The sequence below is a fragment of the Caballeronia sp. AZ10_KS36 genome, from assembly GCF_023631105.1.
GTDB lineage: Bacteria > Pseudomonadota > Gammaproteobacteria > Burkholderiales > Burkholderiaceae > Caballeronia.
Genome location: NZ_JALQDQ010000011.1, coordinates 1 through 57,370, shown reverse-complemented (window position 1 = coordinate 57,370; position 57,370 = coordinate 1). Strand labels below are relative to the sequence as shown.

47 protein-coding genes, 1 tRNA gene and 1 riboswitch are annotated in these 57,370 nt (G+C 65.5%); of the genes, 21 read left to right on the top strand and 27 right to left on the bottom strand.

All coding sequences use genetic code 11. The features are described 5' to 3' along the window. Window positions 1–510 precede the first annotated feature (510 nt). The 4 genes from NCR35_RS06470 to NCR35_RS06455 all read left to right on the top strand — a co-directional run bounded on the left by NCR35_RS06470 (window position 511) and on the right by NCR35_RS06455 (window position 6,015). Window positions 511–1,755, top strand: a complete 1,245-nt coding sequence (locus NCR35_RS06470) for a DUF3300 domain-containing protein (RefSeq protein ID WP_250533707.1) — start codon at window positions 511–513, stop codon at window positions 1,753–1,755. A 50-nt stretch (window positions 1,756–1,805) separates the two neighbouring features. Then, window positions 1,806–2,696, top strand: a complete 891-nt coding sequence (locus tag NCR35_RS06465; protein WP_250533704.1) for a DUF2950 domain-containing protein — start codon at window positions 1,806–1,808, stop codon at window positions 2,694–2,696. A gap of 176 nt (window positions 2,697–2,872) precedes the next feature. Continuing rightward, a complete protein-coding gene (gene folD, locus NCR35_RS06460; RefSeq protein ID WP_250533703.1) occupies window positions 2,873–3,727 on the top strand; it encodes a bifunctional methylenetetrahydrofolate dehydrogenase/methenyltetrahydrofolate cyclohydrolase FolD in 855 nt (284 codons plus the stop codon). 161 nt (window positions 3,728–3,888) lie between these two features. Further along, window positions 3,889–6,015 carry a M3 family metallopeptidase gene (locus NCR35_RS06455; RefSeq protein ID WP_250533702.1) on the top strand — a complete coding sequence of 709 codons (2,127 nt, stop codon included), beginning with the start codon at window positions 3,889–3,891 and terminating at the stop codon, window positions 6,013–6,015. 36 nt (window positions 6,016–6,051) lie between these two features. On the opposite strand, the gene NCR35_RS06450 is transcribed toward NCR35_RS06455, so the two are convergent. The 6 genes from NCR35_RS06450 to kdpF form a co-directional block, all read right to left on the bottom strand. Further along, window positions 6,052–7,326, bottom strand: a complete 1,275-nt coding sequence (locus NCR35_RS06450) for an amidohydrolase family protein (protein WP_250533701.1) — start codon at window positions 7,324–7,326, stop codon at window positions 6,052–6,054. A gap of 77 nt (window positions 7,327–7,403) precedes the next feature. Further along, window positions 7,404–10,142, bottom strand: a complete 2,739-nt coding sequence (locus tag NCR35_RS06445) for a DUF4118 domain-containing protein (protein WP_250533700.1) — start codon at window positions 10,140–10,142, stop codon at window positions 7,404–7,406. 49 nt (window positions 10,143–10,191) lie between these two features. Further along, a complete protein-coding gene (gene kdpC, locus NCR35_RS06440; protein ID WP_250533699.1) occupies window positions 10,192–10,770 on the bottom strand; it encodes a potassium-transporting ATPase subunit KdpC in 579 nt (192 codons plus the stop codon). A gap of 11 nt (window positions 10,771–10,781) precedes the next feature. Continuing rightward, complete coding sequence (gene kdpB, locus NCR35_RS06435) at window positions 10,782–12,911, bottom strand: potassium-transporting ATPase subunit KdpB (protein WP_284502896.1); 2,130 nt, start codon at window positions 12,909–12,911, stop codon at window positions 10,782–10,784. Window positions 12,912–12,924: 13 nt separating this feature from the next. Continuing rightward, window positions 12,925–14,730, bottom strand: a complete 1,806-nt coding sequence (gene kdpA, locus NCR35_RS06430) for a potassium-transporting ATPase subunit KdpA (protein ID WP_250533698.1) — start codon at window positions 14,728–14,730, stop codon at window positions 12,925–12,927. Beyond that, window positions 14,727–14,822 (bottom strand): K(+)-transporting ATPase subunit F, encoded by a 96-nt coding sequence (gene kdpF / locus NCR35_RS06425; protein WP_244848349.1) that lies wholly within the window; start codon window positions 14,820–14,822, stop codon window positions 14,727–14,729. The genes kdpA and kdpF overlap by 4 nt, the downstream gene beginning before the upstream one ends. Window positions 14,823–15,111: 289 nt before the next feature. Here kdpF and xth point away from each other — a divergent pair, with 289 nt between their 5' ends. Then, complete coding sequence (gene xth, locus NCR35_RS06420; protein ID WP_250533696.1) at window positions 15,112–15,891, top strand: exodeoxyribonuclease III; 780 nt, start codon at window positions 15,112–15,114, stop codon at window positions 15,889–15,891. A 14-nt stretch (window positions 15,892–15,905) separates the two neighbouring features. Here the strand turns inward: xth and ntrC are convergent, their stop codons facing one another. From ntrC to glnA, 3 genes are all read right to left on the bottom strand, one after another. Then, on the bottom strand, window positions 15,906–17,390 hold the full coding sequence (gene ntrC / locus NCR35_RS06415; RefSeq protein WP_250533694.1) for a nitrogen regulation protein NR(I): 1,485 nt from the start codon (window positions 17,388–17,390) through the stop codon (window positions 15,906–15,908). Window positions 17,391–17,539: 149 nt separating this feature from the next. Next, on the bottom strand, window positions 17,540–18,682 hold the full coding sequence (gene glnL, locus NCR35_RS06410; protein WP_250533705.1) for a nitrogen regulation protein NR(II): 1,143 nt from the start codon (window positions 18,680–18,682) through the stop codon (window positions 17,540–17,542). A 167-nt stretch (window positions 18,683–18,849) separates the two neighbouring features. Next, entirely contained in the window at window positions 18,850–20,265 is a 1,416-nt protein-coding gene (glnA, locus tag NCR35_RS06405) for a type I glutamate--ammonia ligase (RefSeq protein ID WP_175939973.1), read from the bottom strand. A gap of 358 nt (window positions 20,266–20,623) precedes the next feature. On the opposite strand from glnA, the gene NCR35_RS06400 reads away from it, so the two are divergent. Next, window positions 20,624–21,088, top strand: coding sequence for a rhodanese-like domain-containing protein (locus NCR35_RS06400; RefSeq protein ID WP_244848345.1), 465 nt, complete (start codon window positions 20,624–20,626; stop codon window positions 21,086–21,088). Between the two features lie 16 nt (window positions 21,089–21,104). Here NCR35_RS06400 and NCR35_RS06395 read toward each other — a convergent pair whose 3' ends face one another. From NCR35_RS06395 to hrpA, 6 genes are all read right to left on the bottom strand, one after another. Further along, window positions 21,105–21,794, bottom strand: a complete 690-nt coding sequence (locus NCR35_RS06395; protein WP_250533693.1) for a copper homeostasis protein CutC — start codon at window positions 21,792–21,794, stop codon at window positions 21,105–21,107. Then, window positions 21,791–22,603 carry a competence/damage-inducible protein A gene (locus tag NCR35_RS06390; protein WP_250533691.1) on the bottom strand — a complete coding sequence of 271 codons (813 nt, stop codon included), beginning with the start codon at window positions 22,601–22,603 and terminating at the stop codon, window positions 21,791–21,793. The genes NCR35_RS06395 and NCR35_RS06390 overlap by 4 nt, the downstream gene beginning before the upstream one ends. Before the next feature lie 29 nt (window positions 22,604–22,632). After that, the gene (locus tag NCR35_RS06385) at window positions 22,633–23,469 is read right to left on the bottom strand and encodes an EI24 domain-containing protein (protein ID WP_250533689.1); all 837 of its coding nucleotides are present in this window, start codon (window positions 23,467–23,469) and stop codon (window positions 22,633–22,635) included. Between the two features lie 90 nt (window positions 23,470–23,559). After that, window positions 23,560–24,576, bottom strand: coding sequence for a sterol desaturase family protein (locus NCR35_RS06380; RefSeq protein ID WP_250533687.1), 1,017 nt, complete (start codon window positions 24,574–24,576; stop codon window positions 23,560–23,562). A gap of 110 nt (window positions 24,577–24,686) precedes the next feature. Beyond that, window positions 24,687–25,709, bottom strand: a complete 1,023-nt coding sequence (locus NCR35_RS06375; RefSeq protein WP_250533686.1) for a YVTN family beta-propeller repeat protein — start codon at window positions 25,707–25,709, stop codon at window positions 24,687–24,689. A 156-nt stretch (window positions 25,710–25,865) separates the two neighbouring features. Next, on the bottom strand, window positions 25,866–30,281 hold the full coding sequence (hrpA, locus tag NCR35_RS06370) for an ATP-dependent RNA helicase HrpA (protein WP_250533684.1): 4,416 nt from the start codon (window positions 30,279–30,281) through the stop codon (window positions 25,866–25,868). 766 nt (window positions 30,282–31,047) lie between these two features. On the opposite strand from hrpA, the gene argA reads away from it, so the two are divergent. The 3 genes from argA to proP all read left to right on the top strand — a co-directional run bounded on the left by argA (window position 31,048) and on the right by proP (window position 34,899). Then, on the top strand, window positions 31,048–32,418 hold the full coding sequence (gene argA, locus NCR35_RS06365) for an amino-acid N-acetyltransferase (RefSeq protein WP_175939965.1): 1,371 nt from the start codon (window positions 31,048–31,050) through the stop codon (window positions 32,416–32,418). 91 nt (window positions 32,419–32,509) lie between these two features. Beyond that, on the top strand, window positions 32,510–32,782 hold the full coding sequence (locus NCR35_RS06360) for an oxidative damage protection protein (RefSeq protein WP_062636188.1): 273 nt from the start codon (window positions 32,510–32,512) through the stop codon (window positions 32,780–32,782). A gap of 641 nt (window positions 32,783–33,423) precedes the next feature. Further along, entirely contained in the window at window positions 33,424–34,899 is a 1,476-nt protein-coding gene (proP, locus tag NCR35_RS06355) for a glycine betaine/L-proline transporter ProP (protein ID WP_250533682.1), read from the top strand. A gap of 63 nt (window positions 34,900–34,962) precedes the next feature. Here proP and NCR35_RS06350 read toward each other — a convergent pair whose 3' ends face one another. Together NCR35_RS06350 and NCR35_RS06345 are read right to left on the bottom strand one after the other, a co-directional pair. Continuing rightward, on the bottom strand, window positions 34,963–35,424 hold the full coding sequence (locus NCR35_RS06350) for a metallophosphoesterase family protein (RefSeq protein ID WP_250533681.1): 462 nt from the start codon (window positions 35,422–35,424) through the stop codon (window positions 34,963–34,965). Window position 35,425: 1 nt separating this feature from the next. Next, on the bottom strand, window positions 35,426–36,010 hold the full coding sequence (locus NCR35_RS06345) for a TMEM175 family protein (RefSeq protein ID WP_244848336.1): 585 nt from the start codon (window positions 36,008–36,010) through the stop codon (window positions 35,426–35,428). A gap of 187 nt (window positions 36,011–36,197) precedes the next feature. Here NCR35_RS06345 and NCR35_RS06340 point away from each other — a divergent pair. Together NCR35_RS06340 and NCR35_RS06335 are read left to right on the top strand one after the other, a co-directional pair. Next, a tRNA-Leu gene (locus tag NCR35_RS06340) sits at window positions 36,198–36,282 on the top strand. Window positions 36,283–36,355: 73 nt separating this feature from the next. Beyond that, window positions 36,356–37,381: a DUF1254 domain-containing protein gene (locus NCR35_RS06335; protein ID WP_250533680.1), complete on the top strand. Its 1,026-nt coding sequence runs from the start codon at window positions 36,356–36,358 to the stop codon at window positions 37,379–37,381. Between the two features lie 181 nt (window positions 37,382–37,562). Here NCR35_RS06335 and NCR35_RS06330 read toward each other — a convergent pair whose 3' ends face one another. After that, window positions 37,563–37,844 carry a hypothetical protein gene (locus NCR35_RS06330; RefSeq protein ID WP_250533679.1) on the bottom strand — a complete coding sequence of 94 codons (282 nt, stop codon included), beginning with the start codon at window positions 37,842–37,844 and terminating at the stop codon, window positions 37,563–37,565. A gap of 170 nt (window positions 37,845–38,014) precedes the next feature. Here NCR35_RS06330 and NCR35_RS06325 point away from each other — a divergent pair, with 170 nt between their 5' ends. Together NCR35_RS06325 and NCR35_RS06320 are read left to right on the top strand one after the other, a co-directional pair. Then, window positions 38,015–38,362 (top strand): hypothetical protein, encoded by a 348-nt coding sequence (locus tag NCR35_RS06325; protein WP_250533678.1) that lies wholly within the window; start codon window positions 38,015–38,017, stop codon window positions 38,360–38,362. Window positions 38,363–38,462: 100 nt separating this feature from the next. Continuing rightward, a complete protein-coding gene (locus NCR35_RS06320) occupies window positions 38,463–39,710 on the top strand; it encodes an MFS transporter (RefSeq protein ID WP_250533677.1) in 1,248 nt (415 codons plus the stop codon). 48 nt (window positions 39,711–39,758) lie between these two features. Here NCR35_RS06320 and NCR35_RS06315 read toward each other — a convergent pair whose 3' ends face one another. From NCR35_RS06315 to NCR35_RS06295, 5 genes are all read right to left on the bottom strand, one after another. Then, window positions 39,759–40,202, bottom strand: a complete 444-nt coding sequence (locus tag NCR35_RS06315) for a response regulator (protein WP_250533676.1) — start codon at window positions 40,200–40,202, stop codon at window positions 39,759–39,761. 21 nt (window positions 40,203–40,223) lie between these two features. Then, window positions 40,224–40,856, bottom strand: a complete 633-nt coding sequence (locus NCR35_RS06310; RefSeq protein WP_175939957.1) for a response regulator — start codon at window positions 40,854–40,856, stop codon at window positions 40,224–40,226. A 100-nt stretch (window positions 40,857–40,956) separates the two neighbouring features. Further along, on the bottom strand, window positions 40,957–41,532 hold the full coding sequence (locus NCR35_RS06305; protein WP_175939956.1) for a ferritin-like domain-containing protein: 576 nt from the start codon (window positions 41,530–41,532) through the stop codon (window positions 40,957–40,959). A gap of 161 nt (window positions 41,533–41,693) precedes the next feature. Then, window positions 41,694–41,855, bottom strand: a complete 162-nt coding sequence (locus NCR35_RS06300; RefSeq protein ID WP_040048814.1) for a DUF1328 domain-containing protein — start codon at window positions 41,853–41,855, stop codon at window positions 41,694–41,696. A 102-nt stretch (window positions 41,856–41,957) separates the two neighbouring features. Beyond that, a complete protein-coding gene (locus NCR35_RS06295) occupies window positions 41,958–42,134 on the bottom strand; it encodes a DUF1328 domain-containing protein (RefSeq protein WP_159835737.1) in 177 nt (58 codons plus the stop codon). Between the two features lie 164 nt (window positions 42,135–42,298). Here NCR35_RS06295 and NCR35_RS06290 point away from each other — a divergent pair, with 164 nt between their 5' ends. Further along, the gene (locus tag NCR35_RS06290) at window positions 42,299–43,759 is read left to right on the top strand and encodes a sensor histidine kinase (protein WP_250533675.1); all 1,461 of its coding nucleotides are present in this window, start codon (window positions 42,299–42,301) and stop codon (window positions 43,757–43,759) included. Between the two features lie 154 nt (window positions 43,760–43,913). Beyond that, on the top strand, window positions 43,914–44,048 hold the full coding sequence (locus NCR35_RS06285; protein ID WP_040048920.1) for an entericidin A/B family lipoprotein: 135 nt from the start codon (window positions 43,914–43,916) through the stop codon (window positions 44,046–44,048). 134 nt (window positions 44,049–44,182) lie between these two features. Here the strand turns inward: NCR35_RS06285 and NCR35_RS06280 are convergent, their stop codons facing one another. Together NCR35_RS06280 and NCR35_RS06275 are read right to left on the bottom strand one after the other, a co-directional pair. After that, the gene (locus tag NCR35_RS06280) at window positions 44,183–44,965 is read right to left on the bottom strand and encodes a DUF4397 domain-containing protein (RefSeq protein WP_250533674.1); all 783 of its coding nucleotides are present in this window, start codon (window positions 44,963–44,965) and stop codon (window positions 44,183–44,185) included. 329 nt (window positions 44,966–45,294) lie between these two features. Next, window positions 45,295–46,248 carry an EamA family transporter gene (locus NCR35_RS06275; RefSeq protein ID WP_250533673.1) on the bottom strand — a complete coding sequence of 318 codons (954 nt, stop codon included), beginning with the start codon at window positions 46,246–46,248 and terminating at the stop codon, window positions 45,295–45,297. A 304-nt stretch (window positions 46,249–46,552) separates the two neighbouring features. Beyond that, window positions 46,553–46,695, top strand: a riboswitch (TPP riboswitch). A gap of 127 nt (window positions 46,696–46,822) precedes the next feature. On the opposite strand from NCR35_RS06275, the gene thiC reads away from it, so the two are divergent. The 6 genes from thiC (at window position 46,823) to NCR35_RS06245 (ending at window position 53,286) form a co-directional block, all read left to right on the top strand. Continuing rightward, window positions 46,823–48,754: a phosphomethylpyrimidine synthase ThiC gene (gene thiC / locus NCR35_RS06270; protein WP_244848328.1), complete on the top strand. Its 1,932-nt coding sequence runs from the start codon at window positions 46,823–46,825 to the stop codon at window positions 48,752–48,754. Window positions 48,755–49,010: 256 nt separating this feature from the next. Then, window positions 49,011–49,223, top strand: a complete 213-nt coding sequence (locus NCR35_RS06265) for a YMGG-like glycine zipper-containing protein (protein ID WP_244848327.1) — start codon at window positions 49,011–49,013, stop codon at window positions 49,221–49,223. Window positions 49,224–49,432: 209 nt separating this feature from the next. After that, on the top strand, window positions 49,433–49,957 hold the full coding sequence (locus NCR35_RS06260; RefSeq protein WP_250533672.1) for a hypothetical protein: 525 nt from the start codon (window positions 49,433–49,435) through the stop codon (window positions 49,955–49,957). 132 nt (window positions 49,958–50,089) lie between these two features. Further along, a complete protein-coding gene (locus NCR35_RS06255) occupies window positions 50,090–50,368 on the top strand; it encodes a hypothetical protein (RefSeq protein WP_250533670.1) in 279 nt (92 codons plus the stop codon). Window positions 50,369–50,573: 205 nt separating this feature from the next. Further along, window positions 50,574–52,175 (top strand): L-lactate permease, encoded by a 1,602-nt coding sequence (locus NCR35_RS06250; protein ID WP_250533668.1) that lies wholly within the window; start codon window positions 50,574–50,576, stop codon window positions 52,173–52,175. Between the two features lie 172 nt (window positions 52,176–52,347). After that, on the top strand, window positions 52,348–53,286 hold the full coding sequence (locus NCR35_RS06245) for a DMT family transporter (protein WP_250533666.1): 939 nt from the start codon (window positions 52,348–52,350) through the stop codon (window positions 53,284–53,286). A gap of 838 nt (window positions 53,287–54,124) precedes the next feature. Here NCR35_RS06245 and arfB read toward each other — a convergent pair. Together arfB and NCR35_RS06235 are read right to left on the bottom strand one after the other, a co-directional pair. Further along, entirely contained in the window at window positions 54,125–54,532 is a 408-nt protein-coding gene (gene arfB, locus NCR35_RS06240; RefSeq protein ID WP_175939945.1) for an alternative ribosome rescue aminoacyl-tRNA hydrolase ArfB, read from the bottom strand. A 30-nt stretch (window positions 54,533–54,562) separates the two neighbouring features. Continuing rightward, the gene (locus NCR35_RS06235; protein ID WP_250533665.1) at window positions 54,563–57,241 is read right to left on the bottom strand and encodes an AAA family ATPase; all 2,679 of its coding nucleotides are present in this window, start codon (window positions 57,239–57,241) and stop codon (window positions 54,563–54,565) included. Window positions 57,242–57,370 lie beyond the last annotated feature (129 nt).

The window sequence follows — 57,370 nt, the reverse complement described above, 5'->3', positions numbered from 1 at the left end:
TATGCTGTGGTTAATTGGTGAGGCGTAGTTGTTGCGCGGCGGGTGCACCAACAAGGACCAGAAGTACCGGGTGGGGGGGGTGCCGTGGGGGGGCGGGCACGGCCCCCCCCACGGTCGTTTGCGGCGCTTGCCGTATCCGCGAAAGCGAAACGCGCCATTTCGAGTTTCGCGTTGACACCAATGAGCGCCCGCCCGTAGTTTGATCGTGCCCCAACACCGGAGTCGATCATGCGCGACAAGGCAACCGCTGTACGCACAGGCAAACGTTTCGCCATCCACCGCAAGCCCGCGCGAACGTCTGAATCCCTTGCCGCTTTCTTTCGCCGATCCGCGAACGCATCCGAGTCCTCTGCTTTCGATCCGCTGAGTTGCCGCTGGTCAGTCGAAGCACCGACGTTCCTGCGTCTTGGCAGCTATGTCGCGCGCCGGGCGGACTCGAGGTTGCACGAGACGTCATGCCCGTCGGTCGGGTGCCGCCTGCGTCCGGCGCGCGTGCTCGCGCTAGCGGCGATGCTTGCCGCCGCGCCGCTCGCCGTATTTCATTCGCCGCCCGCCCACGCTCAGACGCAGCCCGCCGGCCAGAAGCTCTCGAACCAGCAGATCGATGCGCTCGTCGCGCCCATCGCGCTTTATCCCGATGCGCTGCTCGCACAGGTGCTGATGGCCTCGACGTATCCGCAGGACATTCAGGCGGCCGCGCAATGGTCCAAGGCGAATCCGAACATCAAGGGCGACGACGCGGTCAAGGCCGTGCAGTCGGAGCCGTGGGACCCGAGCGTGCAATCGCTGGTTGCGTTTCCGCAAGCATTGGCGACGATGGCCTCCAAGCCCGACTGGGTGACGCAGCTCGGCAATGCGTTCATCGCGCAATCCGGCGACGTGATGGATTCCGTGCAGCGGCTGCGGCGCGCGGCGCAGAGCGCGGGCAATCTCAAGAGCAGCGAACAGCAGAAGGTGGTCGTCGAGCAGAGCACCATTCAGATCGTGCCGGCCAATCCGCAAGTGGTCTACGTGCCGACCTATAACCCGACCGTGGTCTACGGGGCGTGGCCGTATCCGGCGTATCCGCCGGTCTACGTGCCGCCGCCGCCCGGCTATGCGATCGCCTCCGGTTTCGCGGCCGGGCTCGCGTTCGGCACCGGGGTCGCGGTCGCCAACGCGTTATGGGGCGACTGCGACTGGGGCCGCCGCGACGTCAACGTGAATGTGAACCGCTATAACAACATCAACGTCAACAACCGCCTCAGCGCGAACAGCAACAACGTGCGCTGGAACCGCAACGACCCGCAGTTCAACCGCAATAACATCGGCAACCGGCAGAACTTCGGCAACCAGAATCTGGGCGCGGTGAATCGCGACCAGTTTCGCGGCCGCGATCAGGCGCGCGCGCAGGCGGCCCAGACGCTGCAGCAGCGCACCGGGCAGAACCTCAATCAATCGGCGAGTCAACGCGTGCAGAACATCCGGCAAGGCGGCCAAGGGCGCGGCACCGGCAACAACGATCTGCATCAGCGCGCGCAAAGCGTGAACCGCGACAACGCGCTGCGCGGCGCGGGCGACGGCAACGCGGCGCGGCAGGACATCCAGCGCGGGCAAGCGAGCCGCCAGTCGTTCGCGAGCGCGCATCCGAACGCGGGCGGCGGCCTCGAACGACAAGGCGGCGGACTCGGCAGCGGCGGCGGCGGAATCCAGCGCAGCGGCGGGTTCCAGGGCGGCGGCGGGTTCCACGGCGGCGGCGGTTTTCATCGCCGCTGAACCGCTGCCCCACACCCATGCCCACGACTCAGGAGCCCGAGATGATCTCGATGAAGACACTTGCCGCATCGCCCCGCCCTTTCCTTTTCGCATCGCTTTTGCTCGCGGCCTCGCTCGCGCATGCGCAGGCCGTCTATCCGACGCCCGAAGCCGCGGCGCAAGCCCTGACAGACGCCATTGCATCGAACGACGAAACCGCGCTCTCCAAAGTGCTCGGCAAGGACCACGCGCGCTACGTGCCGACCGACAACATCGGCCAGGACGACATCTACGAGTACCTCGGCTCATGGGCGAAGGGACACCGCATCGTCGAAGATAACGCGCCGGCCGGCGGCCCCAGGCGCGCGCATATCCAAACCGGCGACAGCGGCTGGACCCTGCCGATTCCGCTCGTCGATACGGGCCACGGCTGGCGCTTCGACATGCCCGCCGCGCGCGACGAAGTGCTGACGCGGCGCATCGGCCGCAACGAGCGATCGGTGATGCGCGTCGCGCTCGCCTACGTCGATGCGCAGAACGACTATCGCAAGCTCACGAACCACTACGCCGACCGCTTCGTGAGCACGCCGGGCAAGCACGACGGCCTCTACTGGGACACCGCGCCCGGCGAGCCGGAAAGCCCGCTCGGCCCGCTCGCGGCGGCCATGCCGAACAAGGCGACGGCCTCGGGCGGCTACTACGGCTATCACTACCGCATCCTCACCGCGCAAGGGCCGCACGCGAAAGGCGGCGCGAAGAACTACATGCAAGGCGGCGCGCTCGCGGACGGCTTCGGGCTGATCGCCTGGCCGGCGAAGTACGGCGAAACGGGCGTGATGTCCTTCATGATCGACCAGGACGGGCAGCTCTATCAGAAGAACCTCGGTCCGGCGTCGGCGCGCGTGGCGGCGTCGATCAAGTCGTTCGATCCCGATCCTTCGTGGCAACCCGTTTCGCCGTAATTCGACGCGCACGGCAGGCACCCTCTCGCAGCACGCCGCCGGACGCCGCAAAGCGCCCGGCGGTATAATCTCGCCCTTCTTCGAGGCGCCTTGCGCGCCCTGGCACGCACGGCACAACGACGTATCGCCTGCGCGCCTCTCCTCGCTACGCCGCCCAATCTCGATTCCGATTCGCCATGACTGCCCAACTCATCGACGGTAACGCCCTCTCCAAGACTCTTCGCGCCGATGTCGCCGCCCGCGCGGCCGCGCTCACCGCTCGCGGACACAAGCCGGGGCTCGCCGTGGTGCTCGTCGGCGACAATCCGGCGAGCGAAGTCTACGTGCGCAACAAGGTGAAGGCGTGCCAGGACAACGGGCTGCATTCGGTGTTCGACCGCTTTCCCGCGACGCTCGCCGAAAGCGAGCTGCTCGCGCACATCGAGAAGCTCAACGCCGATCCGGCCATCCACGGCATTCTGGTGCAGTTGCCGCTGCCCGCGCATATCGACAGCCACAAGGTCATCGAAGCCATTGCGCCGGAAAAGGACGTGGACGGCTTTCACGTCGCGAATGCGGGCGCGCTGATGACCGGCAAGCCGCTCTTTCGCCCGTGCACGCCGTATGGCGTGATGAAGATGTTCGAGGCGCACGGCATCGACCTGACGGGCGCGAATGCGGTGGTGATCGGCCGCTCGAACATCGTCGGCAAACCGATGGCGCTGTTGCTGCTCGAAGCGGGCGCGACCGTCACGATCTGCCACAGCAAGACGCGCGATATCGCACGCTACACACGCGACGCCGATGTCGTCGTCGCGGCGACCGGCCGCCGCAACATCCTGACTGCCGACATGGTGAAGCCGGGCGCGACGGTGATCGACGTGGGCATGAATCGCGATGAAGCCGGCAAGCTGTGCGGCGACGTCGACTTCGCGGGCGTCAGGGAAGTCGCGGGCTACATCACGCCGGTGCCGGGCGGCGTCGGCCCGATGACCATCACCATGCTGCTCGTCAACACCATCGAAGCCGCCGAGCGCGCGGCACAGGCGTAAGCCGCCGGGGACGCGCCATCGCGATCGTCCCCTTAGAAACAATCCATTGGATTTTGGCCCCGCGGCCCCAATAATGCTCCAATAGCATTCGGACACGAGCGGCGCGGGCTTCGCATGACTGGCCCGCTCCGCGCTTCAACAATCACAGAACCGGGAGAGCCATGAGCGATACCACCGCAGCCACGCCGACCACGGCAGCATCCAATCCGCTGCTCGATTTTTCCGACTTGCCGCGCTTCGGCGACATCAGGCCCGAGCATGTCACCCCGGCGCTCGACGTGCTGCTGGCGGCGGCCAAAAGCGCCGTCGATCGCGCGAGCGCGCCCGACACGCCGGCCACCTGGCAGGACGTCGTCGAAACGGTGGAGCGTGAATCGGAGAAGCTCTCGCGCGCGTGGGGCATCGTCGGGCATCTGAACGCCGTCGCCGATACGCCCGAGCTGCGCGCCGCCCATGCCGAAAACCTGCCGCGCGTGACGGAGTTTTCCGCGAGCGTCGGTCAGAATCTCGCGCTGTACGAGAAGTACAAAGCGATCGCCGCAGGCGACGAATTCGCGGGCCTTTCGCCCGAGCGCAAGAAGATTCTGGAGAACGCGCTGCGCGATTTCCGCCTGTCCGGTGCGGAATTGCCTGAAGATCGCAAGCCGCGCTTCGCGCAGTTGCAGGAAGAACAGGCTGCGCTCTCGAAGGCGTTTTCGGATCACGTGCTGGATTCGACCAACGCATACTCGTATGTGGTCACGCAGCAAAGCGACCTCGCCGGCCTCCCCGACGACGTGATCGAAGCCGCCCGCGAAGCCGCGCAGAAAGAAGGCAAGGAAGGCTGGAAGTTCACGCTGCACTTCCCTTCGTATTTCCCCGTGTTGCAATACGCAGAGCATCGGCCGATGCGCGAGGCGATGTATCGCGCGTATGTCACGCGGGCGTCCGAACTCGGCGAAACGTACGGCCACGGCAAAGCCGAGTGGGACAACACGCAGAATATCGTCGAGCATCTGAAGCTGCGTCAGGAAGAAGCGCGCACGCTCGGCTATCAGAACTTCGCAGAAGTGTCCCTTGCGCCGAAGATGGCGGAATCGCCCGCGCAGGTCATCGCGTTTCTCGAAGACCTCGCCAAGCGCGCGCGTCCGTATGCCGAAAACGACTGGATGGAACTGCGCGCGTTCGCCGCGACCGAGCTCGGCATGCCGGAGCTTCAGCCGTGGGATGTCGCGTATGCCGCCGAAAAGCTGCGCCAGAAGCGCTATTCGTTCTCCGAGAACGAAGTGAAGCAGTACTTCCCGCAGGAAGCGGTGCTGAAGGGCCTTTTCAAGGTGACCGAAACGTTGTTCAACGTCTCGATTCGCCGCGACGAAGCCGCCGTGTGGAATCCGGACGTGCGCTTCTTCCGCGTCGAGAACAAGGACGGCTCGCTCGTCGCGCAGTTCTATCTGGACCTGTACGCGCGCGAAGGCAAGCGCGGCGGCGCATGGATGGACGACGCCCGCGCCCGCCACAAGCGCACGCAAGGCGACGTGCAGACGCCGGTCGCGTATCTCACCTGCAATTTCTCAGCGCCGGTCGGCGGCAAGCCCGCCTGCTTCACGCACGATGAAGTCATCACGCTCTTCCACGAGTTCGGGCACGGCCTGCACCACATGCTCACGCGCGTGGACGAACTCGGCGTGTCGGGCATCAACGGCGTCGAATGGGACGCGGTCGAGTTGCCGTCGCAATTCATGGAGAACTTCTGCTGGGAGTGGGACGTGCTGACCGACATGTCGGCGCACGTCGAAACGGGCCAGCCGCTGCCGCGCGAACTCTTCGACAAGATGCTCGCCGCGAAGAACTTCCAGAGCGGTCTCGGCACGCTGCGTCAGATCGTCTTTTCGATGTTCGACATGGTGCTGCACACGTCCTACGATCCGGCCAACGGCACGCAGAACGTGAACGACCTCGCCCGCGAGATCAACGAGAAGTTCCACGTCATTCCGCAGGCGCCGTTCTCGCGCTGGCCGAACACGTTCAGCCACATCTTCGCGGGCGGTTACGCGGCGGGCTATTACAGCTACAAGTGGGCCGAAGTGCTGTCCGCCGATGCCTACGCCGCGTTCGAGGAAGCCGCGAAGGCCGCGAACGGGTCGGTGCTGAACGCGGAGACCGGCACGCGCTATCGCCGCGAGATTCTCGAGGTGGGCGGCAGCCGCCCGGCGATGGATTCGTTCAAGGCGTTCCGCGGACGGGAGCCGAGCATCGACGCGCTGTTGCGTCACAACGGCATGAGCGAGCACACGCAGACGGTGCACTGATCGAAAACCCCGGCCGCCGTGCCGGGGTTTTTTCTTTCAGCGCTGGATTCTGAAGTCCACTTCGGCGGGCCGGCCTTCCAGCGCGAGCGTCGCGCGCATGGCCGGGCTGCGGCTCACCACCTTCCCTCTTCTGATCACCGCCGTGCGCGCCGCGCGCAGACGGATCGCTTCGATTGGATCGCGCGCGTCGAGCACGACGCAGTCCGCATGACAGCCCACTTCCACGCCGTAGCCTTCGAGCCCGAGAATGCGCGCGGGCGTGCGCGTGACGGCATCGAAGCACGCATGCATCGCGTCGACGCCCGTCATCTGCGCGACGTGCAAGCCCATGTGCGCGACTTCCAGCATGTCGCCGGAGCCCAGGCTGTACCACGGGTCCATCACGCAGTCGTGGCCGAACGCGACGTCGATTCCCGCCGCCATCAGTTCGGGCACGCGCGTCATGCCGCGCCGCTTCGGGTACGTGTCCGAGCGACCCTGCAACGTGATGTTGATGAGCGGGTTCGAGATCGCCGAGACGCCCGCTTCGCGCATCAGCGGAATCAGCTTGCTGACGTAGTAGTTGTCCATCGAATGCATGGACGTGAGATGCGAGCCAGTCACGCGGCCGTGCAGTCCCAGCCGATGCGTTTCCGCCGCGAGCGTTTCGATGTGGCGCGACATCGGATCGTCGGATTCGTCGCAGTGCATGTCCACGCGCAAGCCGTGCTGGGCCGCGTACTCGCACAGCAGCGTGACGGACGCCGCGCCGTCGGCCATTGTGCGCTCGAAGTGCGGAATGCCGCCCACGACATCGACGCCGAGCGCGATGGCGCGCTTCAGATTCTCGAATGCGCCCGGACTGCGCAGCACGCCGTCCTGTGGGAACGCGACCAGTTGCAGGTCGAGATACGGCTTCACGCGGCGCTTCACTTCGACGAGCGCCTCGGCGGCGAGCAGACGCGGATCGCAGACATCGACGTGCGAGCGGATCGCCAGCAGCCCGCGCGCGACGGCCCAGTCGCAATACTGCAGCGCGCGCTCGACGATGGCTTCCTGCGTGAGTTCGGGCTTCAGTTCACCCCATAACGCGATGCCTTCGAGCAGCGTGCCCGACGCGTTCACGCGCGGCAGACCGTACGAGAGCGTCGCGTCCATGTGAAAGTGGGCGTCGACGAAGGGCGCGGTGACGAGCGAACCGTTCGCGTCGATTTCTTCACGCGCGCTCGCATTCAGATGCGGCTCGATCGCAGCGATACGGCCTGCTTCCATGCCGATATCGACGAGCCCCGTCGAGCGCACAAGCGATGCGCGGCGAATGATGAGATCCATATGAAGCCCTCGGACGTAAGCGGTTCTGGCGATTGTAGCGGGACATAAAAGCGCGGGGGCGATCGCCCATGCACGCCTCACATACGCTCGCCCGCTTCGATATCCGGCGGCGCTTCGTCCGCCGGCAGCGTGAACCAGAAGCGCGCGCCGCACACGCGCCCTTCCCTGTCGACGCGATTCTCCACGCCGATGCGCCCGCCGTGCGCCTCCACGATCGCGCGACAGATCGCGAGCCCGAGCCCGATGCCCGGTTGCGCCGATTCCTTCTCGCCGCGCGTGAACTTCTCGAAGAGGCGCGTCTCCATGCCGGCCGGCACGCCCGGCCCTTCATCGTCGATCACGACGCGCACATTGCCCGATGTGTCTTCTTCCGCCGCAATGCGAATGGGCATATTCGCGGGCGTGTACTTCGCCGCGTTCTCCAGCAGGTTCGCGAATAGCCGCTCCATCAATACCGCGTCGAGCCGCAGCATCGGCAGATTCGACGGCACGCGAACCTGCACGGGTCGGCCCGCGAGCGTGCGCCTCATTGAGGCGAGCGCCGCGCCGACCGTTTCTTCGAGCATCGACCATTGCCGGTTCAAGCGAATCGCGCCCGCCTGCAAACGCGCCATGTCGAGCAGGTTCGTGACGAGCCCGCTCATGCGCAGCGCTTCCTCGTGAATCGCGTGCACCAGTTCCTGCGACTCGCCCGAAAAACCGCCGATCGCGCGCGCCTCTTCCTCCAGCACCGACGCAAAGCCGACAATCGACGTCAACGGCGTGCGCAAGTCATGCGAGATCGCCGAGAGCAGCGAATTGCGCAGCCGTTCGGACTCCATGTTGACGAGCGCGTCCTGCGCGATATCCACGTAATGCACGCGTTCGAGCGCGAGTGCGATCTGCGCCGCGAACGTCTCGATCATGCGCCGCTGCTCCGGCACGGCCAGTTCCGCTTCGCGCTCGACGACGATCGCCAGCACGCCGCGCGTTCGCATCGGCGCGCGCAGCGGCAAGTAGAGCGCATCGGTGGCGGGCAGCGTGTCGGTGCCGCGGCCCGCGGGCTTCTGCTGCTCGTAGACCCATTGCGCGATATCGAGGTCGATGCTCGCGGCGTCGAGCATCGCGTCCGCGTTCGGCTCGTCCACTTTCTGACGCACGCGTTCGCTCGCGTCGGGCAAAAGCATCGCGACTTTCGCGTGAAAGACTTCGGCCACATGCCGCGTGCCGATCTCGATGATCTGCCCGGTCATCAGCGCGGCGGCGAGTTCTTTCGTCATCGCGTACATGGCGCTGGTGCGCCGTTCCCGCTGCGACGCGATGCGCGCCTCGCGCCGCAGACTCGACGTGAGATGGCTGATCGTGAGCGATGTCAGCAGCATCACGACGAAGGTGAGCACGTATTGCGTGTCGGTGACGGAAAACGACAGCGCAGGCGGCACGAAGAAGAAGTCGAACGCCGCGACCGACACGAACGACAGCATCACGCCCGGCCCGCGCCCGAGCCGCGCGGCGGCGAAGATCACGCCGAGCAGATACAGCATCACGAGATTGGCGAGCGCGATATGCCGCGCGGCCAGCCCATGCGCGACCAGCGTGATCGCCGCGCCGATCGCGAGCGCGTAGAAGTAAGCGCGGGGCGGCGAATGCCCGGCGTCGCGCCATGCGCCGGCTATCGACGCCCGCCGCCTTTGCGATTCGTCGCGCGGGGCGGCGGAGACGAGCGTGACATCGATATCCGCCGCATGCCGGACGATGCGCTCCGCGACCGGCGTTTGCGCGATGCGCCGCCAGCTTCGCGCGGCCGGCGCGCCCGCGATGAGCTTCGACACGTTTCGCATGCGCGCATAGTCGATGAGCGTCGCGGCGGCGTCCGCGCCATCGAGCGTCACGGTTTCCGCGCCGAGTTCCGAGGCGAGCTTGAGCGCGTCGAGCGTGCGGCGGCGCTCATCGTCGGAGAGGCGCTGGAGCTTCGGCGTTTCGACATAGACCGCGAGCCAGTCCGCCTTCAGCGCCGCCGCGAGCCGCGCCGCCGCGCGCACGAGCGCCGCGCCTTCCGGTCCCGGCCCCACGCACGCGATCAGGCGCTCGCGCGCCCGCCAGATGCGCTCGATCGACCGGTCCGCGCGATACTCGCGCATCTGCGCATCGACACGGTCGGCGGTGCGGCGCAACGCCAGTTCCCGCAGCGCGATCAGATTGCCCTTGCGAAAGAAGTTGCGCACCGCCTGCTCGGCCTGCTGCGGCAGATACACCTTGCCTTCGCGCAGACGGTCGAGCAGTTCCTCGGGCGGCAGATCGACGAGCGTCACTTCATCGGCGAGATCGAACACGCGGTCGGGCACCGTCTCCCACACGCGAATGCCGGTGATGCGCCCGACGATATCGTTGAGACTTTCCAGATGCTGCACGTTGACGGTCGTGTACACGTCGATGCCCGCGTCGAGCAGTTCGTGCACGTCCTGCCAGCGCTTCACGTGCCGCGAACCCTGCACGTTCGAATGCGCGAGTTCATCGACGACGATGAGTTGCGGCTTGCGCGCGAGCGCGCCGTCGAGATCGAATTCCGCGAGCGTGCGGCCGCGATAGTCGATGTGCGCAGGCGGCAGCGTTTCCAGCCCTGCGCAGAGCGCGAGCGTTTCCTTGCGGCCATGCGTTTCGACGACGCCGATCACGACATCGACACCTTCGTCGCGGCGGCGTCGCGCGGCTTGCAGCATCGCGAAGGTCTTGCCGACGCCTGCCGACGCGCCGAAGAACACCTTCAGCCTGCCGCGCTGGCGCTCCGCTTCCTCGCGTTGCAGCACGTCGAGGAGTTCATCGGGGGTCGGGCGCATGGGCTCCTGGGCGGGTTCTCGTCATGTGGCGCTTAGGGAATGGCGGCGCTCAGCGAGCGCTCGCCCGGTCCAGCGCGAGATTCAATTTAAGCACATTCACCGTCGGTTCCCCGATCACGCCGAATGTGCGCGTGGACGTCGCCTCGACGACGAGCGCATTGACTTGCGCGACGGACAGCCCGCGCGCTCGCGCCACGCGTGCGATCTGATACGCGGCCGCCGCCGGGCTGATGTGCGGATCGAGCCCGCTGCCCGATGAGGTCACGAGATCGACGGGCACGGCGGCGTCGTTCGAGGGATCGGCGGCATGCAGCGCGGCGATGCGCGCCTTCACGGCATCGGCGAGCGCGGGGTTCGTCGGGCCGAGGTTCGATCCGCCGGAGCTGCCTGCGTTGTACGGATTCGGCATCGTGGCGGACAAGCGGCCCCAGAAATAGCGCGGCGCGTCGAACTGCTGGCCGATCAGTTCCGAACCGACGATCTTCCCGTCAAGCTCAATGAGACTGCCGTTCGCCTGATGCCTGAACGCCGTCTGCGATACCGCCGTCACGATGAGCGGATACAACAAGCCCGTGATGATCGTCAGTGCAACGAACAATACGATGGCCGGACGCAATGCATTCTTCATGATGTGTTCTCCTAGTTCCAACCGAGCGCGGTGATCGTCATGTCGATCAGCTTGATGACCGGAAACGGCAGCACGATGCCACCGAGCCCATAGACGAGGAGATTGCGCCGCAACAACGAAGCCGCCCCGAGCGCGCGATACTTCACGCCCTTCAGCGCAAGCGGAATCAGGAACACGATGATGAGCGCGTTGAAGATCACCGCCGAAAGAATCGCGGACGACGGCGACGCGAGATGCATCACGTCGAGCACGCGCAATTGCGGATATGTCGTGGCGAAAGCGGCAGGAATGATCGCGAAATACTTGGCGACGTCGTTGGCGATCGAAAACGTCGTGAGCGAGCCGCGCGTCATCAGCATCTGCTTGCCGATCTCCACGATCTCGATCAGCTTCGTCGGGTTCGAGTCGAGGTCGACCATGTTGCCCGCTTCCTTCGCCGCTTGCGTGCCGGTGTTCATCGCCACCGCGACGTCGGCCTGCGCGAGCGCGGGCGCGTCGTTGGTGCCGTCGCCGGTCATCGCCACGAGCCGCCCTTCGGCCTGATGCGCGCGGATCGTCGAGAGCTTCGCTTCCGGCGTCGCTTCGGCGAGGAAGTCGTCCACGCCCGCTTCCGCCGCGATGGCCGCCGCCGTCAGCCGGTTGTCGCCCGTGACCATCACGGTCTTGATGCCCATCTTGCGCAGTTCGGCAAAGCGTTCCTTGATGCCGCCCTTCACGATGTCCTTCAGTTCGATCACGCCGAGCGCGCGCGCCTTGCCCGCAACGTATTCCGCGACGACGAGCGGCGTGCTGCCGCGCCGCGCGATCTCGTCGACGCCATGCTGCACTTCCTGCGGAAAGCGCCCGCCGCGTTCTTCGACGTACTTTCTCACCGCATCGGCCGCGCCCTTGCGAATCTCGCGATCCGGCACATCGACGCCGCTCATGCGCGTCTGCGCGCTGAACGCGATGAACGTTGCGCCGAGCGTCGCCATGTCGCGTTCGCGGATGTCGAAGCGCTGCTTCGCCAGCACGACGATGCTGCGGCCTTCCGGCGTTTCGTCGGCGAGCGAGGCGAGTTGCGCGGCGTCGGCAAGATCGCGCTCGCTCACGCCCGGCGCGGGCGCGAACGACGACGCCTGCCGGTTGCCGAGCGTGATGGTGCCGGTCTTGTCGAGCAGCAGCACGTCGACGTCGCCGGCCGCTTCCACCGCGCGGCCGGAGGTCGCGATCACGTTCGCCTGCATCATGCGGCTCATGCCCGCGACGCCGATGGCCGACAACAGTCCGCCGATGGTCGTCGGAATCAGGCAGACGAGCAGCGCGACGAGCGCGGTGATCGTGACGACGTGCCCGGTTTTCGCGGCTTCGACCGAGAACATCGAGAACGGCAGCAAGGTCGCGGTGGCGAAGAGCAGCACGAGCGTCAGCGCGACGAGCAGAATGGTGAGCGCGACTTCGTTCGGCGTCTTCTGACGCTTCGCGCCTTCGACCATCGCGATCATGCGGTCGAGAAACGCCTCGCCGGGGTCGGCGCTCACGCGCACGACGATCCAGTCCGACAGCACGCGCGTGCCGCCCGTCACCGACGAGAAGTCGCCGCCCGACTCGCGGATGACGGGCGCCGATTCGCCCGTGATCGCGGATTCATCGACGGACGCGACGCCGTCGATCACTTCGCCGTCGGCCGGCACGGAGTCGCCGGCTTCGATCAGCACGACATCGCCCTTGCGCAGATCGCTCGACGCGACCATGCGAATGGGCGACTTCGGATGCGGCTCGTTGAGCTTCTTCGCCATCACGTTGTGCTTGGCGCTGCGCAACGACGCGGCCTGCGCCTTCGAGCGTCCTTCGGCGAGCGCCTCGGCGAAGTTCGCGAAGAGCACGGTGAACCACAGCCACAGCGCAACGGCGAGGATAAAGCCCGCAGGCGCTTCCGCCTGGCCCGCGAGCGCGGCGATCCAGAGCACCGTCGTCAGAATGCTGCCGACGTACACGCAAAACATCACCGGATTGCGCAACTGCGTGCGCGGCGCGAGCTTCGCGAAGGAATCGGCGATGGCGGGTTTCACGAGCGCCGGATCGAACATCGAACGCGCCGCCGTGCGCGCTTGCCCCATGTTCTCCGGGCGATGCAGCGGCGCTTGATTCAGTTGAGTCATCTGTTCCTCGAAATCAGTGAGCGGCGATCATCGTCAGATGCTCGACGACAGGCCCGAGCGCGAGCGCCGGCACATACGTGAGCGCGCCGACGAGCAAGAGCGTGCCGAGCAGCAGCACCACGAAAAGCGGTCCGTGCGTCGGCAAGGTGCCGGCGGTGACGGCGAGGCGCTTTTTCGCCGCGAGCGATCCCGCGATCGCCAGCACCGGCACGATGGAGCCGAAGCGGCCGAGCCACATCGCGATGCCGAGCAGCACGTTGTAGAACGGCGTGTTCACCGAGAGGCCCGCGAACGCGCTGCCGTTGTTGTTCGCCGCCGAGCTGAACGCGTACAGCACTTCGGAGAAACCGTGCGCGCCCGGATTGGCGATGCCCGCCGTGCCCGATGCCGTCAGCACGGCCACCGATGTGCCCGCGAGCACCAGAAGCGGCGTGAGCAGGATCGCGATGGACACCATCTTCATCTCGAACGATTCGATCTTCTTGCCGGCGTATTCGGGCGTGCGGCCGATCATCAGCCCCGCGACGAACACCGCGAGCAGCGCGAAGACGAGCATGCCGTACAAGCCGGAGCCGACGCCGCCGAAGATCACTTCGCCGAGCTGGATCAGGAGCATCGGAATGAGGCCGCCCAAGGGCGTAAGCGAGTCGTGCATCGTGTCGACCGCGCCGCAGGACGCGGCGGTCGTCGCCACCGTGAAGATGCCCGACTGCGCGATGCCGAAGCGCGTCTCCTTGCCTTCCATGTTGCCGCCCGCTTGCAGCGCGCTCGCGTGGGTATCGACGTGAAGCGACGCGAAGAGCGGATTGCCCGCCTGCTCCGCCGATATCTCGCCGACGCAGGCCGCCGCGAACGCGATGGTCATCGCCGCGAGCACGGCGTAGCCCTGCCGCCTGTCGCCGATCATGCGGCCGAACACGACGCACAGCGCGGCGGGAATGAGCAGCATCGCGATCATCTGCATGAAGTTGGAGACCGGCGTCGGGTTCTCGAACGGATGCGCCGAGTTCGCGTTGAAGAAGCCGCCGCCGTTCGTGCCGAGCATCTTGATCGCTTCCTGCGACGCGACCGGGCCCATCGGCAGCGACTGCTTGTCGGCTTTCATGTCGCGCATAAGCGGATTGCCGTGGGCATCTTTCACCGCGTTGCCTTGCGCGTCCGTCTGCGGTGACTGATAGCTCGTGACTTGCAGCGTCCATACGTCCTGATACGGCCTGAAGTTCTGAATCACGCCCTGGCTCACGAAGACGAGCGCTAACACCACGGCGAGCGGCGCGAGCACGTAGAGCGTCGTGCGCGTGAGATCGACCCAGAAGTTGCCGATGGTCTGCGCGCTGTGCCGCTTGAAGCCGCGAATCAGCGCGATGACGACCGCGATGCCGGTCGCCGCCGACAGGAAGTTCTGCACCGTGAGGCCGAGCATCTGCGCGAGATAGCCGAGCGTGCTTTCGCCGCCATAGTCCTGCCAGTTCGTATTGGTGACGAAGCTCACCGCCGTGTTGAACGCGGCATCCGGCGTCATCGCGGTCATGCCTTTCGGATTGGCCGGCAAGACGTGTTGCAGGCGCAAGAGCGCATAGAGCGCGAGCGCGCCGAGCGCGTTGAAGAGCAGCACCGCGAGCGCGTAATGCTTCCACGACATCTCGGCATCAGCATCGACGCCTGCGATGCGATACAACGCGGCTTCGAGGCGCTTCGTCTTGCGCACGACAGCCGACGAGCCGTCGAGCACGTCGGCGATGTATCGCCCGAGCGGAATGGCGAGCGCGATCAGTACGACGATGAACAGCGCCGTCTGCGTGAACGTGTTGGCGTTCATTCGAGGTCCTCCGCGCGCAGCAGCGCGTACACGAGGTAGGCGAAAAGCAGCAGCGTCGATGCAGCCGCGAGCCAGATCATCCATGCGGTCATGCGCGCGCTCCCGGCAGACGGCGGCGCAAACGCTCGCAGCCCACGGTCAGCGCCGCGCACAGCCCCCAGAACAGGGCGATGCCGGCGACGTAAAGCAGGTCCATTGTTCGGTTCTCCTCTTGTGCATTGGACGCCTGCAAGAGTAGAAGGACCGGGATAAAGGGCGTGGCAAGAGATCGCGCGGCGGCGTAAAAATCGCGTAAACGAGCGCGTCAGAGTGCGCAAGCGTCGTGGCGTTATCATTCCGGCTTCGATCGACACTCAAGAAGCCGCAGGCCATCGCCGTCACATGAAAATCGCCACCTGGAACGTCAACTCACTCAAGGTCCGTCTTCAGCACGTCACCGACTGGCTGCAACTCTCGCAAGTCGACGTGCTATGCCTTCAGGAACTGAAGCTGCCCGACGAGAAGTTCCCCCGCGCAGAACTCGAAGCCGCCGGATACAAAAGCTGGTTCGCGGGACAGAAGACGTATAACGGCGTCGGCATTCTGGTGCGCGACGGCATCGACGTGCACGACGCTACCGTCGTGCGCAATATCCCCGGCTTCGAAGACTTGCAGCAGCGCGTGATTGCCGCGACGGTGAACGGCGTGCGCATGGTGTCGGCGTATTTCCCGAACGGGCAGGCGCCCGGTTCCGAGAAATTCGCGTACAAGATGCGTTGGCTGGATGCGCTGCGCGAATGGCTGAGCGAAGAGATGATGCAGTATCCGAAGCTCGCGCTGCTCGGCGATTACAACATCGCGCCGGAAGACCGCGACGTGCACGACCCGAAAGCGTGGGAAGGACAGAACCTCGTTTCGCCGGAAGAGCGCGCGCATTTCATGCAGCTCGTCGGCCTGGGACTCACCGACGCCTTCCGCAAGTTCGAGCAGCCGGAGAAGCTCTTCACGTGGTGGGACTACCGCATGATGGCGTTCCGGCGCAACGCGGGCCTGCGCATCGACCACATCCTGCTGTCGTCGGAGTTGTCGGCGCTGTGCACGTCATGCGAGATCGACAAGGTGCCGCGCAAGTGGGATCAGCCGTCCGACCACGCGCCTGTCGTGGCGACGGTCGGCTGCTGATCCGCGCCATGTCGTCACGCGTCGAGATGCAGTTCCTGAATCTTGCGCGTGATCGTATTGCGGCCGATGCCTAAGCGCTCCGCCGCCTCGACCTTGCGCCCGCGCGTGAAGTCGAGCGCCTCGCGGATCACGGCGGCTTCGAAGCGGCGCGCGAGTTCGTCCATGACATCGGCGGAATTTTCGCGCAACAGCCGCGCGACTTCCGTGCGCAAGCCGTTTTCCCACACGCTCGCCGGCACGCCCGCTGGCGGGGCCGAAGCCGGCGCAGTCGCAGGCACGGCTGACCCGTTCTGCGCGACCGCGCCATCGGTCGATACGGCAATGCTCTCCGGCGTCGCGTCCTGCCGCGGCGTGAGATCGGGCGGAAGGTCCTTCTGCTCGATTACTTGCGCGGGCGCCATCACCGTGAGCCAGTTGCACAGGTTTTCGAGCTGGCGCACGTTGCCGGGAAAGGGCAGCGACGCGAGATAAGCGAGCGCGCTGTCGGACACGCGCTTGGGCTCGACGCCCAGATCGCGCGCGCTCTTCTGGAGAAAGTGCCGCGTGAGCAGCGGAATGTCCTCGCTGCGTTCGCGCAGCGCCGGCAGACGCAGGCGAATCACGTTGAGGCGATGGTACAAGTCCTCGCGAAACAGGCCCTGCCGCACGCGCGATTCCAGATTCTGGTGCGTCGCCGCGATCACGCGCACGTTCGCGCGCAGCGGATTGTGGCCGCCGACCCGATAGAACTGCCCGTCCGACAACACGCGCAAAAGCCGCGTTTGCAGATCGAACGGCATGTCGCCGATTTCATCGAGAAAGAGCGTGCCGTTCTCTGCCTGTTCGAAGCGGCCCTGCCGCATGGCCTGCGCGCCCGTGAACGCGCCACGCTCGTGGCCAAACAGTTCGGACTCCAACAGATCCTTCGGGATCGCCGCCGTATTGAGCGCGATGAACGGTCCGTTGGCCCGCGGGCTATGTCGGTGCAACGCGCGCGCGACAAGCTCCTTTCCGGTGCCTGATTCGCCGGTGATGAGCACGGTCGCCGCCGAATGCGACAGGCGGCCGATTGCGCGGAACATGTCCTGCATCGCAGGCGCTTGTCCCAGCATCTCGGGCGTCTCGGTCACGCGCTCGTCGTACGCGGCCTCGCCGCGCATGCTTTCGTCGACGGCGCGGCGGATCAGTTCCACGGCCTTGTCGATATCGAAGGGCTTGGCGAGATATTCGAATGCGCCGCCCTGAAACGCGGCGACCGCGCTATCCAGATCGGAAAACGCCGTCATGATGATGACGGGCAGTCCCGGCAGCCTGTCGCGCACCGTTTGCAGCAGTTCGAGCCCGGAGCCGCCGGGCATGCGGATATCGGATACCAGCACTTGCGGGCTTTCGGTTTCGAGCGCGGCAAGCGCGTCGCGCACGCCCGAAAAACTGCGCGTCGTGAAGTTCTCTCGTGCGAGCGCTTTTTCGAGCACCCAACGGATGGATTGGTCGTCGTCTACTATCCAGATCGGCTTCATATCGTTCGGCGAGAAGTCTTCGTGTGGTTCGGTGTATGCCCGTCGAAACGGTCAGGCTTCGTGGCTTCGCGCGAGAATCGCGGCCCGCAGTCTGGTGAATGTCGATGTTGGTTGATTCGCGTGTCAGTTCCCGATGTCAATTTCCGGTGTCAATTTCCGAACGGCAGCAAGATGGCGAACTCGGTGCAGCCCGGCTTGCTCTCCACTTCGATCAGTCCGTCATGCTGCTGCACGAAAGACTGCGCGAGCGTGAGGCCGAGGCCGCTTCCGTCTTCCCTGCCCGACACGAGCGGAAAGAAGATGCGGTCGCGGATATCGCCGGGAATGCCGGGACCGTTGTCAGTGATATGCAAGTCCAGTGCCAGTTTGTGCAGGCGCTTGCCGATGGTCACCTTGCGCGCGATGCGCGTGCGCAACTCGATCTTCGCGTCGCCTTGCGAGATGCGCTCCTTGAGCGCCTCGGCCGCGTTGCGCACGATGTTGAGCAGCGCCTGAATCAGTTGCTCCTTGTCGCCGCGCAGGTCGGGCACGCTCACGTCGTAGTCGCGTTCGATCGTGAGGCCGCGCGGAAACTCCGCGAGGATCACCGCGCGCACGCGCTCGCAGACTTCGTGAATGTTGACGTCGCCGACGATATGCGGATGCCGGTGCGGCTCCAGCAAGCGATCGACGAGCGTTTGCAGGCGGTCCGATTCCTTGATGATGACCTGCGTGTATTCGCGCAACTCGTCGCGTTCGCGCCCGCCAAGCTCGAACTCAAGCAGTTGCGCCGCGCCGCGAATGCCGCCGAGCGGATTCTTGATCTCGTGTGCGAGATTGCGGATCAGTTGCTTGTTGACCGCCGTCAGATCGTGGATGCGCTCTTCGCGATCCGTGCGCAGATGGCGCTCGTTCTCAAAGAGTTCGAGCAGCACGTAATCGGTCGCGGCTTCGAGATACGCGACGATCGCATGCACGTGAAGCGGCTCGCGCCCCGCGCGTTCGAGCGCCGCGTCGAGCCGCGTCGCGTTGAAGCGGTTCTCCGCGATGGAAGCGATAGTCGTCGCCAGTTCGTCGGCGTTCGCGAAGAGTTCGGGCCAATGCGTCTGCATCAGTTGCTTGCGCGACATCTCCAGCATCGACTCCGCCGACGGGTTCGCGTACGCGATCCTCAGATTGCGCTTGTCGAGCACGAGCACGACAGTCGGCAACGCTTCGAGGCCGGGCAGCAAGCCCGTCGCGGCGAGTTGCGTGTCGTCGGAGAGCGCATCGGCGTGACCCTTTCGCGCCTTGATCAGATTCTTGAGCACCATCGTGCAATGATTGAGGTCGTTCGTGCTACCGATCTTCTTCTCGTTGCGTGACAACCGCGAGCGATTAAAAAAGGGACGGCGCGCCGACCCTTTTCCGTCGTTCTTCATGACATGCGGCGAGCGCGCCTCATCGAATTGAAATCAACGAAACGCGCTGCCTTCATGCGTTACAGCGAGTAGTACATCTCGAACTCGATCGGATGCACCGCCTGACGATAACGCTGCAGCTCGTTCGTCTTCAGTTCGATGTACGCGTCGAGCATCGAATCCGTGAACACGCCGCCGCGCGTCAGGAACTCGCGGTCGCCGTCCAGCGCGTCGAGCGCCTGATCCAGGCCCGCGCAAACGGTCGGGATCTTCGCGTCTTCTTCCGGCGGCAGGTCGTACAGATTCTTGTCCGCGGCTTCGCCCGGGTGAATCTTGTTCTGCACGCCGTCGAGACCCGCCATCATCAGCGCGGAGAAGCACAGGTACGGATTCGCGAGCGGATCCGGGAAGCGCGTTTCGATACGGCGGCCCTTCGGGTTGCTGACGTGCGGAATGCGGATCGACGCCGAACGGTTGCGAGCCGAGTAAGCCAGCTTCACGGGCGCTTCAAAGTGCGGCACGAGACGCTTGTACGAGTTCGTACCCGGGTTCGTGATCGCGTTCAGCGCGCGCGCATGCTTGATGATGCCGCCGATGTAGAACAGCGCGAATTCCGACAGGCCCGCATAGCCGTTGCCCGCGAACAGGTTCTGGCCGTCCTTCCAGATGGACTGGTGAACGTGCATGCCCGAGCCGTTATCGCCGACGATCGGCTTCGGCATGAACGTCGCCGTCTTGCCGTACGTGTGCGCGACGTTGTGGATGATGTACTTCATCTGCTGCAGCCAGTCCGCGCGCTGAACCAGCGTCGAGAACTTGGTGCCGATTTCGTTCTGGCCCTGGCCCGCCACTTCGTGGTGGTGCACTTCGACCGGAATGCCGATTTGTTCGAGCAGCAGACACATTTCCGAGCGGATGTCCTGGAACGTGTCGACAGGCGCTACCGGGAAGTAACCGCCCTTCGTGCCCGGACGGTGGCCGGTGTTGCCGCCTTCGAATTCCTTCGCCGACGACCACGGCGCTTCTTCCGAGCCGATCTTCACGAACGTGCCCGACTGGTCCGTGTTCCACTGCACCGAGTCGAAAATGAAGAATTCCGGCTCCGGACCGAAGAACGCGGTGTCGCCGAGGCCCGAGCTCTTCAGATACGCTTCAGCGCGCTTCGCGAGCGAACGCGGGTCGCGCTCGTAGCCCTTGCCGTCGGCCGGCTCGACCACGTCGCAGGTCAGAACCAGCGTAGATTCTTCGTAGAACGGGTCGATGAACGCGGTGTCCGCATCCGGCACGAGCAGCATGTCCGACGCTTCGATACCCTTCCAGCCGGCGATGGACGAACCGTCGAAAGCGTGGCCGCTTTCAAATTTGTCTTCGTCGAATGCCGAGACCGGCACGGAAACGTGTTGTTCTTTGCCGCGCGTGTCGGTGAAGCGAAAATCGACAAACTTGACGTCCTCGTCCTTGACGAGTTGCATGACGTCGGCCACGGATTTACTCATTACCTATCTCCTGATTAACAAAAGTCGGCGAATCGCTCCGCCGCCTCGACCAATTCTGCACTGCCGTTTCAATCGAGGGTGAAAAAAGCAGCTTCTATGCCATGCGCGTTATGCGCCGGCTAAATGATTGATGCGACGGCGTTTTTGAAGCAGGCGCCAAACGCGTCCGGTTGTGGGACGCCGCCCGGGCCAAGCCGCTGGCACCATACAGGTGCATCCATCCTAGCACGGCCATCTTGGTGCACTTCCATTGTGCTCGTCTCGATTCCTGCACCGAAAAAGTGCTTGAGATGTTCCGGGTTGCACGCGTAGCCGCCAAGCTAGAATCAATTCTTTAAGCGAACGGAGACACCTCGCCATGAGTACGCTCGACCAACTGTACGGCAAAGCCGCGAGCCGGGCCGCCGAGAACAACCTCACCTACGCAGGCGCGCTCTTGCCCGCCGAAGCCTTCGAATTCCTCCAACTGGAACCGCGCGCTCGCCTCGTCGACGTGCGCACGCGCGCGGAACTCGACTGGGTGGGCAGGCCCGCGATCAACGGCGAGCAGTACGCGCACATCGAATGGATCCGCTATCCCGGTTCGGTGCCAAACGCTGAGTTTATCGAACAATTAAGACAAATCGCCACTCCGGATACGCCGCTCGTGTTTCTGTGCCGCAGCGCCGCGCGCTCGAAGCTTGCCGCCGTCGCCGCGCAGAATCAGGGGTTCACGAAAGCCTACGACCTGCTGGAAGGCTTCGAAGGCGACAAGGACGGTCAAGGGCACCGCAAAACGGTGTCGGGATGGTGCTTCCGCGGATTGCCGTGGATCGGGGCGTGACGCGGCGCGTCGGGCGCTAGCGGTCGAGCAATGCCCGCGCGCGGGCGACCGCGGCTTCGTCGACGGGCGCGAGCCCTTTGCCGCCGATCCGCACGCCCGAGCCGAAATGCACCGCCCGCACGCCTGTCGCAGCGACGAAAGGCGCGACCGCGTCGACGGTCAAGCCCGCGCCCGCGAGCACGGTGCAATGCGTGCCTTGCGAACGTTCGACGAGCGACCTGATCTGCGCTTGCGCTTGCAGCACCGACGGTTGGCCGCCCGACGTCAGCACGTTCGTGATGGCGTCGATGCCGAGCAGCGTGTCGAATGCGGCGGATAAATCGCGCGCCTCGTCGATCGCGCGGTGGAACGTGAGCGGCAAGCCATCGGCGGCCTCGATCACGCGCGAGAGCGCATCGGTATCGATCTCGCCGTTTTCGCGCAGCATGCCCACGACGATCGCATTCGCGCGGCTCTTCGCGATGGCGCGGACGTCGCGCAGGATGACGGCCAGATCGTCGGCATCGTAGACGAACGAGCGGCTATGCGGCCGCACGATCACGTTCACCGGAATCTTGACCGCATCCACGACCGCTTCGATCAGCCCGATGCTCGGCGTCAGCCCGCCCTCGCCCATCGCGGTGATCAGTTCGATGCGGTTCGCCCCGCCGCGCTCGGCGGCGCGCGCGTCCGCGACCGTCGTCGCGATGACTTCGAGCAGGATCAACGCGCGTCCTCCGGCGGCACTTCGACGACTTCGCCGCCCAACGCCGCCACGCCTTCGCGCAGCGCCTCGAACGCGGCGTTCGCGCGCTCGGGATCGCCCTTCACGCCCAGATCGATGTGCGGCCGCGCGTACAGCGCGCCGCGCGCCGCATCGCCGACGCTCGGCAAGCTAAACGCCCGCACGCCGGCGAAATCGCGCTCGATGGCGACCATCAGCGGCGTGATGCGCGATTCCGGCAGCCCGAAGACGAGCAGCGAACGCTCGACATACGGCGTCGCGTGGTGCAGATGCGCGTATTTCGTGTCGAGCACCCATTCGATCATCGGCCACGCCATGACTGGAAAGCCCGGCACGAAGTGATGGTCGCCGACCGAAAAGCCCGGAATCTTGTTATAGCTGTTCGGAATGATCTCGGCGCCTTGCGGGAACATGCCCATGTTCAGCCGATGCAGGTTCTCGGGCGAATCGAGATCCGCCGGCTGGTCGCCCGCCATGTCGCGGATGCGCGCGCGGATCAGCTCGGCCGCTTCCGGCTGCAACGCGAGCGGCACGCCGAGCGCCTTGGCCGCGCACTGGCGCGTGTGATCGTCGGGCGTCGCGCCGATGCCGCCCGTCGAAAACACGATGTCGCCCGACGCGAACGTGCGCGCGAGCGTCGCGGTGATGCGCGCGGGATCGTCGCCGACGTATCCCGCCCAGTCGAGCGACAGCCCGCGCGCGCCCAACAGTTCGATGACTTTCGGCAGATGCTTGTCCGTGCGCCGCCCGGACAGGATTTCGTCGCCGATGATGATGACGCCAATGCCCATGAGTGCCTCTTCTTTCTGTTGACTGCCGTTCAGGACTGCGCCGTGATGGCCGGATAACGCGGCTCGTTCGCCCGCAGCCGCGCGAGCGCGTGCAGGCAGTAGTGCGCGAACCACAGCGCCGAAAACACGAGGATGAACGCATACGCCCAGATCGTCACCGCGGCCACGACCGGAAACAGCGGCAGGAGCCAGACCGACCACGCCCAGAGCAGCGTCGGAACGGAGCTCAACAATCCGCTCACGATGCCGATGGCGAGCAGCGGCCAGCGCGATTCGCGCACGATCGCGCGCCGTTCGTCGGGGCTCGCGTGCATGGCGAGCGCGTCGTAGGTCATCACGCGATACGTGAGCCAGCCCCACAGGAGCGGCGGAATCAGCGCGAAGAAAGGCGGGATCAGCCAGAGCGGCAAGGTCACGACGAGCGCCGCGAGACACACGATGGTCGTCAGCACCGAATGCCCGAGGCTGCCATACCACGAGCCGCCGCGCCGCGCTTCGAGCGTCGCATAGTGGCCCTTCGGAGGGCGCGTGAGCAGCTTGACGACGCCCGGCATCGAAAGCGTGGCGATCAGCAGCAGCACCGTCACGACGATCAGCGGAATCGTCACGATGACGACGAGGAACGGCGCGATGACCGCGTGCAGCGACGAAAAGCCGACGGCGTCGAACAGGCGGTACATCGCGGAGGTCAGCGCCCAGCCGTCGAGCCAGCCGTTCGCCGCGCCGGTGAGCGTCTGCCAGAAAAACCACAGGATCGCGCCCCAGACGGCGGTGGCGACCGCGAACGGCATCAGCGTGAGCCAGAGCATGCGCGGATGGAACACGTTCGCCAGCGCGCGCACGAACGAACGCAGCAGATCATTCATGCGTCGTGATGAGTTGTTTGAAGAGTGAAGCGACAGGATAAACCAGCGCGGGTTCGGCGCGCTGGCAACCACTTGAAAGCGATTGAAAGCTCAGAGGGCAGCCGGCCGCTTGCCGGAATCCGCCGCGCGCCGTGCCGCAAGCCGCGCGCCGATGCGCTTGAACGCGAGCCAGTGCTGCTCGAAGAAGCCGTCACCGTAATTGACGGGCGCCAAGCCCGGCGCGCCCAGTTGATCGCGGATGCCGGTCGGCTCGACCGTGCGGTCGAACGACGCCGAGCGGAACAGGATGTCCCAGAACGAAAACAGCACGCCGAAGTTGCAGCCGTACGCCGTGCCTTCGTGACCATAGCCGATCGCGTGATGACGGCGATGGAACGCGGGACTCACGATCAGCCGGTCGCCGAGCCAGCCGAAATGCAGGCGGATGTTCGCGTGCTGCACGCTCTGCATCAGGTTCGTGATGGCGACGAGCACGACGAACTGCGACGGCTCCACGCCGATCACGAGCGCGACAGCGGCGAAAAAACTCGCTTGCAGGACATCGTCGAGCAGGTGGTTGCGGTCGTCCGACCACAGTGACATCTTCTGCTGGCTGTGATGCACGGCGTGCAGTTCCCACCAGATGCCGAACCGATGCTCCAGCCGGTGATACCAGTAACCGGCGAGGTCCAGCAGGATCAGATAGATGGCGAAGGTGACAAGCGGCTGCGTGGTCACGCCGGGCCACAGATTGTCGATTTCGAGCGTCGGCACGCTGTGAATGCGCAGCCAGCTTTGCACGGAATCGAAAATAGGCTGAAAGGTGAAGAAGAAGAACAGATTGAGGATGCCGAGCTTCACGATCCACGTATAGAGCACGTCCACGCGCACGCCCTTGCGGTCCTTCCATTGCTCGGCGGGGCGCAAGGCTTCCAGCGGACGCAGGATCGCATACATCGCGATCACTTCCAGCACGCCGACGATCACCCAGTACAGCGCGTCGTACGTGTCTTCGTCGTAGTCCATCATTCCGATCTTGAACAGCAGCGGCTGCACGACGTCCACGTACAACGTGGTCTGCACGGAAGAGACGAAGCTGTCGAGGGACGAGAGAATGACGTGAAACATGGTGCTCCGTGGAAGTCTGCCGGCCCTGGGAAATGACGCCCAGCGGCCCGTGACTCAATCGTAGTACAGGGCGCCCGCAAGCGCCCTTCTGTCACCGTTCGCCGCCGCGTTCAGGCGCCGTTCGGCGCGGTGACCGGCGCGCGGTCGAGGAAAAAGATGCCGTGCGGCGAACGTCCCACCGCGATGGTCTGGATCAGCTTGCGGTTTGCAAGGTCGATCACGCCGACATGCTTCGCGAAGCGGAACGTCACCCAGAGATACTTTTTATCGGCGGAAAGTTCCATGTCGTCCGGTCCGGGCAAGAGACCGGTGATATCGCCGACGTTCGTGAGCGTGTCTTCGTCGATGATGCTGATGGTGTTCGCCACGCGGTTCGACACGAGCACATGCTTGCCATCCACCATCGAGCGGAAGTTGTGTGCGCCTTTGCCGGTCGTGATGGTCTTCACGACCTTCTGGTTGCGCCAGTCGACGACGGCCACATAGTCCGCGCCCGTCATGCCGACGAGGAGGAACTTGTCGCCGGGCGTCAGCCAGACGCCGGCCGGCACCTTGCCGACCTTCATCTTCCACTTGACCGTCTGCGTCGGCAGGTCGATGGCCGCGATCTCGCCCGACACCTGAAGCGAGATGAACGCGGTCGTGCTGTCGTTCGAAAACGCGATGTGGCTCGGCATGGTCGCGAGCGGCAGGCGCTTGGCGAGGCTCAGGTTCTTGCCGTCGTAATGGTAGATATCGAGCCGGTCGAGGCGCAGGCCGGTGGACACGAACCACTTGCGGTCCGGCGAGAAACCGATCTGATACGGGTCCTCGATGTCCTGCACCCAGCGTTGCACCGCGCCCGTTTTCGGGTCGACGAACATCAGGTTGTTCGACACCGAATTCGCGACGATCAGCGACGAATTGTCGGGCGTCGGCATCAGGTGATGCGGCTCTTTGCCGGTCGGCACCGTGCCGATGACCTGATGCGTGTTTTCGTCGATCAGGCTCAGCGTGGCTTCCGCCGAATTGAGGACGATGACGTTATTGGCGAATGCCGCGGTCGCGGCAAACGCTGCGACGGCCGGAACCGCGAAGCGCGCGGCGCGGGCGACGGCCGCGCGGAGGCGGCCGGAGAAGAATGTGGAGCGCATGAATGTACACGTCGGAAAGCAGGCGTCATTGTAGAACGTTTGCATGCTCCAACGCGTTGACGATGCGGCTCTTTTTGCGCAATACGGTGCGCGTGCGCAAGAAATGCCGTCTGTTGGCGCAGCTTTCCGCCACGTTCGCGCAAGAACGCGGCCGCGTCACCGCTGCATCGATTCCCAGACCTTGTGGAGGCGTTTCACCGATATTGGCATCGGCGTGCGCAATTCCTGCGCGAAGAGCGACACGCGCAGTTCTTCCAGCAGCCACCGATACTCCGCGAGCCGCGCATCCGCGACGCCGCCGCGCTGCGACAACGTCCGCTGATACTGCTGCACGAGCGGCAGCAATTCCGCCATCAGGCGCGCGTCGCGGGCGGCGTCGGCCTTCAGCTTGTCGATGCGCAGCGCGATGCCTTTCAGATAGCGCGGGAAGTGCGCCAGCTGCGCGTACGGCGTATCGATCACGAAGCGTTTGCCGATCAGCCCGCTCAACTGCGCCTGCATGTCGGCGTAGGCGGTGGCGAAGGGCTTCGCCTGCGCGAGCTTCTTCGTGAGCGCGGCGTATTCCGCGAGAATCGTCCCGGCGAGGCGCGCGATTTCGTTCGCCAGCAACGTGAGGCGCCCCTTCGCGGCGTCGCGGCGCGCGTGAAAGCTGGCGTCGTCGTCGGGCAGCGGGTCTTGCAGGCACGCGCGATCGAGCGCCGTCTCGACGATCTGGTCGCGCAATTCGTCGGCGGTGCCGAGCGCCATGTACTGCATCGACATTTCGCGCAGGCCCGGCAGATTCTTTTCCAGATAGCGGATCGGCTCGCGCAATTGCAGCGCGAAGAGCCGCCGCAAGCCCGCGCGATGAATGCGCGCCGCTTCCTCCGGCGAATCGAAGACTTCGACATCGCAGTGCGTGATGCGGTCCACCAGCGCCGGATAGCCGAAAAGCGTCTGCCCGCGCCGGCGGATTTCCAGCAATTCGGGCAGCTTGCCGAAGTTCCACGTCGTCAGGTTTTCGTAGAGCGCGGTGCTTTCGGCGGGCGCGGCCTGCGCGGCCGGTACGTTCGAATCGCCCCCATCGCCGCCATCGCCCGAAAGCGCGTCAAGCGCGACGCTCGCCGCTTCCGCCGTGAGCTTCTGAAAGTACTGCTGCGCCTGTCCGCCGAGTTCCCCGCGCAGTTGCGCGAGATTGCGGCCCATCGCGAGTTGCCGGCCGTGTTCGTCGATCACCTTGAAGTTCATGAACAGGTGCGCGGGCAGCGTTTCGAGCTTGAAATCCGCGCTTTTCACGGCGATTTGCGTCTGTTCGCGAATATCCGCGATGAGCGCGTCGATCAGCGCGCCCGCGCCGAACTTCGGCCCAGCGTGACGCTCCGCGAAAGCGGCTGCGTATTCCGGCAACGGCACGACATGCCGGCGCAGCTTCTGCGGCAGCGACTTCAGGAGCAGTTGCGTCTTCTCCTTGATCATGCCCGGCACGAGCCATTCGACGCGGCGCGCGTCGATCTGATTCAGCCCGTAGAGCGGCACCGTGAGCGTCACGCCGTCGCGCGGCGCGCCCGGCTCGAAGTGATACGACAGCGTCATCTCGATGCCCGACATCGTCATGCGCTTCGGGAACAGATCGGTCGTGACGCCGGCGGCTTCGTGGCGCATGAGGTCGTCGCGCGACAGGAAAAGCAGTTGCTGCCTGCCCTCCTTCTTCTGTTCGTCGCGATACCACCGCTCGAACGCCGCGCCGGTCCAGATGCCTTCGGGCACGAGGGAATCGTAGAACGCGTAGATCAGTTCGTCGTCGACCAGCACGTCCTGGCGGCGCGACTTGTGCTCCAGTTGCTCGATGTCCGCGACCAGCTTGCGGTTATGCGCGAAAAACGGCAGACGCGTGTCGAGCTCGCCTTCGACGAGCGCGCCGCGAATGAAAAGCTCCCGCGCGTATTTCGGGTCTTGCTTGCCGAAGCTCACGCGCCGCCGCGCGTAGACCGTGAGGCCGTAGAGCGTCGCGCGTTCGAACGCGACGACCTGCGCCGCCTTCTTCTCCCAATGCGCGTCGGAGAGCGACTTCTTCAGCAAATGCGCGCCGACCGTTTCGAGCCATTCCGGTTCGATCTTCGCGATGGTCCGCGCATACAGCCGGCTCGTCTCGACGAGCTCGCCCGCCATCACCCAGCGCCCCGCTTTTTTCAGCAGCGCCGAGCCCGGCCACAAATGGAACTTGATGCCGCGCGCGCCGAGATAATGCGGCTCGTCGTCGGCCTTCACGCCGATGTTGCCGAGCAGGCCCGTCAGCAGCGACAGATGCACCTGCTCGAAGGTCGCATCCGATTCGTTCAGGCGCCAGCCATGCTCGCGCACGACGGTCAGCAATTGCGAATGCACGTCGCGCCATTCCCGCAGCCGCACATGCGACAGGAAGTTCGCGCGGCACGCGTCGGCGAGCTGTTTGTTCGACTTCTTGTGCGCGACGGCTTCTTCGAACCACTTCCAGATGCGCGTCCATTGCAGGAATTCGGAACGCTCGTCGACGAACTGGCGATGCTTCTCGTCGGCCTGCTCCTGCGCTTCGATCGGCCGGTCGCGCGGGTCCTGCACCGAGAGCGCGGAGGCGATCACGAGCACTTCGGTGAGCGCGTGATGATCGCGCGCGGCGAGGATCATGCGGCCGACGCGCGGATCGAGCGGCAGGCGCGCAAGCTCGCGGCCGAGACTCGTCAAGGCGTTGTCGTCATCGACCGCGCCGAGTTCGTTCAGCAATTGATAGCCGTCCGCGATCGCGCGCCCTGGCGGCGGCTCGATGAACGGGAACGTCTCGATTTCCGTCAGATGCAGCGACTTCATGCGCAGAATCACCGACGCGAGCGACGAGCGCAAAATCTCCGGATCGGTGAAGCGCGGGCGCGATTGAAAATCCGCTTCGTCGTAAAGCCGGATGCACACGCCGTCCGCCACGCGCCCGCAACGGCCCGCGCGCTGGTTCGCCGCCGCCTGCGACACCGGCTCGATCTGCAACTGCTCGACCTTGTTGCGGTACGAATAGCGTTTCACGCGCGCGGTGCCCGTATCGACGACATAGCGGATGCCCGGCACCGTCAGCGACGTTTCCGCGACGTTCGTGGCCAGCACGATGCGCCGCGCGTTCGACGGCCTGAACACGCGCTCCTGCTCCTGCGCCGACAGGCGCGCGAACAGCGGCAAAATCTCCGTATGCGGCGGATGGTGCTTGCGCAGCGCCTCGGCGGCGTCGCGAATTTCGCGCTCGCCGGGCAGAAACACGAGCACGTCGCCGGGGCCTTCGCGGCAGAGTTCGTCGACGGCATCGACGATGCCTTCCATCAGATCGCGGTCCGTCCTGCGGTCGCTGCGCTTTTGCGGCGTGCCTTGCGCGTTCTTGATCGCCTCGCTTTCCTCTTCGATCGGGCGATAGCGGATTTCCACCGGATACAGCCGCCCGCTCACTTCGATCACCGGCGCGGGCTTTTCCTCGCTGCCGAAGTGGCGCGCGAACCGCGCGGCGTCGATGGTCGCGGACGTGACGATCAGCTTCAGATCCGGGCGCTTCGGCAGGATTTCCTTCAGATAGCCGAGCAGAAAGTCGATGTTGAGGCTGCGCTCGTGCGCCTCGTCGATGATGATCGTGTCGTAGGCCTTGAGCAGCGGATCGGTCTGCGTTTCGGCGAGCAGAATGCCGTCGGTCATCAGCTTGACGGACGCGCCGGGCGCGAGATTGTCCGTGAAGCGCACCTTGTAGCCGACGACTTCGCCGAACGGCGTGCCGAGTTCCTCCGCGATGCGGCGGCCTGTCGCCGAGGCCGCGATCCGGCGCGGCTGCGTGTGGCCGATCAGGCCCGCGCCGCCGCCGCCGAGGCCACGACCGAGCGCGAGGCAGATTTTCGGCAGCTGCGTGGTTTTGCCGGAGCCCGTTTCGCCGCTGACGATGACGACCTGATTCGACTCGATGGCGCGCGCGATCTCTTCGCGGCGGCCCGAGACGGGCAGCGCCTCGGGGAACGTGATCGGCGGGATGGGGTTCGGCGTGACGGTGCGGGGTTTGTCGCGCTTGCGGTCGGGGCGGGCGTTGGCGTTGGCGTGGGCTTCGGCGCGCGGCCTGTCGGCGTGGTGCGGATTGCGCTCGGCCGGCGTTGTGTCCTGCGTTGCGATGCGGTCAGCGCGTTCGGCGGCGGCCGCGTGCGTCTGCTCGTCGGCTTTCGCGCGGCGGGCCTCGCGATGCGATTCGCCGTCGTCGGCACGGGGCGCGTCGTCCGTTTCGACGACCGACGATGCCGCCTCGCGTTCCTGCGACCGAGCGCGCTCCGATTCGCGCTGATTCGATTGCGCCGGCTTCTGCGCGTCCGCAACAGCGGGCGATTGATCCGCGCGATGCCGCTCCACCGCGCTCGCACCGCGCCGGCCGGGCTGCTCGACGTTCGTGCCGTTCCTTGCGCTGTGGCCAACGTCCGACTGGTCCGCATGACGCGGCTGCGACGCGCTCGTTTCGCGCTTATCCGACTGTGCCGATCCCGCGCCGCGCACAGCAGGCGATTGCGTTTGGCGACTCGGCTCCGCCGCCTCTGCGCCGCGTCGATTCAATTGTGCCGGGTTCGCCGCGCGTTCCGCGTTCGAGACAGCCGCTGGTTGCGCCGCGCGATTGGGCTTCCTCGCGCCGGCACCGTGTTGGTTAGATTGCTCGGGCTTGACGACGCTTTCCGCGCCGAATACACCGCTCGATTGAATCGCCCGATCCGACCTCGGCGCATCCGCGCCGCGTTGGCCCGGCTGTGCCGCACCTGCGCTGTGCTCCGCGCTTCGGCCAGTTCGCGATTGCGTTGCGCGATCCGACTTCGGTGCAACTGCGCCGCGTTGATCAGAAGGAACCCGCTTCGCAGCATCGTCCGTGCTTCGGACAACGGGCGACAATGTCCCGCGATCAGACTTCCCCGATGCCGGGTCACGTTGGCTCGCCTGTACGGGCCGTGCGGCGCTTTCCGCGCTCGACACAGCAGCGCGATGCGTCTTCGCAGCACCCGATCCGCGCTCGCCCGCGCTTCGCCCTTTGGAACCCGCGTCGCCCGATGACTTCGGCGCGCGCCCTGCGCCCGCATCGCGCGAAGGCTGCGTCGCTTTCGCTCCGCCTGCCGGCGCCTGCGCCCCCGCAAAGCGCCGCGCCGCCAGCTCCTTCTTGCTGAGCCCGGCGGATTCGCCCGGCGCCTCGTCCGGCCGCGCATCGCGCAACAGGTTCTCGCGCAGTTTCTTCAACTGCTCCTGAGCGGTGAGGGTCTTATCGGCGGACTGCGGCTGGCCCGGCTGAACGGGGCGTCTGGAAACATTCGGCATAGCGTCGCATTATAATCCCGGCATGAATTCCCAAACCGACCTCACCCTCGCGTCGCAGCCGCCCGCAAGCGAAGCTGACGCGCCGACTTCCCTCGGCCAGTTCGTCGACTGGATGCGCTCCGTGGCGCCCTATATTCACGCGTTCCGGAACAAGACGTTCGTCGTCGCGTTCGGCGGGGAACTCGTGCAGGAAGGACGGCTCAACGCGCTGGTGCAGGACGTCGGCCTGCTGCACGCGATGGGCATTCAGATCCTGCTCGTCCACGGCTCGCGTCCGCAGCTGGACGAACAGTTGAGCCTGCACGGCGTCGAGTCGTCGTTCTCGCATGGACTGCGCATAACGGATGCCCGCGCCCTCGAATCCGCGAAGGAAGCCGCCGGCGAAGTGCGTCTCGACATCGAAGCCGCCATCAGCCAGGGCCTGCCGAACACGCCGATGGCGCACGCGCACATCAGCGTCGTGTCCGGCAACTTCGTGACGGCGCGGCCGGTCGGCATTCTGGATGGCGTCGATTTCCAGCACACGGGCGTCGTGCGCAAGATCGACGGCGACTCGGTGCGCCAGTCGCTCGCGAGCAACAAGATCGTGCTGCTGTCGTCGCTCGGCTTCTCGCCGACGGGTGAAGCCTTCAATCTGTCGATGGAAGACGTCGCGTCCGCCGCTGCCATCGCCCTGCGCGCCGACAAAATCATCTTCGTGACCGAGATTCCGGGTCTCGTCGATCAGGAAGGCGCACTGGTGCGCGAAATGTCGCTGGACGACGCGTACCGCCTGCACGAATCCGGCGAATTGCAGGGCGACACCGCGTTCTATCTGAAGCACGCCATTCGCGCGTGCCGCGGCGGCGTGGCGCGGGCGCACATCATTCCGTATGCGCTCGACGGCAGCGTGCTGCTCGAACTGTTCCTGCACGACGGCGTCGGCACGATGATCTCGTACGAGAACCTCGAAAGCCTGCGCGAAGCCACGCCCGACGACGTCGGCGGCATTCTCACGCTGATCGAGCCGCTCGAAGCCGACGGCACGCTCGTGCGGCGCGGGCGTCACCAGATCGAGCGGGACATCGATCACTTTTCGGTCATCGAGCACGACGGCGTGCTCTTCGGCTGCGCGGCGCTGTATCCGTACACGCAGGAGCGCATCGGCGAGATGGCGTGTCTCACGGTCGCGCCCGAAGCGCAAGGTTCCGGCGACGGCGAGCGGCTTCTGAAGCGCATCGAGCAGCGCGCCCGCGCGCGCGGTCTCACCCGCATCTTCGTGCTGACGACGCGTACCGAACACTGGTTCCTGAAGCGCGGCTTCGTGAAAGTGACGGTGGACGACCTGCCGGAAGACCGCCGCCGCCTCTACAACTGGCAGCGCAAGTCGCTCGTCTTGATGAAACAGCTTTGAACTGACAACGGACGCGCGCCGCGCGTGTCCGGATTGCAAATCATGGAACCGGTAGGCCACGCCGACACCGGTCGATAAAGGAGAAACACAGATGGCCCGAATGGTTCAATGCGCAAAGCTCGGCAAGGAAGCCGAGGGACTGGACTTTCCGCCGCTGCCGGGCGAACTCGGCAAGCGTATCTACGAGACGGTCTCGAAGGAAGCGTGGCAAGGCTGGCTCAAGCAGCAGACGATGCTCATCAACGAAAATCGCCTGAACATGGCCGACCCGCGCGCGCGCCAGTATCTGCTCAAGCAGACGGAGAAGTATTTCTTCGGCGAAGGCGCCGATACGGCCTCGGGCTACGTGCCGCCGCAAAGCTGATTTCCGGCTCGCGACCGTCGCAAAAACCGACCCTTCGAGGTCGGTTTTTTATTGCCCTCAGGTACCGTTTAGAACATCGGAGACCGAGGACACGATTAGGCGCAATCCTAAGTCCAGTAAGGGATTGCGCCGCTCCCGATGCGCCCGGAAATCAGGCCGGTTTGCAGATCGTCTGTCATCGTGTTATCATCTTGCTCGTTATCAACAGCAATTCACCATCATTCACGCGCGGCCTGCCCGGCATACCGTTTATCGGGTAACGCGTGGTAGTGACAGTTTTTATACAAAGAGGCTTGTCGGTTAAGCAGTACGCCGGCCTTTTTCGTTCCAAGCCTTAGTTTTCGCCGACGTTGCGGTTCCACCCGCGGCTGCCTCCCGGCTTGCCGTCCGCGCGTCCAATTCGTTTGTTTTATCCGAGTGCAATTTCGCGACTTCCACCGCGAGGCACCGGCACCGCTTTTCTTCGATCGTCAGCTTCGGGCCACTGTCCGACGCTCGGCGGAGCCATTCGCTCTCGTTCCGACGATCGCAACGGCTCGCGGCGCCGTCGCGAAACTGCACTATCCGGCCCATGCGCTGCTCAGGCGGCGCGCCCGATGCTTTTCGCGAGCATCCGGCACTCGACACGGAGTCTTCAACGTATGACCGCCCTAAACGACGGCCTCTGGCGCAAGCGCCAGGCATCGAATCAAGCTAACGGACTTTCCCTCGACGACATCACCATCGTCGATCAATCGCTGCTCAAGCGCGCGGTCGGCGCCATGGCCATCGGCAACGCGATGGAATGGTTCGACTTCGGCGTGTACAGCTACATCGCCGTGACGCTCGGCAAGGTGTTTTTCCCCTCGTCCAGCCCGACCGCGCAGTTGCTCGCCACCTTCGGCACCTTCGCGGCGGCGTTTCTCGTGCGCCCGCTCGGCGGCATGGTGTTCGGGCCGCTCGGCGACCGGATCGGCCGCAAACGCGTGCTCGCGATGACGATGATCATGATGGCCATCGGCACATTCTGCATCGGCCTGATTCCGAGCTATGGAAGCATCGGCGTGATGGCGCCGGTGCTGCTGCTCGTGGCGCGCCTCGTGCAAGGCTTTTCCACGGGCGGCGAGTACGGCGGCGCGGCGACGTTCATCGCCGAATTCTCGCCGGACAAGAAGCGCGGCTTCATGGCGAGCTTCCTGGAATTCGGCACGCTCGTCGGCTACGTGCTGGGCGCGGGCGTCGTCGCGGTGCTCACCGGCGCGCTCTCGCAAGATGCGCTCTTGAACTGGGGCTGGCGCATTCCGTTTCTCATCGCGGGGCCGCTCGGCCTGATCGGTCTGTATATCCGCATGAAGCTCGAAGAAACGCCGGCGTTCCAGCGCGAAGCCGACAAGATGGAAGCGACCGCGCACGAAACGACCAAGGCGCAGTTCCGCGAAACGCTGCTCGCGCAATGGAAGCCGCTGTTGCAATGCGTGGGCCTCGTGCTGATCTTCAACGTGACCGACTACATGGCGCTCTCGTATCTGCCGAGTTATCTGTCGGCGACGCTCAAGTTCAACGAGACGCATGGCCTCTTCATCGTGCTCGTGGTGATGGTCCTGATGATGCCGCTCACGCTTCTCGCCGGGCGCCTCTCCGACACCATCGGCCGCAAGCCGGTGATGCTCGCGGGCTGCGTCGGACTGCTGGCGCTGTCGGTGCCGGCGCTCTCGCTGATCCGCATGGGCACGGTGCCGTCGATTTTCGCGGGCATGATGATCCTCGGCGCGCTCTTGTCGACGTTCACGGGCGTGATGCCGTCGTCGCTGCCCGCGCTCTTCCCGACGAAGATCCGCTACGGCGCGCTCGCCATCGGCTTCAACGTGTCGGTGTCGCTCTTCGGCGGCACGACGCCGCTCGTCACGGCATGGCTCGTCGGCAAGACCGGCAATCTGATGATGCCCGCGTACTATCTGATGGGCGCGTCGGTGATCGGCATCGTCTCGGTGCTCGCGCTGCACGAAACGGCGAAGAAGCCGCTGAAGGGCTCGCCGCCCGCGGTCGCCACGCACTCCGAAGCGCATGCGATCCTGCGCGGCCATCGCGAGGCGGCGGAGATGGACGACGGCTTCCCGGAAGGCACCGTCCGCGCGTAAGCGACTGCCTGCTGGAAACAGGAGCGCGAAAGGCCGGCGTCTGCGAAGACGCCGGCCTTTTTTTCATGCGATGAGTGTGACGATGCGCGCTTCGATCCCCGCCTCGCCGATGTCGAGCAGGCCGACGCTGATCGGCAATTTGAAGCGGCGCGGCCCCGCGCTGCCGGGATTCACGAAGAGCACGCCGCCGCGCCGCGCGACGACCGGCTTGTGGGAATGCCCGGTCACGATGACATCCACGCCGTCGAGCTTATCTGGAACATCGGCGATATCGTGCACGACGTGGATCGTCGCGCCGGCCACTTCGATGCGCGCGTGCTCCGGCAGATGCGCGACGCTCGTGGCGATATCGTTGTTGCCGCGCACGACGGTCAGCGGCGCGAGTTGCGCGAGCGCGTCGAGCACCTCGTGCTTGCAGATATCGCCCGCGTGAATGATGTGCGCGCAATCGCGCAGCGCGTCGAGCGCCTCGGGGCGCACGAGATTGTGCGTGTCGGAGATGAGACCGATGCGCGTCGTCGGCAAGTCAATGCTCCTCGCTCGCGAGCATGCGCTCGATGCGCCGGTCCGGCACGAGCCAGCCCGCCGCGACGACCGTATAGATGACCGCCGCGATCCACGGCTGCCAGAACGACGCGGCAATCGCCAGCAGATACAGCAGCACCGACAGCTTGCCCTTGCGGTCCGCGCCGACGGCGCGTTCGAGCCGCGCATTCTCGCCGTGCATGGAAATCAGCACGCGCGTCAGGATGTACCAGGCAACGGCCGTCATGAACAGCACGAAGCCGTAGCACGCGGTCGGCACGGCGCTCAGATGGCTCTCACCCATCCAGTTGGTCGTGAACGGAAAGAGCGACAGCCAGAAGAGCAGATGCAGATTCGCCCACAACGCCGAGCCGTTGACGCGCCCGATGGCGTGCAGCAGGTGATGATGATTGCTCCAGTAGATGCCGACATAGACGAAGCTCAACACGTACGCCGCGAGCACGGGCACGAGCGGCGCGAGCGCGGCGAAGTCGTGGCCGTGCGGCACCTTGAGTTCGAGCACCATGATCGTGATGATGATGGCGATGACGCCATCGCTGAACGCTTCGAGCCGGGTTTTGCCCATCGTGGGTCCTTGCGCGTGATCGACGGCCTGCCGTTGCGCGCGTTCTCCGGCGCGCCGGTCCGTCGGCGATTATGCGTGAGGCGCGCGAGGTTGTCGAATGGCTTTCAATACGCGCGAGTTTGCGGCCGATCGCGCGTCGTCGCGGTTTTGGCGCGGCCCGGCGCAATGGTAGAATCGCGTCCGCCCTGCCGGGGTGATGAAATTGGTAAACATAGCGGACTTAAAATCCGCCGCCTCACGGCTTGCCGGTTCGAGTCCGGTCCCCGGCACCAGGTCTGCATCGTGTTTCATAACGAATAAAAAGAACGGATTTGCAACGGCAACTCACGCCATAAGGAGACTTGAGTGAGCGTCAAATCGAAAATCTTCGCGGCCGCGTTTTATTTCGCACTCCTGACGCTGGCCCGCGCCGAAGAAGCGCCGAAACCCGTCACGGTGGACAACTTCAACCGCGCCGAGAGCGATCTCTATTTCCGTCAGGCCGTATCGCGCGCGAAAGGTCTCGGGGCGTTCGATCACCGCCGGCTTCCCGCATCTGCCGATTCGCAAGTGGTCGTGCGCACCAATCGCGACACGCTCTACTCAGCGGCGGTATTCGATCTCGACGCCGGCCCGGTGACGGTCACGATGCCCGACGCGGGCAAACGTTTCATGTCGCTCATGGCGATCGACGAAGATCACTATGTCGCGGGCGTCTACTACGGCGCGGGGCGCTATCGCTTCGAGCGTCAGCGGGCGGGCACTCGCTATTTGCTGCTCGGCGTGCGCGTGTTCGTCGATCCGAACAGCCCGGCCGATCTCGCCAAAGCGCACGCGCTGCAGGACGCGATCCGCACCGAGCAGGCGAGCCGGGGCAACTTCGAGGTCCCGGCGTGGGATGACGTCAGTCAGAAAAGAGTGCGCGACGCCCTGCTCACGCTCGCGGCGATGCTGCCCGACACGCACGGGATGTTCGGCGCGCGCGGCGAGGTCGATCCGGTGCGGCACCTCATCGCGACCGCGTCCGGCTGGGGCGGCAATCCGGAGAAGGACGCGACGTACCTCACCGTCACGCCGCCCGGCAACGACGGCACGAAAGTTTATCGGCTGACGGTCAAGGACGTACCCGTCGATGCCTTCTGGTCCATCACCATGTACAACGCGCAAGGCCGTCTGGAGAAGAATGCGTACGACGCGTACTCGGTCAACGACGTGACCGCGAAGAAGAATCCGGACGGCTCGGTCACGGTGCAGTTCGGCGGGTGCGACGGCGTGATCCCGAATTGCCTGCCGACGCCGCCGGACTGGACCTACTGGGTGCGGCTCTATCGTCCTCGCGCGGAGATATTGACCGGCGCCTGGCGCTTTCCGGAACCTCAGCCGGTTCAGTAAGAGACAGCCTGCTTCCATGTCCTGACGTTCATGGTTGAGTCTGGGTACCGCGCGAACGGCGAATTCGAGTTCCGCGACTCGGCGAAACCGCCTGATATCAAGTAGGCGTCCCGACGCTTCGACGCGCGGCGGCGACCGGAAGGCCCAGGTTCCGTAACGCCCGCCGCACTTGGCCTCGCCGCTACAATCCATGCCCGATGATGCGCGAGACGTAGTGCCGCCCCCATGCCTCCCCATGCGCCAACGCCTCGGCGACCGTAGCGAACGGGCCGTGAGCCCCCGTCATTTCGCCGGAGTCCGTCGCGAGCGTCGAACCGTGAACCGCGCGCCCGTCGAGGCGCGTTACGCGCACACGGACCGCATAGCCTTCGGCGCCCGCTTCCGCCGCGGCATCGGCGGGCGGCGCTTTCGGCAAGGTGTCGAGGGCAAACACGTGATCGCCTACTTCAATCTCCTTTCGCATGGCGGCCGCCTCCGTCGCAAGCGCATTCGCCGATTCTGCTACCGCGCCGCCCCGTCCGACAAGCCGCCCGCGCTCGCGGCGCGAGGCTCGCGCCATGTTATAAAGCATCGCCGCACACTTACCTCACGCTCCGATGCGCGCGCCGCGTCGGGCATCGACCGACTGACCCGATGAACACACGCTCTCGCCTGCTTCTCGCCCTCTCGTTTCCGCTGATGTTGACGGCGGGCTGCACGTCGTACTACCGCAACGTCGAAACGTGCAAGGACAAGGCGCGCGCGGCGTACCCCGATGCGGCGAGCGCGCCGCTCAAGATCACCGGCTCCGGGGCCGCTTATCATGGTTCGCGCGTGGTCGTCCGAGGCGTCATCGCGACGCCGCCGACGCCGCCCGCAACCAGGAAGACGGACGTCCCCGCCGCAGCCGAATGCACGTTTAGCGAAACGACGCTCACCGGATTCCGGTGGCTCGCGCCCGAGAAGCTCGCGCCGAAGGCCGCCGCGGACGAAGACGAATGACGCGCGGTGTTCCGCCAGCGCGCTGAGCAAACGTCGCGCGTCTCCAGTATGATCGGCGGCTGGCCGAACGCCGCTTCCCGCCGTCCGACGGAACGAACTCATGTCCGCGCAATCGCATCAGCCGCCTCACTCATCGTCGCACGCTCACGCGCCTGAACCTCATCCACATTATTCGCGCGCCACGCTCTGGCTGCTCGCGACCATCGCGGGCGTATCGGTCGCCAACATCTATTTCAATCAGCCGCTGCTCGGCGACTTCCGCGCGTCGTTTCCGCAGGACGCGTATCTGATCGGCGCCGTGCCGACCGCCACGCAGCTCGGCTATGCCCTCGGCATGCTCGTGCTCGCGCCGCTCGGCGACCGCTTCGACCGGCGCATGCTGATCCTGCTTCAGCTCGCCGCGCTCGGCGTCTCGCTCGTCGCCGCATGCGCCGCGCCGACGCTCGCGGTGCTGGTCGCGGCGAGTCTCGCGATCGGCGTCGTAGCGACGATCGCGCAGCAGGCCGTGCCCTTCTCCGCCGAACTCGCGCCGGCCGCCGAGCGGGGCCACGCAGTCGGCACCGTGATGAGCGGCCTCTTGCTCGGCATCCTGCTCGCGCGCACGGTATCGGGTTTCGTCGCGGAGTACTTCGGCTGGCGCGCGGTGTTCGGCGCATCGGTCGTGGCGACGATCGCGCTTGCCGTCGTCGTGATGATGCGGCTGCCGAAGAGCCGGCCGACATCGACGCTTTCCTACGGCAAGCTGCTCGTCTCGATGTGGCATCTCACCGTCGAGAATCCCGGCCTGCGCGAAGCCGCGCTGACGGGCGGCGCGCTCTTCGCCGGCTTCAGCGCGTTCTGGTCGCTGCTCACGCTCTTGCTCGCGGGCGAGCCGTTTCACATGGGACCGCAGGCGGCGGGGCTCTTCGGCATCGTCGGGGCGGCCGGGGCGCTCGCTGCGCCGCTCGCCGGCAAGTCGGCGGACAAGCGCGGGCCGCGCGCGGTGATCTCGCTGTCGATCGGGCTGGTCGCGTTGTCGTTCGTCGTGTTCGCGTTCTCGGCGCGCAGCATCGCGGGGCTGGTGGTCGGCGTGATCGTGCTGGATATCGGCGTGCAGGCCGCGCAGATATCGAACCAGTCGCGTATCTACGCGCTGAAGCCCGAGGCGCGCAGCCGCGTGAACACGGTTTACATGGTGGCGTACTTCATCGGCGGCGCGGCGGGCTCGGGGCTGGCGTCGCTCGCGTGGCATGCAATGGGATGGACCGGCGTCTGTCTGGTCGGCCTCGCGGCGACGGGGCTCGCCGGTTTCAGTCATTGGCGCGGGCGCGAGCGGCGGCTGGTTTCGCGTCAGGTGCGCGGGGAGTGACGAGCCGCGACGACGGTTATGCGTAGGCTTACGCGAGTCGAGCCCTCCTCAAACCCGCTCCCGCGCGTACTCCCACAACGCATCGAGCACGCGATCGAACTCCAGCGACTTGTCGAAGAAATGCCGCGCGCCGTATTGCAGGCACCGCTCGCGATACGCCGGCAACGCGTGGTTGGTCAGCACGACGACGAAAGCGCCCTCGGCGACGCGCGACCGGTCCGCGTTCTTGAGCCACGCGAGTACGTCGATGCCCGAGCCGCGCTTCAGTTGCAGATCGACGATGACCGCGTCGAACCGCTGCGACGACAGAAGCGCGATAGCCTCGTCGGGCGCATCGGCGAAAGCGGTCACGCGCCACGGACCGAGCGCCTCGATCGCTTCGGTGAGACTGCGCCGAATCAGCGGCGAATCTTCGATTAGCAGCACCGCGAGCGGCCCGCCGCGCGGCTCATGCCGCCCTTTCGAATCGTCGGTGATGATGTGGTCGCCCACGGCAGGCATCCTCCGCAAGCACTATTCGATCAATCCGTTCTTGATCGCGTAGTACGTCAGATCGGCGTTGTTCGACAGCCGCATCTTCTCCAGCACGCGCGCCCGGTACGTGCTCACCGTCTTCACCGAAAGATGCAGTTCCTGCGCGATTTCCGTCGGAATCCGGCCGCCCGCGAGCTTGCAGAAGATCTGGAATTCGCGCTCCGACAGCAACTCGTGCGGCCGCTCGGCGGCGGGCTTGTCGAGCTTGTCGGCGAGCGCATCCGCGATGAATTCGGACAGGTAACGATGCCCGCGCGCCACCGTGCGAATGGCGCGCACGATTTCGTCCGGCGCGGCGTCCTTGTTCAGGTAGCCGTTCGCGCCCGCCTTCAGCAGGTTGATCGCGTATTGGCTCTCGGGAAAGCCCGATAGCATCAACACGCCCTGCTGCGGCCGGATCTGCTTGATGACCCGCAAGGTGTCCACGCCGTTCTTGTCCGGCATGGCGATGTCGAGCAGCACCACGTCGAACGCCGTTTCGCGTACGAGCGCGATGGTTTCATCGCCCGTCGATGCTTCCGCCGCCACTTCCATGTCCGGCTCGTCCGCGACGAATTGCCTGAATCCGCTGCGCACGATCGCATGGTCGTCGGCTATCAAGACTCGAATCATTCACGCCGTCCGCGCTGCTGTGATGAGAGAACGGTGATTCTACCGAGGCAGGCGTGAAAGCCATGCGCGGCGCAGCACGCACCGCGCCCAAGGCTCACGCCTAGCCGTTGCGGCCTTCCAGCAGGTCGGCCATGTCGTCCGCGTGCTCTTCCTCGACGGCGAGAATCTCCTCGAAGATGCGGCGCGTGGTGACGTCCTTGTCGCCGAGATAGCGAATGATCTCGCGGTACGTGTCGATGGCGATGCGCTCGGCGATCAGGTTCTCGCGAATCATGTCGATGAGATCGGCGCCTTCCTTGTACTCCGAATGCGAACGCGACTTCAGGCTGTCCGGCGCGAAGTCCGGCGAGCCGCCCAACTGCACGATGCGCTCGGCGAGCATGTCGGCGTGTTCCTGCTCCTCGGTCGCGTGCTCGGCGAATTCCTTCGCGACGGCTTCCGAGTGAATGCCCTTCGCCATGAAGTAGTGGCGCTTGTAGCGCAGCGTGCAGACCCACTCGGTGGCGAGCGCGTCGTTGAGCAGCTTGAGCACGGTTTCGCGGTCGGCGGCATAGGTCGACGTGACCGGGCCTTCGTCCATGTGCTGCCGCGCGTCGTTCCGGATTTTTTCCACATCGAGGACGAAAGCGTCCTTGGACTGGCCCGGCGCGGTCGATACAGCAGATGAATCGGACATGTGTTTGCTCCTGTGAATTGGGGGGATGGACGGATGCGTCCAGCGAATCGCCGTGCAGCTTCATAGCGTTCCGCTATTCGATCATCGTCTGCGATGCATGGCGCGTGCCCGCTCCGCTCCATCGTCCGATGAACGGGCGCGGGCACGACGATTCGGCAACGTCACGTCCTGAAGACACCGAGCAGCAGCGTCACGACGAACACGACGAGGAAAATATAAAACAGGATCTTCGCGATTTCAGCGGCGCCGGCCGCGATGCCCGTGAAGCCGAACACCGCCGCGATGATCGCGATGACGAAGAAAACGGCCGCGTAGTGCAGCATGGGACCCTCCTCGTGATTGTTCTACGGTCGTTCAAGGTCTGAGCCGGGCATGACGCGAACCGCCATCCCGGCATGGCAAAGCGTGGAACAAGCGATACGCCGCTAATCGACCGCTTTCTTGGTGATGACGAACCCCAGCACCAGAAACACGACGCAAAGAATCAGGAACAGTACGAACAGGAACTTGGCAATGGTCGCGGCGCCCGCGGCAATGCCCGTGAAGCCCAGCAAGCCGGCGATCACAGCGACGATCGCGAAGAACAGAGCCCATCTCAGCATGATCGCTCCCCGTAGGAATGGTTGACGCACTCATGCTAGCCGCGCGGTTTGCCGCGCGCATTCGGGCTGGCTCCTTTTTTGCTGTGAGAATCCACCGACATTTGCTTTCAAATCGGCTGCGCCACGCGCGCCATCTGCCTCGTCGCCGCATCGAGAACCACGTCATGAGCCACCTTCCTCACGCTGCGCTTGCCGGCATCGCGCAAGACGACGCTTCGCCCGCCCCGCCGGCGAGCCGCGGCACGCGCGCCGGATTCGCGCGCATCAACGAATGGATGCATCGGTATAGCTGGGCCGTCGCGATGACGGTGGCGATCGTGATTACCGTCGGCGGGCTCGTGATTCTGGAGTCGGGCCGCATGCGCATTGCCGCCGAGTACGAAACCGCGCTCGACGCCAAGAGCGCCACCGCGCAGCTTTCGGCGCTCGCGGCGGACATCGCGACGCTGTCGGCGCAGGGACAAGCGATCGCGCTGAAACCGGACGCCGCCTACAGAACGCAGTTCGACGCGACCGCCGCGCACGTGCGCCGCGCGCTCGCCACGCTCGATGCCTACTATCGCCGCATCGGCGACGACACCGCGCTCGCGAGCTTCGCGCACATTCGCGCGGCGGCCAACGACGCCATCGAGCGCGCGGCGGCGCCATCGGTCGCGCCTTCGGATGCATCGACCGACAAGGACATGACGCTCGACGCCGCGCTCTCGCTGTTGCGCCTGAACGAGGAGCAGCGCGCGCAACACGCGCTCGACGCGAGCCGCGCCGATCAGCGCATTTCGACGCTGTGCGTCGCGGCGCTGTGCGCGCTGAACATCGTGTTGTTCCTGCTGCTGTTTCGCAATCTCGGCATTCAGCTCGACAAGCAGGATCGCGTTCAACGCGAACTCATCACGCAGCAGGAGGAACTCGATCGACTCGTCTTCGAACGCACGCGCCAACTCGAAGCGCTCGCGTGGCATCTGCAATCGGTCAGCGAGGATGAAAAGACGCAGCTCGCCCGCGAACTGCACGACGAACTCGGCTCGATCCTGACGGCGAGCAAGATGGATGTCGCGTGGGTGCGCGGCAAGCTGCGTGAATCGGAGCCGGCGATGGCCGAGAAACTGTCGCGCGCCATCGGCAATCTGGATCAGGGCATCGCACTCAAGCGGCGGATCATCGAGGACATGCGGCCGACGGTGCTCGCCAATTTCGGTCTCGTCACGGCGCTGCGCTCGCTCGTGGACGAAGCCGCGCAGCGCAACGGCTGGACGGTCGAGGCCGATCTGCCGGACGACGAAGTGAAACTCGGCGAAGCCATCGAGATCGCGCTCTTTCGCGTGGCGCAGGAAACGCTCACGAACGCCGCGAAGTACGCGCGTGCGAGCCGCATCGGCATTGCACTGACGCTCGACCCGGCGAACGTCGCGCTCGCCATCGACGATGACGGCATCGGCATCCGGCCGCAGGACCTAAAGCGCACGCAGACGCACGGACTCGTCGGCATGCGGCAGCGCGTGTCGGCGCGCGGCGGGCGCTTCGAGATCGAACGCGCGACGCCGCACGGCACCAGCATTCGCGTGTCGATGCCGCGCGACCGCGTGCATGCGGACGTGACCGACGCGCCGACCCGCGCCGCCGCGTAGGACGATGCCGACGCGAAATGCGGAGTCCGCCGACACAAAAAACACATGTGTGCCTACAGCGCGCGCTCGGGCGCTTTTTTAAGATTATTCCACCGGTGAGGCCCATCGAACGAGCAGCGGCCAATCCAGACACTTCACTTCAAGGGGATTGAACATGACTCGAATCATCGCTTTGCTGCTGATCGCGGGCACCGCTGCGCTGGCAGGCTGCAACACCATCTCGGGCGCAGGTCAGGATCTGTCGAAGGGCGGCCAGGCTATCTCGAACTCGGCGGAAGAGCATAAGTAAGCCGGGCGCTTCTATCGACTCAGCGTAGTCCCTGTCATCTCGCCGCCTCGCGCGGCGAGATTTTTTTTCGTCCATTAAAAAACCCACCCGGCATCGCTCGGGCGGGTTTTCGTCACGGTCTGACGCGAAAGCGCTTACTGCGTATCCGGCAACTCCAGCGCCGGCGTCTGCGTGTTGCCGCCCTGCGCCACCAGCACCCGGATCTTGCCGGGCACGACCTGCGACAGCGCGTTGCCGGAAGGCAGCGTCGTCACGAGCCAGTCTGCGTTATTGCCGAGATTGAACGAAGCCGACTTGTACACCGGCGTCTTCGAACCCGGCAGCGTCGCGATCAGCTGATACGTGCCGCCGGAAACATAGATCGAGTCCTGCGTGCTCGCCGGGACCGCGCTCTTGAAGGCGACGCTCGGCATCGTCGCGTTGACCGTCGCGATGTCCGTCCCCGGCGCGACCAGATACAGATCGAGATTCTCCGCGTTCGCCGATGCGTTGAAGCCGCGCACGCGCGCGCTCGTCGACAGAAGACCCTTGTCGAACGGATCGTCGATCACGGCGATCGACGGCAGGAAGCCCGCGTCCGGCAGCGCGATGACCGTGTATTCGTGGCCCTTCGCCGCGTTGCTGATGCTCGAATCGGACGCGAGCAGGGTCGTCGTGTTCACGGCCGCGTAGCCGAAGTTGTGCTGGCCCGTGCCGATGTTCGCGAAGTTGGTCACCGCCTTGTAGCCGATGTTCGGTTGCAGCACCTTGCCGTTATCGTAGAAGTCGACGTTCGGGCCGCTCGGAATCGCGTGGACGAAATGAACCTGCGCTTGCGTGAGGCCGAGTTCCTTGCCGACGTCGTCCGAACTTCCGCCGCATGCGGACAAGAGCGAAGCGACGGCAGCGAGCGCCGTGACAGTGCGGATGAGCTTCATGTGCCACCTTCCTTTTTGTGATCGTTGATGGTGTCGTGAAGGCTGCGGACGGCGGGCGGCTGGCCCGCTACGCCGCGTCCTCGCCGCAAGGAACGCGTCTTTGTTTCATCGGGATGACGCGCCTCGCGGGTGGCGCACATGGAGCAACAGCCGTGCCCTTTTGCGGTGCGCGAGCCGCGCGACTTCGGCTGGAAGCCTTATCGCGCAAGGCTGCCGCTTTCATTAGAGGATTCGTTCGGGGCGCGAGCGCGCAGCGGCACGTGCGCGCCTTCGAGCGCAGCGTGGGCGTCGTTCTTACAAGCGAGGCGAACGCAACGTCGAAAAAGCGATCACACCAACCCGCGCCTTCGATAATCGAACCAGAAAGAAAGCGCGACGCTCAGCAAAATGACGACCGTCGCAATGACGGTCCAGCGCGTGATCGCCTCGCCGAGCAACAGCGCGCCGAGCAACACCGCGACCACCGGATTCACGTACATGCAGCTACTCGCGATGATCGGGCTCGTATGCCGGATCAAGAAGCCGTAGGCGACATACGCGGCCATCGTTCCGACGAGCATCAGATACAGAAACGACAGCCCCGGCACGAAGCCGATGCCCGTTAGCCGCTCGCCAGAGAGCAACGCCACCGTCGTCGAAATGGAACCGCCGAGGCCGATCTGGAGCGCCGTCGACATGAAGAGGTCCGACGGCAGCTTGACGCGGCTCGCCAGATGCGCCCCGCCCGCCCAGAAGATCGCGCCGCACAGAATCGCGATGCTGCCCGCGGTGGAGCCGGAGCCCGAGTCGCCGTGGTTCAGCAGCACGATGCCGACGAGCCCGAGCCCGACCGCCACCCACTCGCCGTTCGCAATCCGCCGGCCCGTGAGCGCGGCGATGATCGTCGCGAAAAGCGGCACGGTGGCGACCATCACGGCTGCGGTCCCGGTCTCGACGGTGCGCATGCCGTAGGCGAGCATCCCGCTCGACAAGCCGACGAGCAGCGTGCCGACGAGCGCCGCATTGCGCGCTTCGGCCAACGTCGGCCAAACCGGCTTGCGGCGCGCGGCGAACACGAAGAGCCCGATGCCCGCGAACAGATTGCGCAAGCCGGAAAGCAGAAGCGGCGGAAACGACGCGAGCGACAGATGCACGGCGAGATACGTCGAGCCCCACACGAGATAGACGACGGCGAGCGCGAGCGCGACTTGTCCCTTGTGCGAACGCGGCGCGCGAAACGGAAAACGATCGGGCAACGAAGAAGGCAGACGCGGCAGGCGCGGCAGGCGCGGCGGCTTAGACATGTGTTATCCGGCCAGCGTGCAAGACCGAGCCGTGTCTTCGATCCGACAGACGGCAACCGAACGGGCGAGAAAAGCGTCGCGACAAACGAGACAGGACGACATGGCGAAACAGTTGGATGCGAACGCGGGCGCAGAGAGAAACAGCGGGCGACGCGGGGCGTCGATTGCGGCTGCCGGGCGGTCAGGGAAAACACGCAGGCCGGGGCGAGCGACATTATGCAGTAAGCGCCCCGCGCGATCGACGAATCGCCGGACGAATTTTCAGATGGTTGCCAACACGCCACGCTGCGGTGTATGGTGGCGGCTGCTAACGCGGGGGTCCTGCGTTGCGCATCGCGATTGCGGCCGGTTTCATCGAGCGCAGTCGCCTCGCGCGGCGCGGGTGAGAAATACCCTTTGAACCTGATCTGGATAATGCCAGCGCAGGGAAGCGTTCGGGTTTCGACAGTCGCGCCGCATCAGACTCCTTCTTCCGAACCCGTACCTTTCCGTCTCGTTCCTCCCTGTTTAGCTCCTGAGTCAGCCGAGCGCTGCAACGCTCGCATGTCAAAACGTCCCACAGGAGAGACAGCACATGAATGCCAATCCCAAGTTTCTGTCGGAAAACGCCGTCGTCGACGCCGCCGCCATCGCGCCGCTGCCGAACTCGCGCAAGGTCTACGTGACCGGCTCGACGCCCGACATTCGCGTGCCGATGCGCGAGATCACGCAGTCGGACACGCCGGACGGCTTCGGCGGCGAGAAGAATCCGCCGGTGTACGTGTACGACACGTCCGGTCCGTACACCGATCCGGACGCGAAGATCGACATCCGCTCGGGACTGCCCGCGCTGCGCGCCGGCTGGATCGAGAAGCGCGGCGACACGGAAGAACTCGCGGGCCTGTCGAGCGAATTCGGCCGCGAGCGCGCCGCCGATCCGAAGACGGCCGAACTCCGCTTTCCCGGCCTGCACCGCAAGCCGCGCCGCGCCGTCGCCGGCAAGAACGTCACGCAGATGCACTACGCGCGCGCGGGCATCATCACGCCGGAGATGGAATACATCGCCATCCGCGAAAACCAGCGTCGCGCCGAATACCTCGAAAGCCTGCGCAAGAGCGGCCCGAACGGCGAGAAGCTCGCGCAGATGATGGGCCGCCAGCATCCCGGACAGGCGTTCGGCGCGGCGGCATTCGGCAAGGACGCGGCAAAGGAAATCACGCCCGAGTTCGTGCGCGACGAAGTGGCGCGCGGCCGCGCGATCATTCCCGCGAACATCAATCACCCGGAAAGCGAGCCGATGATCATCGGCCGCAACTTCCTCGTGAAGATCAACGCGAACATCGGCAATTCGGCGGTCAGCTCGTCCATCGGCGAGGAAGTCGACAAGATGACCTGGGCGATCCGCTGGGGCGGCGACACGGTGATGGACCTGTCCACCGGCAAGCACATCCACGAGACGCGCGAGTGGATCATCCGCAATTCGCCGGTGCCGATCGGCACGGTGCCCATCTATCAGGCGCTCGAAAAGGTCAACGGCAAAGCCGAAGACCTCACGTGGGAAATCTTCCGCGACACGCTCATCGAGCAGGCGGAGCAAGGCGTCGACTACTTCACGATCCACGCGGGCGTGCGGCTGCAATACGTGCCGCTGACGGCGAACCGCATGACGGGCATCGTGTCGCGCGGCGGCTCGATCATGGCGAAGTGGTGCCTCGCGCATCACAAGGAGAGCTTCATCTACGAGCACTTCGAAGACATCTGCGAAATCATGAAGCAGTACGATGTCTCGTTCTCGCTCGGCGACGGCCTGCGCCCCGGCTCCATCTACGACGCGAACGACGAAGCGCAGCTCGGCGAGCTGAAGACGCTCGGCGAACTGACGCAAGTCGCGTGGAAGCACGACGTCCAGGTGATGATCGAAGGCCCCGGCCACGTGCCGATGCAGCTCATCAAGGAGAACATGGACCTGCAGCTGCAATGGTGCGACGAGGCGCCCTTCTACACGCTCGGGCCGCTCACCACCGACATCGCGCCGGGCTACGACCACATCACCTCGGGCATCGGCGCCGCGATGATCGGCTGGTTCGGCACGGCGATGCTCTGCTACGTGACGCCGAAGGAGCACCTCGGCCTGCCGAACAAGGACGACGTGAAGGAAGGCATCATCACGTACAAGCTCGCGGCGCACGCGGCGGATCTGGCGAAGGGGCATCCCGGCGCACAGGTGCGGGACAACGCGCTCTCGAAGGCGCGCTTCGAATTCCGCTGGGAAGACCAGTTCAATCTCGGCCTCGACCCGGACAAGGCGCGCGAATTCCACGACGAAACGCTGCCGAAGGACTCGGCGAAGGTCGCGCACTTCTGCTCGATGTGCGGCCCGCACTTCTGCTCGATGAAGATCACGCAGGACGTGCGCGACTTCGCCGCGAAGCAGGGCGTGAGCGAAACCGACGCGCTCACCCACGGCATGCAGACGAAGGCCATCGAGTTCGTGAAGAAGGGCGCGGAAATCTATCAGCCGACCTGATGCGCCGTCTTTGACGGACTGAAAGCCTGACCCGAAACGGCCTGTCGCGCGGCGAGTGCGGCAGGCCGTTTTGCTTGCATCATTCCCGGTCGAAGCCTTGTGCGACAAGGCTGATAGCTCATTCAGACGATTCGGGCATCTTTCCTGCTGTCTCTTGGACGAACCGGCGAATAAACGCGGCATGCGCGCCGGACCGTCGTCTTGTCCGGGAAGTTGCGCCGCAGCCGATTCGTTCCATCATCACTGGAGAGTCGACATGAAAAACATCAAACAAATCGGCGCCGCAGCAATGCTCATCGCTTCTTTCGCCGGACTGACCGGCTGCGACAACATGACCACGCGTCAGCGCGACACCGCCATCGGCGCGGGCGTCGGCGCAGCGGGCGGAGCCGTGATCGGCGGCAGCGCGCTTTCGACGCTGGGCGGCGCGGCCGTCGGCGGGGTCATCGGCAATCAGGTCGGCAAGTAAGGCCGCAGCGCATCGAGCGTGCGGCGCGACATCGTCGGGGCCGCACGTGTTTCAAGTCTGTTACAGGAAGCGATACCAGCCATCGTTCCCACCGGGCGCATGCCACGCGCCATGCATCGATCGACTAAGCTCCTCTTTAACGGACCGGATCGGTTCTATCGAGACCACTGAACCGGAAGAGTCCCGCAGGCAATTGAAGGAGCAGCATCATGATGTTCGCACGCATCGTCCACGCGAATAGCGGCATGGCCGCGATCGCTGCGGGACTTCTGGTCAGTGGCTGTTACTACCCGTATCCCGACTACCCGGCCGCAGGTTACCCCACTGTCAGCGCCGTCTATGCGCAGCGCGAATTCGCGCTGCCGGCCAACGCAGCCTCGGGCGCATCGGCCGTGCCGGGGACCGGCATCGTCTACTCGACCGAACAGGTGCCCTACTCGGCCGTCTACCCCTATGCCGGCTACCCCTATGCCGCCTACCCCTATGCGGGCTATTACGGCTATCCGTATTACCCGTACCGTTATCCGGCGTTTTACGGCTACGGCTATCCGGCGATCTCGGTCGGCTTCGGCTACTGGGGCGGCGGATGCTGCTGGGGTCACGGACATGGTTGGCACGGCGGCGGCTGGCACCACGGCGGCGGGCATGGCGGCGGGACATGGCAAGGCGGCCATGGCGGGTACGGCGGCGGCTGGCACGGCGGGGGCGGTCATGGAGGCGGACGCGGCCACTGACTCGGGCCGCAGCTGTTCGTCCGCGTTACAAAAACTGGCGGTTCTCCGCCCGCCATTCGGCGCGCCGTAACGATCCTGAAACGTTTTCTGCCGACTGGCGCTCGGCGTGCCGCGTCCTCGGCTTCGTGCGCTGTGCCACTTTCCTTTTCCGACAAGGCTTTGGCGGAATTTGACAGACCATTGGCACGTTTCTGGCTATTCACCGTCCCTATTTACCGCGATGCGACGGCACGCCGCCGTCGCGCACTTCACGTTCTCGGGGAACAGGACATGATGGCCTTCGTGTTTTTTCTGCTTTGGATGCTCGCGTCGATCGCGCTCCTGACCGTCTGGGTGTTCCGGCAGACGCCGCCCGTCAACCGCGACAGCGGCGCTGCCGCGGCAGCAACGGCCGCAGCCGTGGAAGGATGAGCAACGCCTGATCGAATCCGACGAACCCTGTCGCGTACGCGGGCTTTCACCGCTTGACGCGGCTCATCGGTCACCTATTCTTAGTGGGCGTGTTACGCCGGCGCTTAAGACGGCGCACGCCGGGCGTGAGCGACTGAAACATCGAACTCCGCGCGCATGGCGGCAGCGACCGCCGCTTCGCCAACAAGAGAAGAAAGGAGACTCGATGTTCCATCAGCTACTCACGCCCATTGCCGGTTCGCTGGCGCTGTCGTTCATCGTGGCGGCGCTGCCGATCATCATCGTGCTGGTGCTGCTTGGCTGGGCGCGCCGACCCGCGTGGCAGGCATCGCTCGCGGGACTGATCGTCGCGCTCATCATCGCTGTCGCGGGCTGGAAGTTCCCGGTCGGCCTCGCGCTGAATTCGGTCGCGGCGGGCGCCGTCTTCGCGCTCTGGCCGGTCATGTGGATCGTGTTCGCGGCGATCCTGCTGTACAACGTCGCGCAACGCTCCGGGCGCTTCGAAGCGTTTCGGCTCTGGATGGTCGATAACCTGCCGAACGACAGGCGCATCGTGCTGGTGGTGATCGGCTTCTCGTTCGGCGCGCTGCTGGAAGGCATCTCCGGCTTCGGCACGCCGATCGCGATCACGAGTTCGCTCCTGATCCTGCTCGGCTTTCCGACGCTCGAAGCGCTCACCTTCACGCTCATTTTCAACACGGCGCCGGTGGCCTTCGGCGCGCTCGGCGTGCCGATCACCGTGCTCGGCGCGGTCACGCACCTGCCGACGGACGCGCTCGCGAAAATGGTCGGCCGCCAGTTGCCGCTTTTCGCATTCTTTCTGCCCTTCTACGTGATCGCCGTGTACGCGGGCTTTCGCAACATGATGCGCGTGTGGCCCGTGCTGCTCGTCTCCGGCGGCACGTTCGCGCTGACGCAGTTCGTCACGTCGAACTACATCAGCTATGCGCTCACGGACGTGCTGTCGTCGCTCGTCTCGCTCATTCTCACGATTGCGTTCCTGCGCGTCTGGAAACCCGCGCCCGACGAACGCTTCGCGGTGAACGTCGATCGCGCGGGCACGACGCGCACCGCGCTCTCGGGCGGGCAAGGCTGGCTGCCGTGGATCGTGGTGTCGATCGTCGTGATCGTGTGGACGGTCGCGAAAATCTTCCTGATCGGCGACGTGAAGGTGTCCTGGCCGGGGCTCGACAAGGTCGTCTACATCACGCTGTACAACCAGCCGTACGGCGCGATCTGGGACTTCCAGCCGCTCGCCACGGGCACGGCCATTCTGGTCGCGGCCATCATCACGGCCGCGCTCGTCAAGCTGCCGGCGCGTGAATTCGGCGCGGCCATCGTCGATACGTGGGTGCAGACGCGCATCGCCATTCTGACGGTGGCGACCATCGTCGGCCTCGCGTATCTGATGAACTACTCGGGCATGAACTACACGCTGGGTCTGGGCGTGGCGTCGGTCGGGCCGCTGTTTCCGCTCGTTTCGGCGTTTCTCGGCTGGGTCGCGGTCTTTCTCTCCGGCAGCGATACGTCGGGCAATGCGCTCTTCGGCAACCTGCAAGTCGTGGCGGCGCACCAACTCAATCTCGATCCGGTGCTGATGGCGGCGACGAACTCGTCCGGCGGCGTGATGGGCAAGATGATCTCGCCGCAGAACATCTCGACGGGCGTGGCGACCACCGACCTGAAGGGCAAGGAAGGTCTCGTGTTCGCGCGAACCTTCAAGCATTCCATTCTGCTCACCATCATTCTCGGCGTGCTCGTCTGGCTGCAACAGAACGTGCTCACGTGGATGATTCCCCCGCACTAAGCACGCCCCCGCGCCCCCGCGCCCCCGCGCCCCGCTCGGCGACGGGGCGCGTTCCTGCTTTGTTCCTGCTTTGCTCCTGCTTCTTGCGGTCTCTTTCGACGAACGCTTCGCGGCGCGCGGCGCGGTGTAACATGCGCGGACTTTTATCAGCAGGCAAGCAGTCCGCAACGTCATGTCCATCGTCAATTTGTTTCAATTAGTCGTCCTGGCCGCCATGTGGGGCGCGTCGTTCCTGTTCATCCGCGTGGGTGTCGTCGAGTTCGGCGTCGCGCCGCTGATGGCCGTGCGCGTGGGCATCGGCGCGTTGTTTCTCATCGCGATGCTGCTCGCGCGGCGCCCGTTGGCCGACACGCTCTCGACGTTGCGCAAGCGCGCAGTGCCGCTTTTCGTCGTCGGCATTCTGAATTCGGCTGCGCCCTTCTGTTTCTTCGCGTTCGCGGAACTGACGCTGTCGGCGGGTGCGACCTCCGTCATCAACGCGACGACGCCGCTCTGGGGCGCGCTCGTCGCCTACGTGTGGCTGAAGGACCGGCTGACGACGATGCGCACCATCGGCATGGCGATCGGCTTCGCGGGCGTGCTGCTGCTCGTGTGGAATCAGATCGCGACGCCGGGCGCGCACGACGCGGCCGCGGCGGCGCTGCCAGTGCGCGGGCTGCTGGCGGCGGCTGCGGCGCTCGCGGCATCCGCCCTCTACGGCGTGGCGGGCAACTTCGCGAAGAAGTACCTGATGGATGTCGACGCGACCACCAACGCGGCCGGCAGCATGATTGGCGCGACCCTCGCCCTTGCGCCGCTCGCCGCGATGACGTGGCCCGCGACGCCGATCTCCGCGCATGCGTGGGAGGCGGTGATCGCGCTCGGCGTGTGCTGCACGGGCATCGCGTATTTCCTGTACTTCGGGCTGGTGGCGTCGGCCGGCCCGGCCCGCGCGATGACGGTCACGTTCGTCATTCCGCTTTTCGGCATCTTGTGGGGCGCGCTTTTCCTCGACGAGCACGTGTCGCTCGTGATGTTGGAAGGATGCGCGGTCGTGCTTGCCGGCACGGCGCTGGCGACGGGGGTGGTCAAGCGGATGCCGTTTGGGGCGAGGAAGTCGCTGGCGCGGTAGTTTTCGGGCTCATTGCGCTGCGTCGCGCGGGATCGCGCTTCGCTTCGGCGGCGCAGTGCGGGCCTCCTTTCTCTCGATAAACGCGCGTCGCTTGCGATGAAGGACGCGGGAGCACGGCGCTGGCCATCCTCCCCCGCGGTGTCGCGCTCGCGTCGAGCGTCGCAATTTCGAATACGCCCACGCGATCGCCCGAGAGGACCCCCGTGGAGTTGTCGAGTGTATGCCGGCTCAGCATCCGCGCCCCGGCTCCCGCGACGCCCGTTGTTGAGCTGATGCCGTCGAGCGGGCGACAAGCGTTTTCCCGCTCATCTTTCCGCCCGCTCGAACGAAGTCGCGCGGGTTTGCACTTCACTTTCGCCGCGCAGCGCAGCCCGCGCTCCGCTCCCGCGACACCTGTTGTTGAGCGGATGCTGTTCAACGCGGCGACAGGCGTTGTCGCGCAGTTCGTTCCACCGTTTGAACGAGCCGCGCGGGTTCGCGCTCCGCTTTCGCGGCGCAGGGCAGGCCGCCGCCATTCCCGATGATCACGTGTTGCTCGTGAGCTTGAAGTGATGCGGAGTTATGCTCGCGAAGACGGCGCTGGCCACCGGAACTGTCAAGCGGATGCCGGCTCGGCATCCGCGCTCGGCTCTCCCGGCGCATTAGAAGCCACGAGCACGTCCCGCTCGCGATGCGCGCGCAAACGACACTGGCGGCGGACGTCATGGAGCGCTTGGCGCATCTTCCCGCTCTATTCGTCGCGCACGCGAAGCAACAAGCACGTCCCGCTCGCGATGCTCTCTCGAACGACACGGGCGGCGGCCGTCATCGAGCTTGCCTTTTGGCGCTCCGCCTCGCTTTACTCGTCCCGCACGCGTCCGCGCCCTGCTTTCACCGCGCCGCGTTTCACTTTCCCTTCGACACGGCGAACCTGCGACGCACGCGTGGGCTTCGTCGCGATGCGTTTGCGACGCGTGACGCTCACGCTGCGAATGAGTTCGTCCAGCCGCGCGAGCGCCGCGGCGCGATTCATGTCCTGCGTGCGATGCTCCTGCGCCTTGATGACGATGACGCCGTCGCGCGTCACGCGGCTATCGGCGAGCGCGAGCAAACGCGCCTTGATGTGCTCCGGCAGCGACGACGCGCGAATGTCGAAGCGCAGGTGAATGGCGCTCGACACCTTGTTGACGTTCTGCCCGCCCGCTCCTTGCGCGCGCACCGCCGTCAACTCGATCTCGCCCGGCGCGATCGCGAAGCTATCGGTCATGAAAGTGACTCCTTCGAATAGGCGCGCGCCTTAAACCCCGGCGCTCGCGCTCATCAACCGCCGCATTCTCGCCGCGAGGCCGGAATCGCGGCGCGTCGGCGCATCGACCGCCTGCGCGAAGATATCCGCCGAGCCGATCAGCTCGATCCGGCGCTTGGCCCGCGTGATGGCCGTGTAGACGAGTTCGCGCGACAGCACGCGCACGAAGCTCCCCGGCAGGACGAGCGCCGCCTCGTCGAACTCCGATCCCTGCGACTTGTGGACCGTGAGCGCGAACGCCGTATCGTGCGGCGGCAGCGCGGCGGGCGAGACATAGCGCAACGAGCCGTCGGCCATGCGGAATGCCACGCGCAGCGCGCCGTCCGCGCCCGGCAGCGCGATGCCGATATCGCCGTTGAAAAGCCCGAGCGCATAGTCGTTGCGCGTGACGATCACCGGCCGCCCGGCGAACCATTGTGCGCCGAGCGCAAGCGCAATGCCCGCCTGCTCCCGCACTTTCGCCGCGATGCGGGCGTTCACTTCGTCGACGCCGCGCGGGCCTTTGCGCGTCGCGCATAGCAGGCGAAAGCGGTTCAGCGCGTCGAAGAGCCGGGCTTCGTCGTCCTGTGCACCGACTGAATTCGAGCGCCGCGCCTCGAGTACGGACGAGAGCGCGTCGGCGTACGGCGCGAATCCTGTGGCCAGATGCGCGAGCGTGCGCTCGGAGAGCGTGGCGTGCGCGTCGTCGAAAAGCACGGCGGCTGCGTCGTCACTCGTCGCGGGCGATTGCCGGATATCGAGCGCGGCGAGGGCAGCTTGCGCATCGCCGTCGCGGATGGCGATCGACAAGCGGCCGATCGCCGAATCCAGTCCGAAGCGGTAGTTGCGCGCGAGCCAGACGACGCAGTCGGTGAGCGGGGCGTTGGTGTGGTCTGCATCGTCGGCCCCGGTGCGCCTCCCTCGCTCGTCATGCTCGTTGTGGCCGTAGTGCACATTTCGGCCGTTGCGCTCATTGTGGCCCTGATGCTCGTGGTGCCGATCCCCCTGTTCGCTGCGTCGGTCCTGCTCGCTGTCGTCGGTTTGCTCGCCGCGCTGATCACGCTCGTCGCACTGCTCACGGTCGTCGCGCTGGTTTCCCTCGTCACGACTGTTACGCTCAACTCGACGGGCGCGCTTCTCGGACTGATCGCCCTCGCGTTGCTCGTTAAGCTCGTCCCGCCGTTCGCGTCCCGCGTTTTCATCCCGCTCATTGCGCTTGTTCGGCGCCTTCTGCTGAATTCGCTCGTCGTCCACGTTCCGCTGCGCACCGTCGCGACGTTCGTCTTCCGGATACGTCTCCGTGTCGATGGTGGCGAAAAGGTCGGCGTAGCCTTCGTCATCGAAAACGGCTTGCGTGCGCGACGCCGATCCCGCTCGCAACGCCGCAGCCCTGCCGGCCGGCGCAACGGGAGTTGGCTCATCGCGTCGCGCGTCTCGCGGCGCGAACAAGTCTCCGTCGTCTGCGCTGTGGGTCGCCGCAAGCCCCGCGCCGCTCGCTTCGCCGTCCGAATCGTCGTCTGGCGAAGAAACCCAAGGCGAACCAGACGGCAACGCCGCAGCCATACTGGTCGGCGCAACGCGAGTTTGCTCATCGCGTCGCGCGTCTCGCGGCGCGAACAAGTCTCCCTCGTCTGCGTCTGGGGTCGCCGCAAGCCCCGCCGTGATCGCTTCGCCATCCGAATGGTCGTCTGACGAAGTAACCGAAGGCGAACCCGACGGCAACGCCGCCCGCAACCGCGCATAGTCCACGCCGAGCGCCTCGGCAATGCGCCGCGTGCCGCCCTGGCTGAACGACGGCTGCGCGCTCAGTTCCGCGAAGACCGCGCCCGCTTCGACCGCGGAAAGCTGGTCCTTGTCGCCGAGCATCACGAGCCGGCTCGTCGGCGCGACCGCTTCCAGCAGATGCGCCGCGAGCGCGACATCGATCATCGACGCTTCGTCGACGACGATCACGTCGTACGGCAGCGGATTGTCCCGATGGTGCCGGAAGCCGCCGTCCGGCAGCACGCCCAGCAGTCGCTGCAGTGTGAACGACGTGCGCGGCAAGCGTTGCGCGAGTTCGGACGGGAGCTTGTCCGCGCGCTCGATCAGCGCCTCCTGCATGCGCTGCGCGGCCTTGCCGGTCGGCGCGGCAAGCGCGATGCGCAGGTTGGGATCGGCGTCGAGCAGACAGGCCAGCACGCCGACCACCGTCGTCGTCTTGCCGGTGCCCGGACCGCCGCTCACGATGGTCAGCCATCCCGCCAGCGCCACGAGCGCCGCGACGCGCTGCCAGTCGATGTCATCGCCCGCGCTCGGCCCGAAATAGCGCGCGATGCGCTCGGCGTGCGCCGCCAGCTCGCGCCCGGACACCGTCACCCGCGCGGCCTGCGCCCGCTCGACGAGCGCAAGCGCGAGCCGCCGCTCGTAATCGAAGTAACGCGCGAGATACAGCCGGCCGTCCTCGTCGATGACGAGCGGCAGCAAATCCGCCGCCTGCATCGGCGACTGCGTGCGCGCGAGGCTCGCGACGCCGCTCGCAAGCAGCGCCTCGCGGACCTCGCGCGCGCGCCCGCCGTGACGGCGCGCGAGCGCCGCGAGCGGCATGCAGACGTGGCCGAGCGCGGTCGCACTGCTGATCGCGAGCGCCGCGCGTTCGGCCCATGCGACGGCATCGGCGCTCGCACCGGAGCGCCGCGACAGTTCGGCCATGGGGCGCGCGCAGCCGAGGGCGCGCGCCGGGCGGTCGTGCCCGAAGCGCGGCGGCGGCGGGGGCGGGTGGCTAGTTGTGAATGCCTGGCACCGCCCCAAAACCGGGCGAGGGGGGGGCCGCAATCTGCC

Bases quoted from the DNA above. Each gene is read 5' to 3' on its own strand.
- NCR35_RS06375 (WP_250533686.1), bottom strand. From the start codon at position 25,709: ATGCGCTCCACATTCTTCTCCGGCCGCCTCCGCGCGGCCGTCGCCCGC.
- glnL (WP_250533705.1), bottom strand. From the start codon at position 18,682: ATGGTGCTCAAGAATCTGATCAAGGCGCGAAAGGGTCACGCCGATGCG.
- NCR35_RS06245 (WP_250533666.1), top strand. From the start codon at position 52,348: ATGTCCATCGTCAATTTGTTTCAATTAGTCGTCCTGGCCGCCATGTGG.
- folD (WP_250533703.1), top strand. From the start codon at position 2,873: ATGACTGCCCAACTCATCGACGGTAACGCCCTCTCCAAGACTCTTCGC.
- NCR35_RS06290 (WP_250533675.1), top strand. From the start codon at position 42,299: ATGAGCCACCTTCCTCACGCTGCGCTTGCCGGCATCGCGCAAGACGAC.
- NCR35_RS06325 (WP_250533678.1), top strand. From the start codon at position 38,015: ATGAACACACGCTCTCGCCTGCTTCTCGCCCTCTCGTTTCCGCTGATG.
- NCR35_RS06295 (WP_159835737.1), bottom strand. From the start codon at position 42,134: ATGCTGAGATGGGCTCTGTTCTTCGCGATCGTCGCTGTGATCGCCGGC.
- NCR35_RS06445 (WP_250533700.1), bottom strand. From the start codon at position 10,142: ATGCGCCCGACCCCCGATGAACTCCTCGACGTGCTGCAACGCGAGGAA.
- arfB (WP_175939945.1), bottom strand. From the start codon at position 54,532: ATGACCGATAGCTTCGCGATCGCGCCGGGCGAGATCGAGTTGACGGCG.
- NCR35_RS06235 (WP_250533665.1), bottom strand. From the start codon at position 57,241: ATGGCCGAACTGTCGCGGCGCTCCGGTGCGAGCGCCGATGCCGTCGCA.
- kdpB (WP_284502896.1), bottom strand. From the start codon at position 12,911: ATGACTCAACTGAATCAAGCGCCGCTGCATCGCCCGGAGAACATGGGG.
- NCR35_RS06455 (WP_250533702.1), top strand. From the start codon at position 3,889: ATGAGCGATACCACCGCAGCCACGCCGACCACGGCAGCATCCAATCCG.
- NCR35_RS06305 (WP_175939956.1), bottom strand. From the start codon at position 41,532: ATGTCCGATTCATCTGCTGTATCGACCGCGCCGGGCCAGTCCAAGGAC.
- NCR35_RS06385 (WP_250533689.1), bottom strand. From the start codon at position 23,469: ATGAATGATCTGCTGCGTTCGTTCGTGCGCGCGCTGGCGAACGTGTTC.
- NCR35_RS06450 (WP_250533701.1), bottom strand. From the start codon at position 7,326: ATGGATCTCATCATTCGCCGCGCATCGCTTGTGCGCTCGACGGGGCTC.
- NCR35_RS06260 (WP_250533672.1), top strand. From the start codon at position 49,433: ATGATGTTCGCACGCATCGTCCACGCGAATAGCGGCATGGCCGCGATC.
- NCR35_RS06250 (WP_250533668.1), top strand. From the start codon at position 50,574: ATGTTCCATCAGCTACTCACGCCCATTGCCGGTTCGCTGGCGCTGTCG.
- NCR35_RS06400 (WP_244848345.1), top strand. From the start codon at position 20,624: ATGAGTACGCTCGACCAACTGTACGGCAAAGCCGCGAGCCGGGCCGCC.
- argA (WP_175939965.1), top strand. From the start codon at position 31,048: ATGAATTCCCAAACCGACCTCACCCTCGCGTCGCAGCCGCCCGCAAGC.
- NCR35_RS06320 (WP_250533677.1), top strand. From the start codon at position 38,463: ATGTCCGCGCAATCGCATCAGCCGCCTCACTCATCGTCGCACGCTCAC.
- NCR35_RS06280 (WP_250533674.1), bottom strand. From the start codon at position 44,965: ATGAAGCTCATCCGCACTGTCACGGCGCTCGCTGCCGTCGCTTCGCTC.
- NCR35_RS06300 (WP_040048814.1), bottom strand. From the start codon at position 41,855: ATGCTGCACTACGCGGCCGTTTTCTTCGTCATCGCGATCATCGCGGCG.
- NCR35_RS06465 (WP_250533704.1), top strand. From the start codon at position 1,806: ATGAAGACACTTGCCGCATCGCCCCGCCCTTTCCTTTTCGCATCGCTT.
- glnA (WP_175939973.1), bottom strand. From the start codon at position 20,265: ATGAGTAAATCCGTGGCCGACGTCATGCAACTCGTCAAGGACGAGGAC.
- NCR35_RS06345 (WP_244848336.1), bottom strand. From the start codon at position 36,010: ATGGGCAAAACCCGGCTCGAAGCGTTCAGCGATGGCGTCATCGCCATC.
- ntrC (WP_250533694.1), bottom strand. From the start codon at position 17,390: ATGAAGCCGATCTGGATAGTAGACGACGACCAATCCATCCGTTGGGTG.
- kdpF (WP_244848349.1), bottom strand. From the start codon at position 14,822: ATGACCGCATGGATGATCTGGCTCGCGGCTGCATCGACGCTGCTGCTT.
- kdpC (WP_250533699.1), bottom strand. From the start codon at position 10,770: ATGAAGAATGCATTGCGTCCGGCCATCGTATTGTTCGTTGCACTGACG.
- NCR35_RS06275 (WP_250533673.1), bottom strand. From the start codon at position 46,248: ATGTCTAAGCCGCCGCGCCTGCCGCGCCTGCCGCGTCTGCCTTCTTCG.
- NCR35_RS06310 (WP_175939957.1), bottom strand. From the start codon at position 40,856: ATGATTCGAGTCTTGATAGCCGACGACCATGCGATCGTGCGCAGCGGA.
- proP (WP_250533682.1), top strand. From the start codon at position 33,424: ATGACCGCCCTAAACGACGGCCTCTGGCGCAAGCGCCAGGCATCGAAT.
- NCR35_RS06470 (WP_250533707.1), top strand. From the start codon at position 511: ATGCTTGCCGCCGCGCCGCTCGCCGTATTTCATTCGCCGCCCGCCCAC.
- NCR35_RS06265 (WP_244848327.1), top strand. From the start codon at position 49,011: ATGAAAAACATCAAACAAATCGGCGCCGCAGCAATGCTCATCGCTTCT.
- xth (WP_250533696.1), top strand. From the start codon at position 15,112: ATGAAAATCGCCACCTGGAACGTCAACTCACTCAAGGTCCGTCTTCAG.
- kdpA (WP_250533698.1), bottom strand. From the start codon at position 14,730: ATGAACGCCAACACGTTCACGCAGACGGCGCTGTTCATCGTCGTACTG.
- NCR35_RS06380 (WP_250533687.1), bottom strand. From the start codon at position 24,576: ATGTTTCACGTCATTCTCTCGTCCCTCGACAGCTTCGTCTCTTCCGTG.
- NCR35_RS06360 (WP_062636188.1), top strand. From the start codon at position 32,510: ATGGCCCGAATGGTTCAATGCGCAAAGCTCGGCAAGGAAGCCGAGGGA.
- NCR35_RS06330 (WP_250533679.1), bottom strand. From the start codon at position 37,844: ATGCGAAAGGAGATTGAAGTAGGCGATCACGTGTTTGCCCTCGACACC.
- NCR35_RS06390 (WP_250533691.1), bottom strand. From the start codon at position 22,603: ATGGGCATTGGCGTCATCATCATCGGCGACGAAATCCTGTCCGGGCGG.
- NCR35_RS06285 (WP_040048920.1), top strand. From the start codon at position 43,914: ATGACTCGAATCATCGCTTTGCTGCTGATCGCGGGCACCGCTGCGCTG.
- thiC (WP_244848328.1), top strand. From the start codon at position 46,823: ATGAATGCCAATCCCAAGTTTCTGTCGGAAAACGCCGTCGTCGACGCC.